The 57671-nt window shown below is 42.8% G+C and carries 64 protein-coding genes and 1 riboswitch (1 of these 65 running past the window's edge); of the genes, 60 read left to right on the top strand and 4 right to left on the bottom strand.

Features of this window, described 5'->3' with window-relative positions; translation table 11 throughout:
• From resD to aroD, 5 genes are all read left to right on the top strand, one after another.
• Positions 1-631, top strand: partial view of a DNA-binding response regulator ResD gene (gene resD, locus FB592_RS19935; RefSeq protein ID WP_032726061.1) — the 3' portion only. The gene continues 92 nt to the left of window position 1, outside the view; 631 of the gene's 723 nt are visible here — the last part of the coding sequence; its start codon lies beyond the left edge, outside the window; the stop codon is at positions 629-631.
• Positions 628-2397, top strand: a complete 1770-nt coding sequence (gene resE / locus FB592_RS19930; RefSeq protein ID WP_038828561.1) for a sensor histidine kinase ResE — start codon at positions 628-630, stop codon at positions 2395-2397. Before resD ends, resE begins: the two co-directional genes overlap by 4 nt.
• Before the next feature lie 203 nt (positions 2398-2600).
• Positions 2601-3185: an RNA polymerase sigma factor SigX gene (sigX, locus tag FB592_RS19925; protein ID WP_003230521.1), complete on the top strand. Its 585-nt coding sequence runs from the start codon at positions 2601-2603 to the stop codon at positions 3183-3185.
• Positions 3121-4224, top strand: coding sequence for a GerMN domain-containing protein (locus FB592_RS19920; RefSeq protein WP_038828562.1), 1104 nt, complete (start codon positions 3121-3123; stop codon positions 4222-4224). Before sigX ends, FB592_RS19920 begins: the two co-directional genes overlap by 65 nt.
• 112 nt (positions 4225-4336) lie before the next feature.
• Positions 4337-5104 carry a type I 3-dehydroquinate dehydratase gene (gene aroD / locus FB592_RS19915; protein WP_043940146.1) on the top strand — a complete coding sequence of 256 codons (768 nt, stop codon included), beginning with the start codon at positions 4337-4339 and terminating at the stop codon, positions 5102-5104.
• A 42-nt stretch (positions 5105-5146) separates the two neighbouring features.
• Here aroD and serA read toward each other — a convergent pair whose 3' ends face one another.
• Positions 5147-6724, bottom strand: a complete 1578-nt coding sequence (gene serA / locus FB592_RS19910; protein ID WP_004398713.1) for a phosphoglycerate dehydrogenase — start codon at positions 6722-6724, stop codon at positions 5147-5149.
• Positions 6725-6932: 208 nt separating this feature from the next.
• Positions 6933-7067: riboswitch (FMN riboswitch) on the top strand.
• Positions 7068-7220: 153 nt separating this feature from the next.
• On the opposite strand from serA, the gene fmnP reads away from it, so the two are divergent.
• The gene (fmnP, locus tag FB592_RS19905; RefSeq protein ID WP_004399159.1) at positions 7221-7793 is read left to right on the top strand and encodes a riboflavin transporter FmnP; all 573 of its coding nucleotides are present in this window, start codon (positions 7221-7223) and stop codon (positions 7791-7793) included.
• A gap of 39 nt (positions 7794-7832) precedes the next feature.
• On the opposite strand, the gene FB592_RS19900 is transcribed toward fmnP, so the two are convergent.
• Positions 7833-8081, bottom strand: a complete 249-nt coding sequence (locus FB592_RS19900) for a ferredoxin (protein WP_003225461.1) — start codon at positions 8079-8081, stop codon at positions 7833-7835.
• Between the two features lie 265 nt (positions 8082-8346).
• Between FB592_RS19900 and FB592_RS19895 the strand changes: the two genes are divergently transcribed.
• The 17 genes from FB592_RS19895 (at position 8347) to fni (ending at position 24211) form a co-directional block, all read left to right on the top strand.
• On the top strand, positions 8347-9405 hold the full coding sequence (locus FB592_RS19895; RefSeq protein ID WP_014477210.1) for a YpbB family protein: 1059 nt from the start codon (positions 8347-8349) through the stop codon (positions 9403-9405).
• Complete coding sequence (locus tag FB592_RS19890) at positions 9398-10888, top strand: RecQ family ATP-dependent DNA helicase (RefSeq protein ID WP_015251799.1); 1491 nt, start codon at positions 9398-9400, stop codon at positions 10886-10888. The genes FB592_RS19895 and FB592_RS19890 overlap by 8 nt, the downstream gene beginning before the upstream one ends.
• Before the next feature lie 26 nt (positions 10889-10914).
• Positions 10915-11517 (top strand): CPBP family intramembrane glutamic endopeptidase, encoded by a 603-nt coding sequence (locus FB592_RS19885; protein ID WP_014477208.1) that lies wholly within the window; start codon positions 10915-10917, stop codon positions 11515-11517.
• Positions 11468-12199 carry a LysM peptidoglycan-binding domain-containing protein gene (locus FB592_RS19880; protein ID WP_072173297.1) on the top strand — a complete coding sequence of 244 codons (732 nt, stop codon included), beginning with the start codon at positions 11468-11470 and terminating at the stop codon, positions 12197-12199. Before FB592_RS19885 ends, FB592_RS19880 begins: the two co-directional genes overlap by 50 nt.
• A gap of 62 nt (positions 12200-12261) precedes the next feature.
• A complete protein-coding gene (locus FB592_RS19875; protein ID WP_003230531.1) occupies positions 12262-12705 on the top strand; it encodes a YpbF family protein in 444 nt (147 codons plus the stop codon).
• An 86-nt stretch (positions 12706-12791) separates the two neighbouring features.
• Positions 12792-13571: a metallophosphoesterase gene (locus FB592_RS19870; RefSeq protein ID WP_003230532.1), complete on the top strand. Its 780-nt coding sequence runs from the start codon at positions 12792-12794 to the stop codon at positions 13569-13571.
• Between the two features lie 158 nt (positions 13572-13729).
• Positions 13730-14314, top strand: coding sequence for a genetic competence negative regulator (locus FB592_RS19865; RefSeq protein ID WP_003230533.1), 585 nt, complete (start codon positions 13730-13732; stop codon positions 14312-14314).
• 156 nt (positions 14315-14470) lie between these two features.
• Positions 14471-15745 carry an NAD-specific glutamate dehydrogenase gene (gene gudB, locus FB592_RS19860; RefSeq protein ID WP_003230536.1) on the top strand — a complete coding sequence of 425 codons (1275 nt, stop codon included), beginning with the start codon at positions 14471-14473 and terminating at the stop codon, positions 15743-15745.
• A gap of 108 nt (positions 15746-15853) precedes the next feature.
• Complete coding sequence (locus FB592_RS19855; RefSeq protein WP_133953230.1) at positions 15854-16828, top strand: YpdA family putative bacillithiol disulfide reductase; 975 nt, start codon at positions 15854-15856, stop codon at positions 16826-16828.
• A gap of 119 nt (positions 16829-16947) precedes the next feature.
• Positions 16948-17604 (top strand): glutamic-type intramembrane protease PrsW, encoded by a 657-nt coding sequence (prsW, locus tag FB592_RS19850; protein ID WP_003230542.1) that lies wholly within the window; start codon positions 16948-16950, stop codon positions 17602-17604.
• 138 nt (positions 17605-17742) lie between these two features.
• Entirely contained in the window at positions 17743-18660 is a 918-nt protein-coding gene (gene sleB, locus FB592_RS19845; protein WP_015714181.1) for a spore cortex-lytic enzyme, read from the top strand.
• A 34-nt stretch (positions 18661-18694) separates the two neighbouring features.
• On the top strand, positions 18695-20047 hold the full coding sequence (gene ypeB / locus FB592_RS19840) for a germination protein YpeB (RefSeq protein WP_064671065.1): 1353 nt from the start codon (positions 18695-18697) through the stop codon (positions 20045-20047).
• Between the two features lie 93 nt (positions 20048-20140).
• Complete coding sequence (gene dgrA / locus FB592_RS19835; RefSeq protein WP_038828571.1) at positions 20141-20794, top strand: cyclic di-GMP receptor DgrA; 654 nt, start codon at positions 20141-20143, stop codon at positions 20792-20794.
• A 44-nt stretch (positions 20795-20838) separates the two neighbouring features.
• The gene (locus tag FB592_RS19830; RefSeq protein WP_080121181.1) at positions 20839-21015 is read left to right on the top strand and encodes a YpfB family protein; all 177 of its coding nucleotides are present in this window, start codon (positions 20839-20841) and stop codon (positions 21013-21015) included.
• A gap of 78 nt (positions 21016-21093) precedes the next feature.
• On the top strand, positions 21094-21768 hold the full coding sequence (cmk, locus tag FB592_RS19825) for a (d)CMP kinase (protein ID WP_021481555.1): 675 nt from the start codon (positions 21094-21096) through the stop codon (positions 21766-21768).
• Positions 21769-22000: 232 nt separating this feature from the next.
• Complete coding sequence (gene rpsA / locus FB592_RS19820; RefSeq protein ID WP_014477197.1) at positions 22001-23149, top strand: 30S ribosomal protein S1; 1149 nt, start codon at positions 22001-22003, stop codon at positions 23147-23149.
• A 12-nt stretch (positions 23150-23161) separates the two neighbouring features.
• A complete protein-coding gene (gene fni, locus FB592_RS19815) occupies positions 23162-24211 on the top strand; it encodes a type 2 isopentenyl-diphosphate Delta-isomerase (RefSeq protein WP_141950055.1) in 1050 nt (349 codons plus the stop codon).
• Between the two features lie 42 nt (positions 24212-24253).
• On the opposite strand, the gene FB592_RS19810 is transcribed toward fni, so the two are convergent.
• A complete protein-coding gene (locus FB592_RS19810; protein WP_003225499.1) occupies positions 24254-24385 on the bottom strand; it encodes a YpzI family protein in 132 nt (43 codons plus the stop codon).
• Positions 24386-24462: 77 nt separating this feature from the next.
• Between FB592_RS19810 and FB592_RS19805 the strand changes: the two genes are divergently transcribed.
• The 36 genes from FB592_RS19805 to ypjB all read left to right on the top strand — a co-directional run bounded on the left by FB592_RS19805 (position 24463) and on the right by ypjB (position 56271).
• Positions 24463-25062 carry a YphA family membrane protein gene (locus tag FB592_RS19805; RefSeq protein ID WP_141950053.1) on the top strand — a complete coding sequence of 200 codons (600 nt, stop codon included), beginning with the start codon at positions 24463-24465 and terminating at the stop codon, positions 25060-25062.
• Entirely contained in the window at positions 25059-25952 is an 894-nt protein-coding gene (locus FB592_RS19800) for a YIEGIA family protein (protein WP_003230562.1), read from the top strand. Before FB592_RS19805 ends, FB592_RS19800 begins: the two co-directional genes overlap by 4 nt.
• On the top strand, positions 25949-26143 hold the full coding sequence (locus FB592_RS19795; RefSeq protein WP_038828580.1) for a capping complex subunit for YIEGIA: 195 nt from the start codon (positions 25949-25951) through the stop codon (positions 26141-26143). Before FB592_RS19800 ends, FB592_RS19795 begins: the two co-directional genes overlap by 4 nt.
• Before the next feature lie 153 nt (positions 26144-26296).
• Entirely contained in the window at positions 26297-27607 is a 1311-nt protein-coding gene (gene der / locus FB592_RS19790; RefSeq protein ID WP_021481550.1) for a ribosome biogenesis GTPase Der, read from the top strand.
• A gap of 17 nt (positions 27608-27624) precedes the next feature.
• Positions 27625-28662: an NAD(P)H-dependent glycerol-3-phosphate dehydrogenase gene (locus FB592_RS19785; protein WP_015251807.1), complete on the top strand. Its 1038-nt coding sequence runs from the start codon at positions 27625-27627 to the stop codon at positions 28660-28662.
• Positions 28663-28999: 337 nt separating this feature from the next.
• Complete coding sequence (locus FB592_RS19780) at positions 29000-29203, top strand: DUF2768 domain-containing protein (RefSeq protein ID WP_004399143.1); 204 nt, start codon at positions 29000-29002, stop codon at positions 29201-29203.
• Between the two features lie 21 nt (positions 29204-29224).
• Positions 29225-29959 (top strand): hypothetical protein, encoded by a 735-nt coding sequence (locus tag FB592_RS19775; RefSeq protein WP_085187760.1) that lies wholly within the window; start codon positions 29225-29227, stop codon positions 29957-29959.
• Between the two features lie 180 nt (positions 29960-30139).
• Positions 30140-31618 carry a stage IV sporulation protein A gene (spoIVA, locus tag FB592_RS19770; RefSeq protein WP_072173294.1) on the top strand — a complete coding sequence of 493 codons (1479 nt, stop codon included), beginning with the start codon at positions 30140-30142 and terminating at the stop codon, positions 31616-31618.
• A 372-nt stretch (positions 31619-31990) separates the two neighbouring features.
• Positions 31991-32269, top strand: a complete 279-nt coding sequence (gene hbs / locus FB592_RS19765) for a non-specific DNA-binding protein Hbs (protein WP_003153447.1) — start codon at positions 31991-31993, stop codon at positions 32267-32269.
• A gap of 187 nt (positions 32270-32456) precedes the next feature.
• Positions 32457-33029 (top strand): GTP cyclohydrolase I FolE, encoded by a 573-nt coding sequence (gene folE / locus FB592_RS19760; RefSeq protein ID WP_003225516.1) that lies wholly within the window; start codon positions 32457-32459, stop codon positions 33027-33029.
• 21 nt (positions 33030-33050) lie between these two features.
• Positions 33051-33278 carry a trp RNA-binding attenuation protein MtrB gene (mtrB, locus tag FB592_RS19755; protein ID WP_003230576.1) on the top strand — a complete coding sequence of 76 codons (228 nt, stop codon included), beginning with the start codon at positions 33051-33053 and terminating at the stop codon, positions 33276-33278.
• A 163-nt stretch (positions 33279-33441) separates the two neighbouring features.
• Entirely contained in the window at positions 33442-34197 is a 756-nt protein-coding gene (gene hepS, locus FB592_RS19750; protein ID WP_004398550.1) for a heptaprenyl diphosphate synthase component 1, read from the top strand.
• Positions 34198-34203: 6 nt separating this feature from the next.
• The gene (gene menG / locus FB592_RS19745) at positions 34204-34905 is read left to right on the top strand and encodes a demethylmenaquinone methyltransferase (RefSeq protein WP_003230580.1); all 702 of its coding nucleotides are present in this window, start codon (positions 34204-34206) and stop codon (positions 34903-34905) included.
• A 25-nt stretch (positions 34906-34930) separates the two neighbouring features.
• Positions 34931-35893: a heptaprenyl diphosphate synthase component II gene (hepT, locus tag FB592_RS19740; RefSeq protein WP_003246013.1), complete on the top strand. Its 963-nt coding sequence runs from the start codon at positions 34931-34933 to the stop codon at positions 35891-35893.
• A gap of 115 nt (positions 35894-36008) precedes the next feature.
• On the top strand, positions 36009-36458 hold the full coding sequence (ndk, locus tag FB592_RS19735) for a nucleoside-diphosphate kinase (RefSeq protein WP_010886554.1): 450 nt from the start codon (positions 36009-36011) through the stop codon (positions 36456-36458).
• 236 nt (positions 36459-36694) lie between these two features.
• Positions 36695-37465 carry a protein-glutamate O-methyltransferase CheR gene (cheR, locus tag FB592_RS19730; RefSeq protein ID WP_038429209.1) on the top strand — a complete coding sequence of 257 codons (771 nt, stop codon included), beginning with the start codon at positions 36695-36697 and terminating at the stop codon, positions 37463-37465.
• A 74-nt stretch (positions 37466-37539) separates the two neighbouring features.
• A complete protein-coding gene (gene aroC, locus FB592_RS19725; RefSeq protein WP_141950051.1) occupies positions 37540-38712 on the top strand; it encodes a chorismate synthase in 1173 nt (390 codons plus the stop codon).
• Positions 38712-39800 (top strand): 3-dehydroquinate synthase, encoded by a 1089-nt coding sequence (gene aroB / locus FB592_RS19720; protein WP_021481545.1) that lies wholly within the window; start codon positions 38712-38714, stop codon positions 39798-39800. The genes aroC and aroB overlap by 1 nt, the downstream gene beginning before the upstream one ends.
• Positions 39797-40180 carry a chorismate mutase gene (aroH, locus tag FB592_RS19715; protein WP_004398675.1) on the top strand — a complete coding sequence of 128 codons (384 nt, stop codon included), beginning with the start codon at positions 39797-39799 and terminating at the stop codon, positions 40178-40180. Before aroB ends, aroH begins: the two co-directional genes overlap by 4 nt.
• Before the next feature lie 216 nt (positions 40181-40396).
• Entirely contained in the window at positions 40397-41944 is a 1548-nt protein-coding gene (gene trpE / locus FB592_RS19710; RefSeq protein WP_038828583.1) for an anthranilate synthase component I, read from the top strand.
• Entirely contained in the window at positions 41916-42932 is a 1017-nt protein-coding gene (trpD, locus tag FB592_RS19705) for an anthranilate phosphoribosyltransferase (protein WP_014480124.1), read from the top strand. Before trpE ends, trpD begins: the two co-directional genes overlap by 29 nt.
• Entirely contained in the window at positions 42925-43677 is a 753-nt protein-coding gene (gene trpC, locus FB592_RS19700; protein ID WP_003230601.1) for an indole-3-glycerol phosphate synthase TrpC, read from the top strand. Before trpD ends, trpC begins: the two co-directional genes overlap by 8 nt.
• A 4-nt stretch (positions 43678-43681) precedes the next feature.
• Entirely contained in the window at positions 43682-44329 is a 648-nt protein-coding gene (locus FB592_RS19695) for a phosphoribosylanthranilate isomerase (RefSeq protein WP_077671391.1), read from the top strand.
• Entirely contained in the window at positions 44310-45512 is a 1203-nt protein-coding gene (gene trpB, locus FB592_RS19690) for a tryptophan synthase subunit beta (protein ID WP_015383968.1), read from the top strand. Before FB592_RS19695 ends, trpB begins: the two co-directional genes overlap by 20 nt.
• Entirely contained in the window at positions 45505-46308 is an 804-nt protein-coding gene (gene trpA, locus FB592_RS19685; RefSeq protein ID WP_003230608.1) for a tryptophan synthase subunit alpha, read from the top strand. Before trpB ends, trpA begins: the two co-directional genes overlap by 8 nt.
• Positions 46309-46318: 10 nt before the next feature.
• Entirely contained in the window at positions 46319-47401 is a 1083-nt protein-coding gene (gene hisC, locus FB592_RS19680) for a histidinol-phosphate transaminase (RefSeq protein WP_038828587.1), read from the top strand.
• A 48-nt stretch (positions 47402-47449) separates the two neighbouring features.
• A complete protein-coding gene (locus tag FB592_RS19675; RefSeq protein WP_141950049.1) occupies positions 47450-48565 on the top strand; it encodes a prephenate dehydrogenase in 1116 nt (371 codons plus the stop codon).
• 10 nt (positions 48566-48575) lie between these two features.
• On the top strand, positions 48576-49862 hold the full coding sequence (gene aroA, locus FB592_RS19670; RefSeq protein ID WP_070549197.1) for a 3-phosphoshikimate 1-carboxyvinyltransferase: 1287 nt from the start codon (positions 48576-48578) through the stop codon (positions 49860-49862).
• Between the two features lie 334 nt (positions 49863-50196).
• Positions 50197-51468, top strand: coding sequence for a tetratricopeptide repeat protein (locus FB592_RS19665; RefSeq protein ID WP_021481536.1), 1272 nt, complete (start codon positions 50197-50199; stop codon positions 51466-51468).
• 71 nt (positions 51469-51539) lie between these two features.
• Entirely contained in the window at positions 51540-52079 is a 540-nt protein-coding gene (locus FB592_RS19660; RefSeq protein ID WP_015251820.1) for a ReoY family proteolytic degradation factor, read from the top strand.
• A 54-nt stretch (positions 52080-52133) separates the two neighbouring features.
• A complete protein-coding gene (locus FB592_RS19655; protein ID WP_014480115.1) occupies positions 52134-52580 on the top strand; it encodes a YpiF family protein in 447 nt (148 codons plus the stop codon).
• A gap of 142 nt (positions 52581-52722) precedes the next feature.
• On the top strand, positions 52723-53226 hold the full coding sequence (locus tag FB592_RS19650) for a Rieske (2Fe-2S) protein (protein ID WP_003230627.1): 504 nt from the start codon (positions 52723-52725) through the stop codon (positions 53224-53226).
• Position 53227: 1 nt separating this feature from the next.
• The gene (gene qcrB, locus FB592_RS19645; RefSeq protein ID WP_003225560.1) at positions 53228-53902 is read left to right on the top strand and encodes a menaquinol-cytochrome c reductase cytochrome b subunit; all 675 of its coding nucleotides are present in this window, start codon (positions 53228-53230) and stop codon (positions 53900-53902) included.
• Positions 53903-53936: 34 nt separating this feature from the next.
• Positions 53937-54704, top strand: coding sequence for a menaquinol-cytochrome c reductase cytochrome b/c subunit (locus tag FB592_RS19640; protein ID WP_003225562.1), 768 nt, complete (start codon positions 53937-53939; stop codon positions 54702-54704).
• A 110-nt stretch (positions 54705-54814) separates the two neighbouring features.
• Complete coding sequence (gene lhaT, locus FB592_RS19635; RefSeq protein WP_167568130.1) at positions 54815-55408, top strand: lipoprotein heptaprenylglyceryl N-acetyltransferase LhaT; 594 nt, start codon at positions 54815-54817, stop codon at positions 55406-55408.
• A 68-nt stretch (positions 55409-55476) separates the two neighbouring features.
• Entirely contained in the window at positions 55477-56271 is a 795-nt protein-coding gene (ypjB, locus tag FB592_RS19630) for a sporulation protein YpjB (protein WP_015251822.1), read from the top strand.
• Between the two features lie 41 nt (positions 56272-56312).
• Here ypjB and FB592_RS19625 read toward each other — a convergent pair whose 3' ends face one another.
• Positions 56313-57185, bottom strand: a complete 873-nt coding sequence (locus FB592_RS19625) for a YitT family protein (protein WP_003230635.1) — start codon at positions 57183-57185, stop codon at positions 56313-56315.
• 139 nt (positions 57186-57324) lie between these two features.
• Here FB592_RS19625 and FB592_RS19620 point away from each other — a divergent pair, with 139 nt between their 5' ends.
• The gene (locus FB592_RS19620) at positions 57325-57660 is read left to right on the top strand and encodes a nucleotide pyrophosphohydrolase (RefSeq protein ID WP_004398044.1); all 336 of its coding nucleotides are present in this window, start codon (positions 57325-57327) and stop codon (positions 57658-57660) included.
• The last annotated feature ends 11 nt before the right edge of the window (positions 57661-57671 follow it).

The following is a 57671-nucleotide window of genomic DNA, read 5'->3' as shown; positions in this document are numbered from 1 at the left end:
TGCTATAGATGAAGCTGAAAATGGTGATGAAGCCATTACTAAAGGGCTTGAAGCCAATTATGACTTAATTTTGCTTGATCTGATGATGCCGGGGACTGATGGAATTGAAGTGTGCCGGCAAATTCGTGAAAAAAAAGCGACACCCATTATCATGCTGACCGCAAAAGGAGAAGAAGCAAACCGGGTGCAGGGGTTTGAAGCGGGAACAGATGATTATATTGTTAAGCCGTTCAGCCCGAGAGAAGTCGTGCTGCGTGTAAAGGCCCTTTTGAGAAGAGCATCCCAAACCTCTTATTTCAATGCCAATACACCGACGAAAAATGTGCTCGTGTTTTCACATCTGTCAATAGACCATGATGCTCACCGCGTAACAGCTGATGGAACAGAAGTGAGCCTGACGCCAAAAGAGTATGAGCTTCTATATTTCTTAGCGAAAACGCCTGACAAGGTGTATGATCGGGAAAAGCTTCTGAAAGAAGTGTGGCAATATGAGTTTTTTGGTGATTTACGCACAGTGGACACTCACGTCAAACGCTTGAGAGAGAAGCTGAACAAGGTATCTCCGGAAGCTGCGAAAAAAATTGTCACAGTATGGGGTGTAGGTTATAAATTTGAGGTCGGCGCTGAATGAAATTTTGGAAAAGCGTAGTAGGCAAGCTGTGGTTTACGATCCTTTCACTCGTCTTGATCGTATTGTTCATTTTAACGGTTCTTTTGCTGGAGTTTATTGAAAACTACCATGTGGAAGAAGCCGAGAATGATTTAACACAGCTTGCGAATAAAGTTGCTGTCATCCTAGAAAATCACGAGGACCAGGCACTGGCAAGGTCAATCACTTGGGAGCTCGCTGATAACTTAACAAGCATTGCCATCATCCAGGATGAGAAGAACCACTGGTATTCTCCGAATGATAAAAATCGCCTGTCGTCTATTACGGTTGAGCAAATACAGCATGACAAAGACTTAAATAAAGCTCTCAAAGACCATAAAAAAGTAAGCAAACGGACGGGACTGAGCGATACAGACACGGATAATGAACGCCTGATTGTAGGTGTCCCGTATGAAAAAGACGGAAAGAAAGGCATGGTCTTTTTATCCCAGTCTTTGCTTGCCGTTAAAGATACAACAAAACATACGACCCGCTATATTTTTCTTGCCGCTGGAATTGCGATTGTGCTGACCACATTTTTCGCATTCTTTTTATCAAGCAGGGTCACGTACCCTCTCCGAAAAATGAGAGAAGGCGCGCAGGATTTGGCGAAGGGCAAGTTCGATACAAAAATCCCGATTTTAACTCAGGATGAAATCGGTGAACTGGCGACCGCTTTTAATCAAATGGGCCGGCAGCTTAACTTTCATATCAATGCGCTCAATCAAGAAAAAGAGCAGCTTTCTAACATTTTGAGCAGTATGGCTGACGGGGTTATTACCATTAATATTGACGGTACGATTCTTGTGACCAACCCGCCGGCTGAACGTTTTCTTCAGGCTTGGTATTATGAACAGAACATGAATATCAAAGAAGGCGACAACCTTCCGCCTGAAGCAAAAGAGCTGTTTCAAAACGCTGTCAGCACTGAAAAAGAACAAATGATTGAGATGACGCTGCAAGGCAGATCATGGGTGCTTTTGATGTCGCCGCTTTATGCGGAATCGCATGTCAGAGGAGCGGTTGCCGTACTGCGTGACATGACAGAAGAACGCCGCCTTGATAAGCTGCGGGAGGACTTTATCGCAAATGTCAGTCATGAGCTGAGAACACCAATCTCCATGCTTCAGGGATACAGTGAAGCAATTGTCGATGACATTGCAAGCTCTGAAGAAGACCGGAAAGAAATTGCCCAAATCATTTATGACGAATCGCTCCGAATGGGCCGTTTAGTTAATGATTTGCTTGATTTAGCCCGAATGGAATCAGGCCATACAGGCTTACATTATGAAAAAATCAATGTGAATGAGTTTTTAGAAAAGATCATTCGGAAGTTTTCCGGTGTTGCGAAAGAAAAAAATATTGCTTTACATCATGACATTTCCCTCACAGAAGCGGAATTTATGTTTGATGAAGACAAGATGGAGCAGGTATTTACCAATTTGATCGATAACGCGTTGCGGCATACTTCATCCGGCGGCAGTGTCTCCATTTCAGTCCATTCTGTGAAGGATGGATTGAAAATTGATATCAAAGACTCCGGGTCCGGCATACCGGAAGAAGATCTGCCATTTATCTTTGAGCGGTTTTATAAGGCAGATAAAGCGCGGACAAGGGGCAGAGCAGGAACCGGGTTAGGGCTGGCTATCGTTAAAAATATCGTGGAAGCCCACAACGGATCAATTACTGTGCACAGCCGAATAGATAAAGGAACAACATTTACTTTTTATATTCCGACAAAACGGTAAAATCGAGTCTGAATTTGCCGAAGAATCTTGTTCCATAAGAAACACCCGCTGACTGAGCGGGTGTTTTTTTAATAGCCAACATTAATAAAATTTAAGGATATGTTAATATAAATTCCCTTCCAAATTCCAGTTACTCGTAATATAGTTGTAATGTAACTTTTCAAGCTATTCATACGACAAAAAAGTGAACGGAGGGGTTTCAAATGGAAGAAACCTTTCAATTATTATATGATACATATCATCAAGATTTGTACCAATTTTTATTTTATATGGTAAAGGATAAAAACCAGACAGAAGACCTTCTTCAAGAGGTTTATATCCGGGTATTAAATTCTTATCATACGTTTGAAGGAAGAAGCAGTGAAAAAACATGGCTTTTGTCTATCGCACGCCATGTTGCGATAGACTGGTTTCGTAAACAGCAAACAATCAGACAGCGTATACTCGGTACATTTGACTGGGATACACAGGATGTCAGGGATCAGCAATTGCTCCCGGACGAACTTGCGGTTCAACATGAAAATGTCCGGGAAATTTATGCTGCGCTTGATCAATGTACAATCGATCAAAGAGCTGTGATTATCTTGCGGTTTATTCAGGGATATTCAATACAGGAAACAGCCAAGGCTCTGCGCTTCTCGGAAAGCAAAGTAAAAACGACCCAACACAGAGGGCTCAAAGTACTTCGGAAACATATGGAGCTTTTGAGGGAGGAGCTAATGGATGATGAAGTCAGAATGGAACGAAGAACAGATAAAGGAGTTGTTAAGTCAACTTCCGGCAGTTAAAGACCATCGTTCGCCTCAGGATATTTACAAGCGGCTGACGATGGCAAAGCGTAAAAATAAGCCCGCTGTCAGGTGGATTGGCCCCGCGTGTGCCGCTGCAATTGCGGTTTATATCGCCTTCATTATTTCTCCTCATTTCTTTGATCAGGCACAGCCTCAACAAAAAGAAGCGTCCCAAGAGAACGCAGTAACGAAAACTGAGACAGAAGACAGCCCAAAAGCTGCATCATCCCTGGATCATACATCGTTTGTTGTAACTGAAAAGGAACAAGACAATTACATCACTGTAGCAGTTGCTGATGCCGATACATCTGCAATCATACCTGTCAGCATTCAAAAAACAAATGCATACCAAACGATCCAGGACATGCTGACTGTAAGTAGTGAATTGGATATCTTGGATCATGCCATTACAATTCCATCCTTCATAGATGAAGTAGAAATAAAAGAAAAACCAAAGCAGAAGGAATTAAGTATACGAGTCCATCAGCCAGCTACGGCATTTTCTGTAAAAGATGATACACTGTTAAAAAAATTGCTTAAAGAATCCTTAAAATGGAGTCCTTATGAAAAAGTCAAATTTTTATCGGATCAAAATGAGACTGGGGTTCGGATTGGCTCATATGGCACTTTTACGGAAATTTCGATTCCAAAACAGTCAAAAAGAGCTTACTACTTGTACAAAAATAAACAAGGAAACTTTCTCATTCCGTCAGAAAAAACATTTGATACGGTAAAAGAAGCGATTAATGAAATGGAATCGAGCAGTCAAAAAGATACAACACCGCTTATTCAAGCAGGTACTGTCCAATCTGTAACGAAGAAACAGAAGCACTTATATATCCGTTTCTCAAAGGACTCAGAAGTTGAGGATTCTATTGCCAGTATTTTAATGATTGAGGGACTTCTTTTAACCGCAAAAGAGTTTGGCTTCACAGAAGTGACCTTTACCGAAACCAGAACAAACAAAATCGGCAAATATGACGTATCAGATGCAATTCCGGTACCGGCTGCTCCAAATCCGATTTTCTTAAACTAAAATGGGCCCTTTGAGGCTCTTTTTTTAGTTGCTATTCATATAATAGAAATTTTCAAAAAAAAGTTGTGCGTGTATAATAAAACAAGGTAACGATTGAAAGGATTTGAGATGAGTGAACGTGTTAACAATTAAAGGAGTTTCCATCGGGGAAGGAATGCCGAAAATCATCGTTCCGCTGATGGGAAAGACGGAAAAACAAATTCTGAATGAAGCAGAGGCAGTAAAATTACTGAATCCGGACATTGTTGAATGGAGAGTCGACGTATTTGAAAAAGCTAATGACAGAGAAGCGGTCACAAAGCTCATGTCTAAGCTTCGTAAATCTTTAGAAGACAAGCTATTTCTATTTACATTCAGAACCCACAAAGAGGGCGGGAGCATGGAGATGGACGAAAGCTCCTATCTTGCTTTGCTGGAATCGGCAATCCAAACAAAAGACATCGATCTGATAGACATCGAATTATTTTCAGGAGATGCACATGTAAAAGCGTTAGTATCGATGGCGGAAGAAAACAACGTCTATGTGGTGATGTCAAATCACGACTTTGAAAAAACGCCTTCGAAAGATGAGATTCTTTCAAGACTTCGGAAAATGCAGGATTTAGGGGCACATATTCCCAAAATGGCTGTTATGCCGAATGATACTGGAGATCTCCTAACGCTGCTTGATGCGACGTATACAATGAAAACAAAATATGCAGACCGCCCCATTATTACAATGTCAATGGCTGCAACAGGGCTCATCAGCAGGCTGAGCGGTGAGGTTTTTGGATCGGCTTGTACTTTTGGAGCTGGAGAAGAGGCGTCCGCACCAGGTCAAATACCTGTTTCTGAGCTAAGGAGTGTCTTAGATATTTTGCATAAAAACACACGAGGATAGAACAATAAAAAAACTCAAGCTTTATAGCTTGAGTTTTTTTGATTATGGCAGATCAATGAGCTTCACAGACACAATATCAGGGACATTTGTTAGTTCTTTCACAATTTTATCTTCCAGATGTCTGTCAAAGGAAAGCATCATGATGGCTTCTCCGCCTTTTTCCTTACGGCCAACCTGCATAGTTGCAATGTTAATATCGTTATCTCCGAGAATACGTCCTACTCGGCCGATGACACCTGTTGTATCTTGATGCTGGATATACACCAAGTGACCTGTCGGATAAAAATCAATATTAAATCCATTGATCTCGACAATTCGTTCTCCGAAATGAGGAATATACGTAGCTGTTACAGTAAAGGTGCTGCGGTCTCCTGTCACTTTTACGCTGATGCAGTTATCGTATCCAGATTCAGAAGAGGAAATTTTTTCACTGAAGCTGATGCCGCGTTCTTTTGCGACACCCCCGGCATTGACCTCGTTAACAGTAGAGTCAACGCGCGGTTTTAAAAAGCCTGACAGAAGGGCTTTTGTAATGAACGATGTTTCAAGTTTAGCAATTGTGCCTTCATATTGAATGGCAACATCCTGTACTGGTTCTTTCATGCACTGTGATACAAGGCTGCCAATTTTTCCTGCAATCTGATGGTAGGGCTTAATTTTAGCAAATTCATCTTTTGTCATGGCAGGCAGGTTGATAGCTGACATGACAGGCAGGCCTTTTGCGAACTGCAGAACTTCTTCTGACACTTGGGCGGCGACATTGAGCTGTGCTTCTTTCGTTGATGCTCCTAAGTGAGGAGTGGCAATGACTAATGGATGATCAACAAGTTTGTTGTCAACTGGCGGTTCAACTTCGAAAACGTCAAGAGCCGCTCCCGCAACATGCCCGTTTTCCAAAGCTTCGAGAAGTGCTGCTTCATCGATAATTCCGCCTCGCGCACAGTTAATTAAACGAACGCCTTTTTTCGTTTTTGCAATGGTTTCTTTATTCAATAAGCCTTTTGTTTCTTTTGTTAAAGGCGTGTGAACGGTAATGATATCCGCACTTTCAAGCACTTCTTCAAATGTACGGCTGTTTACGCCGATTTTTTTCGCTCTTTCTTCCGTTAAGAAAGGATCAAAAACGTGCACTGTCATACCGAACGCTCTCGCACGCTGTGCAATTTCACTTCCGATTCGGCCTAATCCTACAATACCAAGCGTTTTTCCATAGAGCTCTGAACCCACATAAGCTGTGCGGTTCCACTCTCTGGATTTCACTGAGATATTAGCCTGCGGAATGTGTCTCATTAAAGAAGAGATCATTGCAAATGTATGCTCAGCTGTCGAAATGGTGTTGCCGTTCGGAGCATTGATCACGATTACCCCGTGTTTCGTAGCCTCATCAATATCGATATTATCGACACCGACACCGGCTCTTCCGACAATTTTTAAAGAAGTCATTTTGTTGAAAAGGTCTTCTGTTACTTTTGTCGCACTTCGCACCAAAAGAGCATCAAAAGTATGTAATTCATCTTCTGCATCTGCTACGTTTTTTTGAACGATTTCAATAAAGTCTGATTCAATAAGTGGCTGTAAACCGTCGTTGCTCATTTTGTCTGAGACCAATACTCGAAACATCGTTAGATTTCCTCCTAAATTGACAAACTAAATATCTGATAATTTAACATATTCTCAAAAGAGTGTCAACGTGTATTGACGCAGTAAAGGATAAAAGTAAAGCCTAATAAATCAATGATTTGACAGCTTGCAGGTAATATATATAATTTGAAGCAATTCTCTATACAGCCAACCAGTTATCGTTTATAATGTAATTAAATTTCATATGATCAATCTTCGGGGCAGGGTGAAATTCCCTACCGGCGGTGATGAGCCAATGGCTCTAAGCCCGCGAGCTGTCTTTACAGCAGGATTCGGTGAGATTCCGGAGCCGACAGTACAGTCTGGATGGGAGAAGATGGAGGTTCATAAGCGTTTTGAAATTGAATTTTTCAAACGTTTCTTTGCCTAGCCTAATTTTCGAAACCCCGCTTTTATATATGAAGCGGTTTTTTTATTGGCTGGAAAAGAACCTTTCCGTTTTCGAGTAAGATGTGATCGAAAAGGAGAGAATGAAGTGAAAGTAAAAAAATTAGTTGTGGTCAGCATGCTGAGCAGCATTGCATTTGTTTTGATGCTGTTAAATTTCCCGTTTCCGGGTCTTCCGGATTATTTAAAAATCGATTTTAGCGACGTTCCCGCTATTATTGCCATTCTGATTTACGGACCTTTGGCGGGTATTGCCGTAGAAGCGATAAAAAATGTTCTTCAGTATATCATTCAGGGAAGCATGGCCGGAGTTCCTGTAGGGCAAGTTGCGAATTTTATTGCAGGAACACTCTTTATATTACCGACTGCTTTCTTATTTAAAAAACTCAACTCAGCAAAGGGCTTGGCTGTCAGCCTGCTTTTGGGAACTGCAGCGATGACCATTTTAATGAGTATTTTAAATTATGTTCTGATTCTTCCGGCATACACGTGGTTTTTACATTCACCGGCATTATCCGACAGCGCGCTAAAAACAGCAGTCGTCGCAGGTATCCTGCCGTTTAACATGATAAAAGGTATTGTAATTACGGTTGTATTCTCACTAATTTTTATCAAGCTTAAGCCATGGATTGAGCAGCAGCGAAGTGCACATATCCATTAAATAAAAAAGCTCCCGTTCGGGAGCTTTTTTTAGTTACTTCTATTCAAATTTAAGCGGGTCGCCTTCAAATGGCTCATCCGCCACTTTGATGGAATCAGTAGGGCATCCTTCAAATGCGTCAATCATATCTTCTTCCAGTACCTCAGGAACTTCGACAACACCTTTGTTTTCATCAAGCGTTACGAACGCGATGCCTTCATCATCGTAATCGTAAATGTCTGGTGCAGCAGCTCCGCAAGCGCCGCATGCAATACATGTATCTTTGTCTACGATTGTGTACTTTGCCATGAATAAAACCTCCCAGATTGTTCTTGGTGGAACAAATGGATCAATCTTTATATTTAATCAATTTAACACCTATTCCTCTTACTTATTGTAATGATGTTGCTGCTACATTTCAACAGAAAAATGATTGAGAATGCTTATCACATAAGGGGTTATCTACATAACATCCCCCTTAATGATGACTTTAAACGTCGATTTCTGTTTGAAATCTGTTAAAATAAAAAGAGCAAATCAACGATTTTTGTCAGGAAGAATGTAGGTGGATAGGTTGTCATTAAATTACTTCGATATTATGGTTCTCGATTGTCTTTGCAAAATAAACGGGGAACGGTCGGGAAGCGCTGTTTTTCACCTATTCAAAGGCAAGAGATCGTCACAAACCATTCAAGATGCCGGCTTATTTCAGACTGCAAAATACTTTGGAATGGCGGCAAAATGTTCGAGAAGCGATATTTCTGCGTCGCTTGACAAGCTTGAAAAGCATTCATATCTCGCGCCAATGTCTGAAACAGATACATACAAAGTGACAGCCAGCGGCGCAGCAGTTTTGAGACATTCCCTTAGCGAGCGGCCGTGGCCCGTTTATTGTCACGGTGCTCATTATCAGCAGGCTGCCGGCGTGCTTTGGAAAAGGCTTTCGCTGCTTGTGCAGGTCTTATCCCATAAACAGCAAGGGAGCAGGCAGTATATCCCTGTCACAAAGGATCATAAGACACTTCACTGGGTAAAGAAATACCTGTCCCGGCATACGGATCATATAGAGATGGCAAAAAGCCTTTTTGCCATGCTTGAGGCGCATTTGAAAAAGATTGAAAACAAAGCAGCGCAAATTTTTGTCTACTCCTTAACCTCGCACCATCGGATCGGTTATACGAGCAGGCAGCTTGCTGATACGATGAAAGAAGACGAATGGTATGTCTATATCATGTTTTGGGCTTCGGTACATTATTTTATTCATTCTCTTCCGGAGTGTGAAGATGCTTTGTTAAAGGATCTCCTTTCTGATGTGCACTTAGATAATGCCCTGACAGAGTCGACGAGGAAAACATGGCAGATGGTCAAACAAGGGTTTCCGATACATCGAATTGCTGAAATCAGAAAGCTGAAAACAGCGACGATTGAAGACCACATTGTCGAGATTTCTCTCCATGAGCCTACGTTTATGATTAATGATTATGTATCAGCAGAAGACCAGCTCCAAATCGCAGAGTTTGCCAAACGGATGCGGACGAATAAAATCAAACAAATTCGCGACGGGCTGGAACAGCGGTTCAGCTACTTTCAAATCAGACTGGCATTGACAAAGCAGGTGCAGCAATATGACTAAATTACAGCAAACGTTATATCAGTTTTTTGGTTTTACTTCCTTTAAAAAAGGGCAGCAGGACATTATTGAAAGCATACTCAGCGGGAAGGATACCATTGCAATGCTCCCGACTGGGGGAGGGAAATCGCTTTGCTACCAGCTGCCTGGTTATATGCTTGACGGCATGGTATTAATCGTTTCTCCACTGCTTTCTTTAATGGAGGATCAGGTGCAGCAGCTGAAAGCCCGGGGGGAAAAGCGTGCTGCAGCTTTGAACAGCATGCTTAACAGGCAGGAAAGACAATTTGTTTTAGAACATATTCATCGATATAAATTTTTGTACTTGTCTCCTGAAGCTTTACAGTCTCCATATGTATTGGAAAAATTGAAAAGCGTCCCGATCAGCCTATTTGTTATTGACGAAGCGCATTGTATTTCTGAATGGGGACACGACTTCAGGCCTGATTATTCAAAGCTCGGACAGCTGAGAAAAAAACTTGGACACCCGCCCGTTCTGGCATTGACCGCCACGGCTACAAAGGAAACGCTGCAAGATGTCATGAACCTGCTGGAGCTGCAGCATGCTGTACGCCATCTCAACTCAGTCAACCGCCCAAACATCGCACTGAGGGTTGAAAATGCGGCGGATACTGCCGAAAAAATAGATAGGGTCATTCAGCTGGTTGAAAACCTGCAAGGCCCGGGAATTGTTTATTGTCCGACACGGAAATGGGCTGAGGAATTAGCGGGTGAGATTAAAAGCAAAACGAGCAGCAGAGCCGACTTTTACCATGGCGGTTTGGAGTCAGGGGACAGGATTTTAATTCAGCAGCAGTTTATTCATAACCAGCTTGATGTGATATGTTGTACGAATGCGTTTGGAATGGGTGTCGATAAACCTGATATCAGATATGTGATTCATTTTCACCTCCCGCAGACGGCAGAAGCTTTTATGCAGGAAATCGGCAGAGCGGGACGCGACGGAAAGCCGAGTGTCAGCATTTTGCTGCGGGCGCCAGGGGATTTTGAATTGCAGGAACAAATTATCCAGATGGAGAGTGTCACAGCTGAAGAAATCGCCGACGTAATCCGTGTGCTAGAGAAGACGGAGGAGCGGGATGAGAGAAGGCTGCGTGACGTATTACTTCAGTATGGCGTCGGAGAGACACAGGCCCGTATGATGATTCATCTCTTTATGCAGGGAAAAACATCAGTTGAACTGATGAAGAAAGAAATTTCATATCGCATGGAGCTGAAGCTGGAAAAAATGCACCGTGTATCATTTTTGCTTCAGCGTGACGGCTGTTTAAGGCAGGCACTGTTAACCTACTTTGATGAATCATACGAGCCCGATGACGGAAACCTTCCGTGCTGTTCACATTGCGGTTTTGATTTATCCTTGTATGAACAAAAAGGGGAACGGAGTAAAATGGCGCCATTAGACAGCTGGAGTTCGGAATTGCACCGGATATTCAGCTTGCAGACTGTAGGTGAGCTGAACTGAAACAGCAAAAAGATTATATTCAGCATATGACTGACCGTGACATGCTGAAGCAGTTATATTTGACGCAGCTACTCATCATCTTTGCCGCTGCTGCAGCAGGACTGTTCTTTTTTGAGGATGTACGGGACGTATTAAAGCTCTGGGACATTCGCGATATGCGAATCATCTGGTATGGTGTTTCTATAGCTGTTATTGTTATTTTAGCCGATATGGCAGTAATGAAATGGTTTCCGTCTCATTTATATGATGACGGCGGAATCAATAAAAAAATATTCAGTAAGAGGTCAATCCCTCATATTATATTTTTAACGCTTCTGATTGCTTTCGCGGAAGAAATGTTATTCAGAGGAGTGCTGCAGACTCATATCGGTTTATGGGCGGCCAGCCTTATATTTGCCGCTCTGCACTTTCGGTATTTGTCAAAATGGCTGTTATTTATTATGGTGACAGCAATCAGCTTTTTGCTCGGTCTGATGTATGAATGGACCGGCAACTTATTTGTTCCGATGACGGCGCATTTTATCATTGATGCCGTGTTTGCCTGTCAGATTCGTTTTGAACATGTGAGGAGGGATAAACATGACGAACATGTCGAGAGTAGAGAGAAGAAAAGCCCAGAATCTTTATGAAGATCAAAACGCCGCATTAGCGGACGATTATGTCGATGATGGAGAAAGCCTTCCGACAAGACAATCTGTAAAAAATCAAAGAGAACAGAAAAAAAAGCAAGGTAAAACAAAAACGCCATTATTCACAGTACTCGCAGTAATATTTGTATTTGTGCCGGTTATCGTTTTAGTCACCTTATTTTATCTAAAGAGCCACCCGGATAATCATGACGATTATGAAGACGTTTTTATTGACAGCAGCCAAAGCAAATATGAGATTGTCCCGAAATCAGAGGATAAAAACGATACCGCAGACACTAAAGAAACCGCACTGCAGAAGGAGTCAAAAAAAGAGCCAGAAGATTCCAAGCCAAAAGAGCAAACAGCTGCTGATAAGAAACAGACTGCTGTAGCGGAAAAAGAAGACTCGGCAAATAAGGAGGAAGCAACCGCCGCGGCTGCTTCCTCTTCCCAATCAACAGTACAACAGCAAGAACAGCAACAGCAGCCGGCTGAGCCAGTTCAAAATGTGCCGAATCGCGTTGTCAAGCACACCGTCCAAAAGAAAGAAACGCTATACCGCATTTCCATGAAGTATTATAAAAGCCGGACAGGAGAAGAAAAAATTCGAGCGTATAATCATCTGAATGGAAATGATGTTTACACCGGACAAGTTTTGGACATCCCCTTAATGGATGAATAGGGTATTATTTTTATTTTACGTTCATATATTGTAGCAATGAAAATGGACAAGGTGTGAAGCGTATGGAATCCTTATGGAATCAGCTGGATCAGTTTACAGACGCGCCGACCAAACAGATGCTCCAAGCGCTGGTAAAACGAAAACAAAAATTCGAAAATTATGCAGCACAATGCCGCAGATGGCGATGGGCTTCACTTATCTGCCTAGGCTTATTATGTGTTATGATCATGATCAAAAGCCCGGAGCCTCAGCTTATACTTCAAGAAATACTTAGCCATACCTTTTATTTATTTTGGATGCTGGCAACCGCTTTTGCCTACTGCACTTCATATTATTTCAAGAAAAAGGAAGAAAAATCCGAGACTGATTTCCATAAACTGAGATGTGAAATTATTCAGAAAAGCACTGATCTCTGGCCGCAGCCCGATAAATGGAAGGCGAGAGAGTCTGTTTTTCATATGATGAAGCACAAATATGACATTAATCTATATTTTGAAAGTAAATAAAATGGGGCGTTTTCTCAAACGATAGAAACGTCTTTTTTTTATTGTCCGTCTTATTGATAAGTTCTAAAAAGAATGGAGAGTTTTTTATGAAGCTATCAGTGAAAATTGCCGGTGTACTAACTGTTGCGGCAGCGGCAATGACGGCAAAAATGTATGCAACAGCAAAAGGCAATCATTTGAAGACACATACGTTTCCTTTATCAAAGATGAAGGGCAAGCCGCCTCTGACAATCTTTTTTATTTCAGACATTCACAAACGTCTCATCGATCAAGACCTTTTAGAAAAAGCGCGAAGCCATGCCCCTCACTTGGTTATAATCGGCGGTGATTTAGCTGAGGGCGGGGTGCCCAGTGCGAGAATCGAGGAAAACATCAAAAGGCTCGTACATTTCGGGGTCCCTATCGTGTTTGTGTGGGGGAATAATGATTATGAAGTCAGGCAGCATAAGCTGTATTCCATATTTAAAGCGCACGGCGTCATCACTCTGAGAAATGAGTCAGTCCCGTTTTCATACAATGGGCATACAATTGCGATTGCGGGGGTTGATGATATCAGGATGGAGATGGATCATTATGAGGAAGCCATCAAAGAACTTGATGAAAGCCAGCTGAATATTCTGGTTTGCCATAATCCGGAGATTCATGAACAAATCAATGAAGATGACGGTATTGATGTGATACTCAGCGGACATACCCATGGAGGCCAGATCAGGTTTGGAAAATTTGGCCCTTATGAACTGGGGAAAACAGGTATTGTTAAAAACGCGGCATATCTGATCAGCAACGGCTACGGCACGACAAAAGTGCCTCTTCGTTTAGGTGCTGAGCCTGAAACACACATTGTGACTCTTTGCGGGCCAGAATAACTTCTAAAAAGCAAAAATCCATATGGCAATAAAAACTGCATTGTGCTTGTCTTACTAGTGAACTCAGTGTAAACTGATAACAATTAAGAACCTATGACTCATCATCTCATATAATGTGTTATATGATTTGTGTGCAAGTAGAGGCAGGAGGGAACGTTATGCGGCTTGAGCGTCTGAATTATAATAAGATCAAAATCTTTTTAACCCTCGATGATTTGACAGACCGGGGATTGACAAAAGAAGACCTCTGGAAGGACTCATTTAAAGTCCACCAGTTATTTAAAGATATGATGAATGAAGCAAATACAGAGCTCGGCTTTGAAGCGAATGGACCGATTGCAGTGGAAGTGTATTCTCTCCAAGCACAAGGGATGGTCGTGATTGTAACAAAGAACCAAGACGCCGATTCAGAAGACGATGAGTATGATGATGATTACATCGAAATGCAAGTCAAGCTTGATGAAAGCGCGGACATCATATATCAATTCCATTCCTTTGAAGATATCATTCAGCTTTCAGAAAGCTTACAGCGAATCGGTATCACAGGGGGAACTGTCTACCACTATGACGGGCAGTACTTTTTAAGCCTTGAAGATCTAGGGTCACATACGGCTGAAGGGGTTGTGGCGGTTCTGGCTGAATACGGCAATCCGACAACTTTAACGATTTATCGCCTGCAAGAGTATGGTAAGCTCATTATGGACGGTAATGCCGTAGAGACGATACAAACTCATTTTTCATAAGAATGCAACGGAAAACTGCTGATTTCAGCAGTTTTTTTTTCGTTAAAAAACATGGAAAAACATAACGTTTATTCTATGCACAGATCATATGAAGGTGTATACTATTCTCTGAAAGGGAGCATGTGAGAAACAGAAGATTCTAGGAGGTTAACTCAAATGGCAGCCGATCGAAACACCGGTCATACAGAAGAGGACAAACTTGATGTATTAAAATCAACCCAAACCGTAATACATAAGGCTCTGGAAAAATTGGGATATCCCGAAGAGGTATACGAATTGTTAAAAGAGCCGATGAGGTTATTAACGGTAAAAATACCTGTTCGTATGGACGACGGTTCAGTAAAGATTTTCACAGGATATCGTGCGCAGCACAATGACTCTGTCGGTCCAACGAAAGGCGGGATACGTTTTCACCCGAACGTAACAGAAAAAGAGGTGAAGGCGCTTTCAATTTGGATGAGTTTAAAATGCGGCATAATTGATCTTCCATATGGCGGTGGTAAAGGCGGAATTGTTTGTGATCCAAGGGATATGTCGTTTAGAGAGCTGGAGCGTCTGAGCAGAGGGTATGTCAGAGCGATCAGCCAAATTGTCGGCCCGACAAAAGACGTGCCGGCACCGGATGTATTTACAAACTCACAAATCATGGCTTGGATGATGGATGAGTATTCAAGAATTGATGAATTTAATTCGCCTGGATTTATTACAGGCAAACCGCTTGTGCTTGGCGGATCTCACGGGAGAGAATCTGCGACAGCAAAAGGTGTTACCATCTGTATTAAAGAAGCGGCTAAGAAGAGAGGCATCGATATTAAAGGTGCGCGTGTCGTTGTCCAAGGCTTCGGAAACGCGGGAAGCTATTTGGCAAAATTTATGCATGATGCGGGGGCAAAAGTTGTCGGCATCTCAGATGCGTATGGCGGACTTTATGATCCGGAAGGCCTTGATATCGATTATTTACTCGACCGACGCGACAGCTTCGGTACCGTAACAAAGCTTTTCAACGATACCATTACCAACCAAGAGCTGCTGGAGCTGGATTGTGATATTCTCGTTCCTGCTGCGATTGAAAATCAAATTACAGAAGAAAATGCCCATAATATCCGGGCTAAAATTGTCGTTGAAGCAGCGAACGGACCAACAACGCTTGAAGGAACAAAAATTCTTTCAGACCGGGACATTCTGCTTGTACCAGACGTGCTGGCAAGTGCCGGTGGCGTAACAGTTTCTTATTTTGAATGGGTTCAGAATAACCAAGGCTTCTACTGGAGTGAAGAAGAGGTAGAAGAAAAATTAGAAAAAATGATGGTCAAATCATTTAACAATATTTATGAAATGGCTAACAACCGCAGAATTGACATGAGGCTCGCTGCATATATGGTCGGCGTTCGCAAAATGGCTGAAGCTTCGCGTTTTAGAGGCTGGATATAAGTTGATGATTTGCATAAAAATAAAAAATCTCCTATGATAAAATAGGAGATTTTTTTATTCGGAAATAGAAAATATAAAGTGAAATGCCAATCGCAGGAGTTGACAGAAATGATTCAAGAAAAAGCAATTATTATAGGCGGAGGGCCTTGCGGACTATCTGCTGCCATTCACCTAAAACAAATTGGCATTGATGCCCTCGTCATCGAAAAAGGCAATGTCGTTAACAGTATTTACAATTATCCGACGCATCAAACCTTTTTCAGCTCAAGTGAAAAGCTCGAAATCGGAGATGTGGCATTTATTACGGAAAACAGGAAGCCTGTCAGAATTCAGGCTTTATCGTATTACCGGGAAGTCGTCAAACGGAAAAACATCCGTGTTAACGCATTTGAAATGGTGCATAAAGTGACGAAAACGCAAAAAAACACATTCGTTATTGAGACGTCAAAAGAGACCTACACGACGCCATATTGTATCATCGCCACAGGCTATTATGATCATCCAAACTATATGAATGTACCCGGTGAGGATTTGCCGAAAGTATTTCATTATTTTAAAGAAGGCCACCCGTATTTTGATAAAGATGTTGTTGTTATCGGCGGGAAAAATTCAAGCGTGGACGCTGCCCTTGAACTCGTGAAATCTGGAGCGCGTGTGACAGTTTTATATAGGGGCAATGAGTATTCTCCAAGCATTAAGCCGTGGATTCTGCCGGAATTTGAAGCCCTTGTCAGAAACGGTACAATCCGTATGGAATTTGGCGCTTGTGTCGAAAAAATCACCGAGGATGAAGTTGTGTTTCGCTCCGGAGAGAAAGAACTCATTACCATTAAAAATGATTTTGTATTTGCCATGACAGGCTATCATCCCGATCATCAATTTCTTGAAAAAATTGGTGTTGAAATTGATAAAGAAACAGGGCGTCCATTTTTCAACGAAGAAACGATGGAAACGAACGTTGAAGGTGTCTTTATTGCCGGGGTTATTGCTGCGGGAAATAATGCAAATGAAATATTTATTGAAAACGGCAGGTTTCACGGGGGGCATATCGCAGCGGAAATCGCCAAAAGAGAAAACCATTAAAAATGGGGAGCATATGATGCATTCGTATGCTCTCTTTGTTTTTTTAAGTGCAGACAGATGTAAAATTTTAAACAACATGGTAGGATAGACGTAGGAATATAAAGGAAAGAGGTTGCCTGATGTTTGCAATCATCTCTGCAGGAATTGCCCCCGGCATCGCGTTATTAAGTTATTTTTATTTAAAAGATCAGTATGATAATGAACCTGTACATATGGTGCTTCGGTCGTTTTTTCTCGGGGTTGTTCTTGTATTTCCCATAATGTTTATCCAGTATGTACTTGAAAAAGAGAATGTAGGAGGCGGAAGTTTTTTCGTTTCTTTTTTATCTTCGGGGTTTTTGGAGGAATCATTAAAATGGTTTATACTGATGATCAGTGTTTACCCGCACGCCCACTTTGATGAGCATTATGACGGGATTGTGTACGGTGCAAGTGTATCACTCGGTTTTGCAACCCTCGAAAATATTCTTTATTTAATTGGCCACGGCGTGGAGCATGCGTTTGTCAGGGCTCTGCTGCCTGTTTCATGCCATGCCTTGATTGGCGTTATAATGGGATTTTACCTTGGAAAAGCCCGTTTTTCCGCTGATAAGGCGCGTGTAAAGTGGCTTACTCTTTCTTTAGTTGTCCCATCCCTTTTGCATGGATCATATGATTTTATCCTAACAGCGCTTAGCAATTGGATTTATTATATGCTTCCATTTATGGTATTTTTATGGTGGTTTGGTTTGCGTAAAGCGAAAAAAGCCCGTTCTGTTAATATGATGCAAGTATAGAAGCCGCACAGCAACCGTGCGGCTTTTTTGTGTGCAGTTTTTATGTTCTGAGGGATAACAAGGAAAGAGTGTATAAAAATAACCTCGTTACAGAAAATACGATTACACTTAAAAATTTGCAGTAGGAGGCTTGAAAAGATGAAGTCCAAAGGATCGATTATGGCATGTCTCATCCTTTTTTCCTTTACAATAACGACGTTTATTAATACTGAAACGATCTCTGCCTTTTCGAATCAGGTCATTCAAAGAGGGGCAACCGGGGATGATGTGGTCGAGCTTCAGGCGCGTCTTCAATACAACGGATATTATAACGGAAAAATTGACGGGGTTTATGGATGGGGGACGTACTGGGCAGTTCGGAATTTTCAGGATCAATTCGGGTTAAAAGAGGTTGACGGCCTTGTAGGAGCTAAAACAAAGCAAACCTTAATATGTAAATCAAAATACTATCGTGAATATGTTATGGAACAGCTCAATAAAGGGAATACATTCACGCATTACGGAAAAATCCCGCTGAAGTATCAGACGAAACCGTCAAAAGCAGCAACACAAAAAGCAAGACAGCAAGCGGAAGCGAGGCAGAAACAGCCTGCGGAAAAAACAACGCAGCAGCCTAAAGCGAATGCGAATAAACAGCAAAACAATACACCAGCAAAAGCAAGAAAACAGGATGCGGTAGCAGCGAACATGCCTGGTGGATTTTCCAACAACGATATCAGGCTGCTTGCTCAAGCGGTTTATGGCGAAGCCCGGGGCGAGCCGTACGAGGGGCAGGTTGCTATTGCAGCAGTCATTTTAAACCGTTTGAACAGCCCGTTATTTCCAAATTCAGTAGCGGGGGTTATTTTTGAGCCGCTTGCCTTCACAGCAGTAGCCGACGGACAAATTTACATGCAGCCGAATGAAACGGCCCGAGAAGCAGTGCTGGATGCCATCAATGGCTGGGACCCATCAGAGGAAGCACTTTACTACTTTAATCCGGATACGGCTACAAGTCCGTGGATTTGGGGGCGTCCACAGATTAAAAGAATCGGTAAACACATTTTCTGTGAGTAGCAGATATGAGAAAGCATAAAAAGAGGTGTGATAAATGATCAGAGGAATTTTAATCGCCGTGCTTGGTATTGCAATAGTCGGTACAGGCTACTGGGGATACAAAGAACACCAGGAAAAAGACGCAGTTCTTCTTCATGCTGAAAATAACTATCAGCGGGCGTTTCATGAGCTTACCTATCAGATGGATCAGCTTCATGATAAAATCGGAACAACACTTGCCATGAACAGCCAAAAATCACTGTCGCCTGCATTGATCGATGTGTGGAGGATTACATCAGAAGCTCATAACAGTGTCAGTCAGCTGCCGCTTACATTAATGCCGTTTAATAAAACTGAAGAGCTATTATCAAAGATCGGCGATTTCAGCTATAAAACGTCAGTCAGAGATTTGGACCAAAAGCCGCTTGATAAAAACGAGTATACATCACTAAATAAGCTATATCAGCAGTCCGAAGATATACAAAATGAATTGCGTCATGTTCAGCACCTTGTCATGAGCAAAAACCTTCGCTGGATGGACGTAGAAATGGCCCTGGCTTCTGACGAAAAACAAAGTGATAATACGATTATCAACAGCTTTAAAACAGTCGAAAAAAATGTTGGTGCATTCTCCACTGGCACTGATCTTGGTCCGAGTTTCACCAGCACGAAAAAAGAAGAGAAAGGCTTCAGCCATCTGAAGGGAAAACAAATTTCCGAACAGGAAGCAAAACATATTGCTGAGCGCTTTGCCCCAGATGACAATTATTCAATTAAAGTGGTAAAGAGCGGAAAAAAAACAAATCGCGATGTATATAGCATCAGCATGAAAGATCCAGACCATAAAGCAGTGATTTATATGGATATTACGAAGAAGGGCGGGCATCCGGTATACTTGATCCAAAACAGAGAAGTGAAAGATCAGAAAATCAGTTTAAATGACGGATCGAACCGAGCGCTTGCATTTTTAAAGAAAAACGGATTTGAAACAGATGATTTGGAAATTGATGAAAGTGCGCAATATGATAAAATCGGTGTATTTTCATATGTTCCTGTTGAAAATAAAGTCCGGATGTACCCCGAGGCAATTCGTATGAAAGTGGCCTTGGATGACGGTGAGGTTGTCGGCTTTTCAGCAAGAGACTTCCTCACATCTCACAGAAAAAGAACCATACCTAAGCCTGCAATTACTGAAGCAGAGGCAAAGTCTAAATTAAATAAAAATGTACAAGTGAGAGAAACAAGGCTCGCTTTGATTACAAATGAACTAGGTCAAGAAGTGTTATGCTACGAAATGCTTGGGACAATTGAAAATGACACATTCAGAATGTATATCAATGCCAAAGACGGATCGGAAGAAAAGGTTGAAAAACTAAAAAATGCAGAACCTATATATAAAGACCTATAAAAAACAGGAGGAAAGGACTAAATGTCTTTTCCTTTTTTTCATTACGTGCTTTAATAAAAACGTGAGTATATTGAATGCGAAAGAGTGAAGTCAATGATAGAGATTGGAGAAAATGTACTTTTAGAATATATAGAAGAAAATGAATTGAAAAAGGCAAAAAGCAAGGCGGTCAGCATCGAAAACAATGAACTTTTGATCGCGTATCCTGTTGATGTAGTTACAGGGCGAACTGTGATTTTACATAACGATATGGAAGTAACGGTAGAGTTTGTGGGAAAAGACGAAGTTCCTTATCGCTTTATAAGCCGTATAAAAGGTAAAGTGAAGGACAAACTTCAAATGATCTGTCTTGAAATGCCTCCCCGTGAAAAAATGATAAGAATCCAGCGCCGCCAATATGTAAGAACTGATGCGGTATTAGATGTGCAAATTCAGCCGGGAAATGAGGAAGAGGTCCGCACACTATCCTATAACATCAGTGCAGGCGGCATCGCCGTGGTTTTAGCTGATGGCCTTTCTTTTCAATCGGGGGAATCATTGCGTCTGATCATTCGTCTTCCTGAAGAGGAGCACACACGTCAAATAGAAACAGAAGCAGTTGTCAGACGAATCTTTAATGACCCCAAGTCAGGAAAACGCAAAATGACTTTAGAGTATTCAGAAATTGCAGCAGGTGACCAGCAGGCTTTGCTTCAATACTGCATCAGGCGCCAGTTAAATAAGAGAAGAAAGGCCCGAATGGAATAAACATCGGCAAACACTTCCATACTATTTGTAATGGAGGTGCTCCAATGAAAACATTTGAACGGCTGCTGATCAAATTATTGTTCATTCAGGCCATCATTTTATTTGGTGTCCAATTTCTTTTTCACTATCAGCATATTGAACCATACATATCAAAAGTGATTCAATATGAAGGGGTGGATAACATGGAGGGGGACAATAAGATTGAAACCTTCAAACATTAATTATTCATCAATTTTTCACCCTTTTTCATAAAGTTCGTGATACAATCCATAGAGGAGAAAAGAGCAAGGAGAGGAATTATGGAAAAGAAATTATCGATTGCAATTGACGGCCCGGCAGCTGCAGGGAAAAGCACCGTTGCCAAAATTGTGGCTGAGAAAAAATCGTACATATATATTGATACAGGAGCAATGTATCGAGCGATTACGTACGCGGCTTTACAAGAAAACGTTGAGCTGACAAATGAAGAAAAACTGGCTGAGCTGCTAAAGCGGACAGACATTGAGCTGATTACAACAAAAGATGGACAAAAAGTGCTTGTAAACGGCACCGATGTAACTGATGCGATCAGAACAGATGAAGTCAGCAACCAAGTTTCAATTGCGGCCAAGCACAGAAGTGTCAGAGAAGAAATGGTGAAACGCCAGCAGCAGCTTGGGGAAAAAGGCGGCGTCGTCATGGATGGTCGTGACATCGGGACGCATGTGCTGCCAAATGCAGAAGTAAAAATCTTTCTTTTGGCATCTGTTGAAGAGAGAGCGAAACGCCGTTATGAAGAAAATGTGAAAAAAGGCTTTGATGTCAACTACGAAACATTAATTGAGGAAATTGCAAGAAGAGACAAGCTTGATTCAGAGCGCGAAGTATCTCCGCTGCGTAAAGCAGAAGACGCTCTTGAAATCGACACGACATCGCTTTCCATTCAAGAGGTAGCTGATAAAATCCTCGAGGCTGTGGAGCAAAAGTCCCGCTGAGGATGGCAAATGCCACTTTTTTTGAATTTTTCAACGAAGATAGAATGTTATTGCTTGACAAACCTGTCCTTTTATTAGAAGTTAATACTAATAAAACTTTTTATTGATCATTCAAAAAACTTTTTTGGATGATTCTTTAATACATATTCGGCTAAAAGCGGGCATGTTATATGTTCAGCTTTCAAACCGTTTTAATTAAGCTGTGTAGGTTTGGACCAAGGAGGTTATTCAAATGACAGAGGAAATGAATCAAATTGATGTTCAAGTGCCAGAGGTTGGAGATGTAGTTAAAGGGATTGTGACAAAGGTAGAAGACAAACATGTAGATGTAGAAATTATCAATGTCAAACAATCCGGTATTATTCCAATCAGTGAATTATCAAGTCTTCATGTAGAGAAAGCATCGGATGTTGTTAAAGTAGACGACGAGCTTGACCTGAAAGTAACAAAAGTGGAAGACGATGCTTTGATTTTATCTAAACGTGCTGTTGATGCAGACCGCGCTTGGGAAGACCTTGAGAAAAAATTTGAAACAAAAGAAGTGTTTGAAGCTGAAGTGAAAGATGTCGTGAAAGGCGGCCTTGTCGTTGATATCGGCGTTCGCGGTTTTATTCCGGCATCGCTTGTTGAAGCACATTTCGTTGAAGACTTCACTGACTATAAAGGAAAAACACTGTCACTGCTCGTTGTAGAGCTTGACCGTGATAAAAACCGCGTGATCCTTTCACACCGTGCTGTTGTTGAAAGTGAACAAGCGAATAAAAAACAAGAACTTCTTCAGTCTCTTGAAGTTGGAAGTGTACTTGATGGCAAAGTACAGCGTCTGACTGACTTTGGCGCGTTTGTTGATATCGGCGGCATCGACGGACTTGTACACATTTCACAGCTTTCCCACTCTCATGTAGAGAAGCCGTCTGACGTTGTTGAAGAGGGACAAGAAGTAAAAGTGAAAGTGTTATCGGTTGACCGTGATAATGAACGTATTTCTTTATCAATCAAAGATACACTGCCTGGACCTTGGAGCCAAATCGGCGAAAAAGTGAAGCCTGGCGATGTGCTTGAAGGAACCGTACAGCGTCTTGTAAGCTTCGGTGCCTTTGTTGAAATCCTTCCAGGTGTTGAAGGTCTCGTTCATATTTCTCAAATTTCCAATAAACACATCGGCACGCCGCATGAAGTTCTTGAAGAAGGACAGACTGTAAAAGTGAAGGTTCTTGATGTGAATGAAAATGAGGAGCGCATTTCATTAAGCATGCGTGAACTTGAAGAAACGCCTAAAGCTGATCAGGAAGATTACCGTCAATATCAAGCGAAGGAAGAAACAAGCACTGGCTTCCAGCTTGGAGATTTGATCGGAGATAAGCTGAATAAACTAAAATAATTGGTGATAAACGTGACTCGAGCAGAACGGAAAAGACAACACATCAATCATGCCCTGTCCACCGGCCAAAAGCGGGAAACAGGTCTTGATGATATTACGTTTGTTCACGTCAGTCTGCCCGATCTTGCATTAGAACAAGTAGATATTTCCACAAAAATCGGCGAACTTTCAAGCAGTTCGCCGATTTTTATCAATGCAATGACTGGCGGCGGCGGAAAACTTACATATGAGATTAATAAATCGCTTGCGCGAGCGGCTTCTCAGGCTGGAATTCCCCTTGCTGTGGGATCGCAAATGTCAGCATTAAAAGATCCATCAGAGCGTCTTTCCTATGAAATTGTTCGAAAGGAAAACCCAAACGGGCTGATTTTTGCCAACCTGGGAAGCGAGGCAACGGCTGCTCAGGCAAAGGAAGCCGTTGAGATGATTGGAGCAAACGCGCTGCAGATCCACCTCAATGTGATTCAGGAAATTGTGATGCCTGAAGGAGACAGAAGCTTTAGCGGCGCACTGGAACGTATTGAACAAATTTGCAGTCATGTCAGTGTACCAGTCATTGTGAAAGAAGTCGGATTCGGTATGAGCAAAGAAACAGCAGGAAAGCTGTATGAAGCTGGTGCTGCAGCTGTTGACATTGGCGGTTACGGGGGAACAAATTTCTCGAAAATCGAAAATCTCCGAAGACAGCGGCAAATCTCCTTTTTTAACTCGTGGGGCATTTCGACAGCTGCAAGTTTGGCGGAAATCCGCTCCGAGTTTCCTGCAAGCACCATGATCGCCTCTGGCGGTCTGCAAGATGCACTTGACGTGGCAAAGGCCATTGCGCTTGGGGCCTCTTGCACCGGAATGGCAGGGCATTTTTTAAAAGCGCTGACTGACAGCGGTGAGGAAGGACTGCTTGAGGAGATTCAGCTGATCCTTGAGGAATTAAAGATGATTATGACCGTGCTGGGTGCCAGAACGATTGCCGATTTACAAAAGGCGCCCCTTGTGATCAAAGGTGAAACCCATCATTGGCTCACGGAGAGAGGGGTCAATACATCAAGCTATAGTGTGCGATAAATGATAAAAGCCCAAAACCATATGTGGTTTGGGCTTTTTGTATTATGATTTTCGCTTTTTGAATCTTCCGTTTTGTTCAAGGCTTGTCGCTCCGTCATAGTGAATGGACTGGTCGCGGTCTGATTCGACTCTGCCTGAAGCTTTGAGTTTTTTCTCTTGTCTGTCTTTTCCCATGATCATACTCCTTAATGTGAGATCGATTGTTTAAAAAATGTGCTTGAACTCCATACTGGGAATATGGAGGAAGTAAAATGGAACAATTTTATTACTATTGGTCAATGTGGTTTCTGTGGGTTTTGACAACATTTATTTTTGAAAAGACGAAAAGACGAATTGCCGTCTCTGTCTTTATTTTAACTAATATTATTCTAAGCATACATGACATCGCTTTATATTTTTCCCTGAATGCTGCATATATGATGTTTTTCGTTTGCGGATGTGTCTATGCCGGGTATTTGGGAATGTATCGTTTTCGTTACATTATGGTCTATTTGACGCTTGTTGCCGCGTATGCGTTTGTTTATCTTTTTGCATTATATGACCCGGTTTGGTTCATCATAAAACCTGAGTGGGCTGCTGTTATATTAATAGTGCTTTTAACAGCTTCTGTTGAAAGGAATTTTGAGAAGCAGCTTGTCTTATTTGTCCTAGGGATGTGCCAAGGCGAACTGGTGTATTCATTTGTGATCCAGAAGTTGGCCGGGGCTATTGCTGTTGGCGGCTTTCAATGGCTGAATGCGTGTTCTGCGGGGATGATATTGCTGTTTGGCATATCTAAATACGAACACCTCGCAAGCCAGATTGGTCAGAAAAGCAAAAGATCAAACAAAGGAGCTACCAAAATGTCATGAGTGATTACATCTATCCGATTATTGCTGGGGTCATTGCCGGAATTGCGACAAGGCTTTATATGCTGAAAACGGATTACCGCCAGTATCCGACCTATGTTCATGGGAAAGTGATTCACATCGCGCTGGGGTTGATAGCGGCTGGTTTAGGTGCAATTATTATGCCGGCGCTTTTGCAGGAGGAATTTACGGCCATCACATTTTTAACATTGGCAGCGACGCAATTTAGAGATGTCCGAAACATGGAGCGGAACACATTGACGCAAATGGATTCGTATGAACTTGTCTCAAGGGGAAGCACATATATTGAGGGGATTGCCATTGCGTTTGAAAGCAGAAATTATATTGTGATCTTTACAGCGCTTTTGACAACCTCTGCGTATGTGTTTTTATCCATCTGGGCTGCTGTCATAGCGGCTGTCGTTTGTTTTTTACTGGCCATGAAATTTATGTCGGGCAGTGTGTTGAAGGATATTGTAGACATCGAGTACATAAAGCCGCGCTTTGACGGTCCGGGACTGTTTGTTGATAATATTTATATGATGAATATCGGGCTTCCAGAGAAACAGGAACTGATTTTAAAGCATGGCATGGGCTTTATTTTAACGCCAAAAAACTTTAATTCAGCAGCGACGATAGCAAATTTAGGGCAGCGTCAGGCTATTTTATTTGATGTTTCCAATGTGCTCGGGGTTTATCGGGATTCAGGAGAGCCATCTTTGACACCAATTGCAAAACGGGATTTAAATGATGGGAGAGTGGCAGTATTTGTTCTTCCGCAAATTCACCATCCCGAAACGGCTGTTCAAATTATTAGCAATGTTCCAACCCTGGAAAATGCGATTAGAATGCCGACTGAATTTATCAAGAATCAGGATAAGGTGATAGGATGAGTGAATCTCTTACGAAAGTGATTTTGTCTGTAATCACGACAAATCCAAACCGGGCTGCAGGGGGAGCACCTGTCTTTTTTTGCAATGACCAAAAGGAGATGGAGCTTTTCGCTAAAAATCTTGAGGCGATCCTTGATGGAATAGCTCACAGAATCGGAGATGACGTATATTTGATCGTGAAACATTTTTAAGAATAGTTGTGATCCCAGTAAAAACTGATATAATAAATGAGTTAAGCCCTTCCTCTGAAGGGTTTCTTTTCATAAAAGTGAATGAAATGATTTTAATAACCGGTTGAAAATTTATGTAAAAATGAAAGCGGCTGGATTGAAAGGAAGGGTACTATGGGTAAACCTGTCGTAGCCATTGTCGGGAGACCAAATGTAGGAAAATCCACAATCTTTAACCGGATTGCGGGAGAAAGAATTTCAATAGTAGAAGATACCCCTGGCGTGACAAGGGATCGGATATACAGCTCGGCTGAATGGCTGAATTATGATTTTAATTTGATTGATACGGGCGGTATTGATATCGGTGATGAGCCGTTCTTAGCGCAGATTCGCCAGCAGGCTGAAATCGCCATGGATGAAGCGGACGTGATTATTTTTATGGTGAACGGCCGTGAAGGCGTGACAGCTGCTGATGAAGAAGTGGCGAAAATTTTGTACCGCACAAAAAAGCCTGTTGTTTTAGCGGTTAATAAACTGGATAACACAGAAATGAGAGCGAATATGTATGATTTTTATTCGCTAGGCTTTGGTGAGCCGTATCCAATTTCGGGAACACACGGACTCGGACTGGGTGATTTACTGGATGCCGTTGCAGAGCATTTTAAAAACATTCCAGAAACGAAATACAATGAGGAAGTTGTTCAATTCTGTCTGATCGGACGTCCGAATGTCGGAAAGTCTTCACTTGTGAACGCAATGCTCGGCGAAGAACGCGTTATTGTCAGCAACGTGGCTGGAACGACAAGAGATGCTGTTGATACGTCATTTACTTACAACCAGCAGGAGTTTGTCATTGTCGATACTGCAGGTATGCGAAAAAAAGGGAAAGTCTATGAAACGACTGAGAAGTATAGTGTACTGCGGGCGCTGAAAGCGATTGACCGCTCAGAAGTCGTGGCAGTTGTGCTGGATGGCGAAGAAGGCATTATTGAACAGGACAAGCGTATCGCCGGTTATGCACACGAAGCGGGCAAGGCCGTCGTAATCGTCGTAAACAAATGGGATGCTGTTGACAAAGATGAGAGCACAATGAAAGAATTTGAAGAAAATATTCGCGATCATTTTCAATTTCTGGATTATGCGCCAATCCTATTTATGTCTGCCTTAACGAAAAAACGGATCCATACGCTGATGCCTGCGATTATTAAAGCAAGTGAAAATCATTCACTTCGAGTTCAAACAAACGTCTTAAATGATGTCATCATGGACGCTGTGGCAATGAATCCGACACCGACTCATAACGGTTCTCGTTTGAAGATTTACTATGCGACTCAAGTGTCGGTAAAGCCGCCAAGCTTCGTTGTGTTTGTAAACGATCCGGAATTGATGCATTTTTCATACGAACGGTTTTTAGAAAACCGAATCAGAGACGCGTTCGGTTTTGAGGGGACACCAATCAAAATATTTGCAAGAGCTAGAAAATAAAAAGGTGTGAAGCAAATATGAAAAAAGTCACAATGCTCGGAGCGGGGAGCTGGGGAACAGCACTGGCTTTAGTGTTAGCTGATAATCATCACGATGTAACCATGTGGGGGCACCGTGCAGATCTGATCCATCAAATCAATGATCAGCATGAAAATAAAGATTATTTGCCGAACGTCAAGCTTCCAGAATCAATAGAGGCAACAACGGATATGAAGACAGCTGTTTCAGACGCGGATTTCATTATCGTTGCTGTTCCAACAAAAGCAATTCGGGAAGTGCTGAGACAGGCTGTCCCTTTTATAACGAAAAAGGCAGTCTTTGTTCATGTCAGCAAGGGTATCGAGCCAGATTCACTTCTGCGCATTTCTGAAATTATGGAAATTGAGCTCCCGAGTGATGTCAGAAAAGATATCGTTGTCCTTTCCGGCCCGAGTCATGCGGAAGAGGTAGGGCTGCGGCACCCCACAACTGTTACTGCATCTTCAAAGAGCATGAGGGCAGCAGAAGAGGTGCAGGATCTATTTATTAATCACAATTTTCGGGTGTACACAAATCCTGACATTATCGGAGTTGAAATCGGAGGGGCTTTAAAAAATATTATTGCCCTTGCTGCAGGAATTACAGATGGTTTAGGGTACGGCGACAATGCCAAAGCGGCTTTGATTACACGCGGACTTGCCGAAATCGCGAGACTCGGAACGAAAATGGGCGGAAATCCCTTGACGTTCTCTGGATTGACAGGAGTAGGCGATCTGATTGTGACGTGCACAAGTGTTCATTCCAGAAACTGGCGTGCGGGCAATTTGCTCGGAAAAGGGTACAAGCTTGAAGATGTTCTTGAAGAGATGGGGATGGTAGTCGAAGGCGTCCGCACGACGAAAGCGGCTTACCAGCTTTCGAAGAAATATGATGTTAAAATGCCGATTACAGAAGCTCTCCATCAGGTCCTATTCAACGGACAAAAAGTGGAAACCGCTGTTGAATCTTTAATGGCGAGAGGGAAAACCCACGAGATGGAGGATTTGGTAAATACGTTTGAAAATCAAGTGAAGTAAAAGTGTCAATCAAATGATGAATCGCATATCTTAATTGAACGAAAGCCCGAAAAACAGAAGAACACCCAAGTCTTGGGATCTCCTGAAACATTTTGCCGATTTAGGCAATAGAGGATGCATCTGTATGCCATGTCGCATACTATAGCATCGAAGTCCAAGAGAGTGTTTCTTAAACGTGCAGGTGAATATAGTCAAGTTGACTGAAGCGAAGGTCCCCCTCTTTGCTTCAGTTTTTTTGTTCTATCAAAGGATGGAAAATCTGGTTGATCTTTTCCGGCGCTGTATATTAAAATATAATATAACGCTTACATCATACATATCGGGGAGGCGCACGTCATTGAATCTGGCATTGATGAAAATGTGGTTTGCTCTAGGGTCCATGGGTCTGATGTTTCTGGCTGTAGCTTCCATCTATTTAAGCCGCTTTAAGTGCCAAAACCGTTTTTTGAAGATTGCGATTTCATCATTCGCATACATGTGTATGCTCATATCTGGAATTATTGTGTTTGTCGTGGTTTTTAGCGGCCCTGTCAATGAATAAAGCTGTAAAAGGAAGTGCTGTATGGGTAAACTGAAGTGCGCAATCATTTTTGCGGCAGTCGTGTTTTTATCCGGATGTTTATATCCAAATGAACGGAAAAGCAGTGTGCATGCCATTCCTTATCAAGACCAGCTAAAGCAGGTTCAATCTGCTGTTGATGAATTTCAAAAGGCAAATGGAGGGCTGCTTCCCATTCAAACAAAAGATATGTCGACACCGCTATATCAAAAATATCCGATAGACTTTAACCGGTTAGCGCCAAGATACATAGCTGAACCTCCAAGTACGGCATTTGAAAGCGGGGGAGACTATCAATACGTGCTTGTTGACGTAGAGAACGATCCGACTGTTAAATTAATTGATCTAAAGATGGCAGAAAAAATTCGCGATGTGAAATTGCGCATCCAAATGTATCGTCAGGAGCATCAATATCCGCCTTACAAGGATGTGCTATCTCGTGATTTATTTACACTCGATGAGAAGAAGCTTGGGGATGGCAGCTCTCTTACAGTGACAAGCCCAATCTCAGGGAATTCGTTGCCGCTTATGATTGACGGAGACGGAGAAATATATGCCGATTACCGGACTGAGCTGGCTTCTTGCCTCAAAAAAAGCAAAAAAACGTTTAAACCCGGGACTGAAATCCAGGATATGATTTGGCAGGAAACCCCCTTTGTCCCCGCGTTTTCTGTAAAATATACGGTAAATGACAAACAGGAACCTGTTTTTTTAGAAAATGATTTGAAAAAGGAATGAACCTTTCTCCCTTGCATACAAATAGGGAGAAAGGTTTTTTTATATTAATAGATTGAGGATGAGAAATTTTCTAAAGATGTCATATTCAAATAGGACAACGTCATACACATATAGTGTCCTGTGTTTGATTGAAAGAGCTTAATAAAATTGAAAAGGATAGGAAGTCCGGGAGGGGATCACTTGGAAAAGGTTGATATTTTCAAGGATATCGCTGAACGAACAGGAGGCGATATATACTTAGGAGTCGTAGGTGCTGTCCGTACAGGAAAATCCACGTTCATTAAAAAATTTATGGAGCTTGTGGTGCTCCCGAATATCAGTAACGAAGCAGACCGGGCCCGAGCGCAGGATGAACTGCCGCAGAGCGCAGCCGGCAAAACCATTATGACTACAGAGCCTAAATTTGTTCCGAATCAGGCGATGTCTGTTCATGTGTCAGACGGACTCGATGTGAATATAAGATTAGTAGATTGTGTAGGTTACACAGTGCCCGGCGCTAAAGGATATGAAGATGAAAACGGGCCGCGGATGATCAATACGCCTTGGTACGAAGAACCGATCCCATTTCATGAGGCTGCTGAAATCGGCACACGAAAAGTCATTCAAGAACACTCGACCATCGGAGTTGTCATTACGACAGACGGCACCATTGGAGATATCGCCAGAAGTGACTATATAGAGGCTGAAGAAAGAGTCATTGAAGAGCTGAAAGAGGTTGGCAAACCTTTTATTATGGTCATCAACTCAGTCAGGCCGTATCACCCGGAAACGGAAGCCATGCGTCAGGATTTAAGCGAAAAATATGATATCCCGGTATTGGCAATGAGTGTAGAGAGCATGCGGGAATCAGATGTGCTGAGTGTGCTCAGAGAGGCCCTCTACGAGTTTCCGGTGCTAGAAGTGAATGTCAATCTCCCAAGCTGGGTAATGGTGCTGAAAGAAAACCATTGGCTGCGTGAAAGCTATCAGGAGTCCGTGAAGGAAACGGTTAAGGATATTAAACGGCTCCGGGACGTAGACAGGGTTGTCGGCCATTTCAGCGAGTTTGAATTCATTGAAAGTGCCGGATTAGCCGGAATTGAGCTGGGCCAAGGGGTGGCAGAAATTGATTTGTACGCGCCGGATCATCTATATGATCAAATCCTAAAAGAAGTTGTGGGCGTCGAAATCAGAGGAAGAGACCATCTGCTTGAGCTCATGCAAGACTTCGCCCATGCGAAAACAGAATATGATCAAGTGTCTGATGCCTTAAAAATGGTCAAACAGACGGGATACGGCATTGCAGCGCCTGCTTTAGCTGATATGAGTCTCGATGAGCCGGAAATTATAAGGCAGGGCTCGCGATTCGGTGTGAGGCTGAAAGCTGTCGCTCCGTCGATCCATATGATCAAAGTCGATGTCGAAAGCGAATTCGCCCCGATTATCGGAACGGAAAAACAAAGTGAAGAGCTTGTACGCTATTTAATGCAGGACTTTGAGGATGATCCGCTCTCCATCTGGAACTCCGATATCTTCGGAAGGTCGCTGAGCTCAATTGTGAGAGAAGGGATTCAGGCAAAGCTGTCATTAATGCCTGAAAACGCACGGTATAAATTAAAAGAAACATTAGAAAGAATCATAAACGAAGGCTCTGGCGGCTTAATCGCCATCATCCTGTAATACCGGTAGACCTCTTTATAGAATGGGAGGTCTTTTTTCTTTGCTCTTAATAATGGAAAAGGATCAAGGAATAGGATGAAAAAAGGAAAAAAAGGAATATTCGTTCGGTAAATCACCTTAAATCCTTGACGAGCAAGGGATTGACGCTTTAAAATGCTTGATATGGCTTTTTATATGTGTTACTCTACATACAGAAATTCTTCACTTTGTTGGACAAACATTCCTCAGAGTGCAGTTTTTCTTAAAAGCCGTTTAATTGTCTTTCTCTTACTTGCTCTCATTTTTTTCTGAGACAGGTTTAGAATCAGACTGAACTGTGAAGAAATGATAATAAACGAACTGAATGTATCCTTTTGGGAGGAGGTGAAAGGCATGAACAAAACAGAACTTATCAATGCGGTTGCTGAAGCAAGCGAATTGTCTAAAAAAGACGCTACAAAAGCAGTTGACTCTGTTTTTGATACGATCTTAGATGCACTTAAAAACGGTGATAAAATCCAACTGATCGGTTTTGGTAACTTCGAGGTGCGTGAACGTTCTGCACGTAAAGGACGCAACCCTCAAACAGGTGAAGAAATCGAAATTCCAGCAAGCAAAGTACCTGCTTTCAAACCAGGTAAAGCGCTTAAAGACGCAGTTGCCGGAAAATAATTGTGAATATAGATCGTGTATGCATCTAGCTTACATACACTTTATTTCTTCACAGAAAAGCCCCTTTCTAAGGGGCTTTTCATATTTCAAGAGCATGGGCTTCCTGACAGGGCATTCACTTTGCTTTTAGCGGGGCATATGTGCTAGAATCGAAATTAAATGTATTCATTGGTGGAGGACATAGAACATGAAAGAAGTTAATAAAGAGCAAATCGAACAAGCTGTTCGTCAAATTTTAGAAGCGATCGGAGAAGACCCGAATAGAGAAGGGCTTCTTGATACTCCGAAAAGAGTCGCAAAGATGTATGCCGAAGTATTCTCCGGCTTGAATGAAGATCCAAAAGAACATTTCCAGACTATCTTCGGTGAAAACCATGAGGAGCTTGTTCTTGTAAAAGATATCGCGTTTCATTCTATGTGTGAGCATCACCTTGTTCCCTTTTATGGAAAAGCACATGTTGCATATATCCCGCGAGGCGGAAAGGTCACAGGACTCAGCAAACTGGCACGTGCCGTTGAAGCCGTTGCAAAGCGCCCGCAGCTTCAGGAACGCATCACTTCTACAATTGCAGAAAGCATCGTAGAAACGCTTGATCCGCATGGCGTAATGGTAGTGGTTGAAGCGGAACACATGTGCATGACGATGCGCGGTGTAAGAAAACCGGGTGCGAAAACTGTGACTTCAGCAGTCAGAGGCGTTTTTAAAGATGATGCCGCTGCCCGTGCAGAAGTATTGGAACATATTAAACGCCAGGACTAATAAAGATAGAGGGTGCTATAAATGAACCAAAAGCATTCAAGTGATTTTGTCGTCATTAAAGCCGTTGAGGACGGAGTGAATGTGATCGGCCTGACAAGAGGAACAGACACAAAGTTTCACCATTCCGAAAAACTCGACAAGGGAGAAGTGATCATCGCTCAGTTTACAGAGCATACTTCTGCCATTAAAGTCAGAGGAGAGGCACTGATTCAAACCGCGTACGGAGAAATGAAAAGCGAAAAAAAATAAGCTGGCTGTCCCCGCTGTTAAAAGCAAATGCTCGCAAACAGCGGGAGGATACAGCCAATTTCTTTTTTTTATGCTATAATGATACCTGCGTAAGCGAATGAAAAGATAAAACTCATACATAGATTAAGAAATAAATGTGAATTTGGGGACAAGGGTGATATTTTTGCAAGACATCTACGGAACTTTAGCCAATCTGAACACGAAATTAAAACAAAAGCTGTCTCATCCTTATTTAGCGAAGCATATTTCTGCGCCGAAAATTGATGAGGATAAGCTTCTTCTTTTTCATGCTTTATTTGAAGAAGCTGACATAAAAAACAACGACAGAGAAAATTATATTGTAACAGCGATGCTTGTACAAAGCGCCCTTGATACCCATGATGAAGTGACGACAGCTAGAGTCATAAAACGAGACGAAAACAAAAACCGCCAATTGACTGTTCTCGCGGGCGATTATTTCAGCGGGCTGTACTACTCTTTACTATCTGAAATGAAGGATATCTACATGATTCGGACGCTTGCTACAGCCATTAAAGAAATCAACGAACATAAAATTCGTCTATATGACCGTTCTTTCAAGGACGAAAACGATTTTTTCGAAAGTGTCGGCATCGTTGAATCAGCTTTATTCCATCGTGTGGCGGAACACTTCAACCTCCCGCGCTGGAAAAAGCTGTCGAGTGATTTTTTTGTATTTAAGCGGCTTATGAACGGAAATGATGCATTTCTGGATGTGATCGGCAGTTTTATACAGCTGGGAAAAACAAAAGAAGAGATATTAGAAGATTGTTTTAAAAAAGCGAAAAACAGCATTGAGTCACTTCTGCCTCTAAATTCACCTATTCAGAACATTTTAATAAACCGTCTGAAGACAATCAGCCAAGATCAAACCTATCATCAGAAAGTGGAAGAAGGGTAAACCATTATGCAGGACTCAAAAGAACAGCGCGTACACGGAGTATTTGAAAAAATATATAAAAACTATGACCAAATGAACTCTGTCATCAGTTTTCAGCAGCATAAAAAATGGCGCGATAAAACGATGCGCATCATGAATGTAAAAGAAGGCGCAAAAGCACTTGATGTCTGCTGCGGAACGGCTGACTGGACGATCGCTCTTGCAAAAGCGGCCGGCAAAAGCGGCGAGATCAAGGGCTTGGATTTCAGTGAAAATATGCTGAGTGTCGGCGAGCAGAAAGTAAAAGACGGCGGATTCAGCCAAATTGAACTGCTGCACGGAAATGCGATGGAGCTTCCTTTTGATGATGATACATTTGATTATGTCACCATTGGCTTCGGACTCCGAAATGTCCCTGATTACTTGACTGTACTGAAAGAGATGAGACGTGTAGTGAAGCCGGGTGGGCAGGTGGTATGTCTGGAAACGTCCCAGCCGGAAATGTTCGGATTCAGACAGGCTTACTTTATGTACTTTAAGTATATTATGCCGTTTTTCGGGAAACTGTTTGCGAAGAGCTATAAAGAATATTCTTGGCTTCAAGAATCAGCCAGAGATTTCCCTGGAATGAAGGAACTGGCAGGCCTGTTTGAAGAGGCGGGCCTGAAAAATGTTAAATATCATTCGTTTACTGGCGGAGTCGCTGCCACGCATATCGGATGGAAATGAAAACACAGATGTTTGGGTGAATGATATGAAATTTAAAATGGCCTACTCTTTTTTAAATGACGATATTGATGTAATCGAAAGAGAACTTGAACAAACCGTACGTTCCGATTACCCGCTTTTAAGCGAGGCAGGTCTTCACCTGCTGCAGGCCGGAGGGAAACGTATTCGGCCTGTTTTCGTGCTGCTTTCCGGCATGTTTGGCGATTACGATATTAATAAGATTAAATATGTCGCCGTCACTCTGGAAATGATTCACATGGCATCTTTGGTCCATGATGATGTCATTGATGATGCGGAGCTTCGCCGAGGAAAACCGACAATCAAAGCAAAGTGGGACAATCGTATTGCGATGTACACAGGCGATTATATGCTTGCGGGATCTCTTGAAATGATGACGAGAATTAACGAACCGAAAGCCCATAGGATTTTGTCACAGACGATCGTTGAAGTTTGTCTAGGGGAAATTGAGCAGATCAAAGACAAATACAACATGGAACAAAATCTCAGAACGTATCTCCGCCGTATCAAAAGAAAAACGGCTCTCTTGATCGCGGTCAGCTGCCAGCTTGGTGCCATTGCGTCTGGAGCTGATGAGAAGATTCATAAGGCATTGTACTGGTTTGGGTATTACGTCGGCATGTCTTATCAGATTATTGATGATATTCTTGATTTTACTTCAACTGAAGAAGAACTGGGTAAACCCGTTGGAGGAGATTTGCTTCAAGGAAACGTCACATTGCCAGTGCTGTATGCCCTGAAAAATCCTGCATTAAAAAACCAGCTTAAATTGATTAACAGTGAGACAACGCAGGAACAACTTGAACCAATCATTGAAGAAATCAAAAAAACAGATGCAATTGAAGCATCTATGGCAGTAAGCGAAATGTATCTGCAGAAAGCTTTTCAGAAATTAAACACGCTTCCTCGAGGGCGCGCACGCTCGTCTCTTGCAGCCATCGCAAAATATATCGGTAAAAGAAAATTTTAATTTTTGTAGATATTAAGAAATTTCTCCGCCCCGGATTGATTAATTATCAGAAAGATGTTACGATTTCGGTGTGCAGTGTGAAAGCCTATACATACATAATGATGGGGTGGAGAATATGATGGAAAAGACTTTTATCATGGTGAAACCAGACGGTGTCCAACGTCAGCTCATTGGGGACATTTTATCTAGATTCGAACGTAAGGGCTTACAATTAGCTGGTGCCAAGTTAATGAGAGTGACTGAACAGATGGCTGAGAAACACTACGCCGAACATCAAGGAAAGCCTTTCTTCGGAGAGCTCGTTGAGTTTATTACTTCAGGACCTGTATTCGCAATGGTGTGGGAAGGCGAAAATGTCATTGAAGTGACGAGACAGCTGATCGGGAAGACAAACCCTAAAGAAGCTTTACCTGGTACGATTCGTGGGGATTATGGCATGTTTGTCGGAAAAAACATCATCCACGGCTCTGATTCTCTCGAAAGTGCAGAACGCGAGATTAACATTTTTTTTAAGAATGAAGAATTAGTATCATATCAGCAGCTTATGGCAGGCTGGATCTATTAATCATTGTGAAAATAAGTAACAGAGCCGGCATCATATAACGCCGCCGGTTTTTGATCTGTTTTGTAAAGGTTTACATTAAAGTGAATAAAGGGTTGAATGGCAGTGTGCATCAGACCTCTGCCTTTCCCAACGATCTAAAATCAGCTGAAAAGCTGATTTTTTTATTGAAACAATACAATTTCCTGATAAAACAAGCTATACTAGGACAAAAAGACAGCGAGACTGGGAGAGTAGAGATGGATACATACAGCGTATTTACAACGAAATGGAAACAATTAACCGGAGTCGATTTAACACTATATAAAGAAGCACAAATGAAGAGAAGGCTAACGTCACTTTATGAGAAAAAGGGGTTCCAAAGCTTTAAGGACTTTGCTGCGGCATTGGAAAAGGATCAAGCTCTCTTAAATGAAACATTGGACAGAATGACGATCAATGTTTCAGAATTTTATCGTAATTATAAAAGATGGGAAGTTCTTGAGACTGCAATTCTGCCGTTAATCAAGACCTCTAGGCCTTTAAAGATTTGGAGTGCCGCCTGCTCAACGGGGGAGGAGCCATACACGCTTGCCATGCTTTTGGACCAGCAAAAAGGTCTTCCGGGCTATCAGATTTTGGCGACGGATATTGATGAAAAAGCATTGGAAAAAGCGAAAAAAGGCGTTTATCAGGAGCGGTCTTTACAGGAAGTGCCGCTATCTGTGAAAGATTGTTATTTTACGCAAAACGCAAATAGAAGTTATGAAGTGAAACCGGAAATCAAAAAGCATATTACATTCAAAAAGCACAATTTGCTGGCGGATCGTTATGAACAAGACTTTGACTTAATCGTGTGCCGCAATGTATTTATTTATTTTACAGAAAGCGCGAAGGAAGAGCTGTATTTAAAAATGGCACATAGCTTGAAGAAGAATGGAGTTCTTTTTGTCGGCAGCACCGAGCAAATCTTCAATCCCGAAAAATTTGGCCTAGTCCCAGCCGATACATTCTTTTATCAAAAAAGATAGACTGACTTTTTGCTGAAAAATATGTTATAGTAGTCTTACTTAAAAGCGTTAATGCGATGAAGGGAGAAGAAGTCATGAGATATTTAACAGCCGGAGAATCACACGGCCCCCAACTGACAACCATTATTGAGGGTGTACCTGCCGGGCTTTACATAACGGAGGAAGATATCAATTTTGAGCTTGCCAGACGCCAAAAAGGACACGGCCGCGGCCGCCGCATGCAGATCGAAAAAGACCAGGCCAAAATTATGAGCGGGGTGCGCCATGCACGTACACTCGGTTCACCAATTGCTCTCGTAGTTGAAAATAACGATTGGAAGCATTGGACAAAAATCATGGGCGCCGCTCCAATTACAGAAGATGAAGAAAAGGAAATGAAGCGCCAGATTTCCAGACCGAGACCTGGGCACGCTGACTTAAACGGTGCAATTAAATATAATCATCGTGATATGAGAAATGTGCTTGAGCGTTCTTCAGCAAGGGAAACAACTGTCAGAGTGGCGGCAGGGGCTGTAGCTAAAAAGATTCTTTCTGAGCTTGGCATTAAGGTGGCGGGCCACGTGTTGCAAATTGGCGCTGTTAAAGCTGAAAAAACAGAATATACGTCAATTGAAGACCTGCAGCGCGTAACGGAAGAGTCTCCTGTCAGATGCTACGATGAAGAGGCAGGCAAAAAAATGATGGCTGCCATTGATGAAGCAAAGGCAAACGGAGATTCCATCGGCGGAATAGTAGAAGTCATTGTCGAGGGAATGCCCGTAGGCGTGGGCAGCTATGTCCATTATGACCGCAAGCTGGATAGCAAGCTTGCTGCCGCTGTTCTGTCAATTAACGCATTTAAAGGTGTGGAATTCGGCATCGGATTTGAGGCAGCAGGGCGAAATGGAAGCGAAGTCCATGATGAGATCATTTGGGACGAGGAAAAAGGATACACCCGTGCTACTAACAGACTTGGAGGACTGGAAGGCGGCATGACGACAGGGATGCCGATTGTTGTCCGCGGAGTCATGAAGCCGATTCCGACTTTGTATAAACCGCTGAAAAGTGTCGATATTGAAACGAAAGAACCGTTTTCTGCCAGCATTGAACGTTCAGACAGCTGTGCTGTTCCTGCGGCAAGTGTAGTCGCTGAAGCGGCTGTCGCTTGGGAAATTGCGAACGCAGTCGTTGAACAATTCGGATTAGATCAAATTGTCCGCATTAGAGAAAATGTGGAGAATATGAGAAAACTGTCGAGGGAATTTTAATGAAGACACTGCATGTTCAAACTGCTTCCTCGTCATATCCTGTTTTTATCGGACAAGGTATCAGAAAAAAGGCTTGCGAACTATTAACCTCTTTAAACAGGCCTTTAACAAGGATTATGCTTGTCACGGATGAAGAAGTGGACCGCCTGTATGGTGATGAAATGCTCCATTTGCTGCAAGAAAAATGGCCTGTGAAAAAAGTGACGGTACCGAGTGGAGAGCAGGCAAAATCCATGGACATGTACACAAAGCTGCAGAGTGAAGCGATTCGATTTCATATGGATCGCTCCTCATGCATCATTGCTTTTGGAGGCGGTGTTGTAGGAGATCTTGCTGGGTTTGTGGCAGCCACTTTTATGCGCGGCATTGATTTCATTCAAATGCCTACGACGCTCTTGGCGCATGACAGCGCAGTCGGAGGAAAAGTAGCCGTGAACCATCCGCTTGGAAAAAATCTAATCGGTGCGTTTTATCAGCCGAAAGCCGTGCTCTATGATACAGATTTCCTGCGTTCTCTGCCTGAAAAAGAGCTTAGGTCCGGAATGGCAGAAGTGATTAAACACGCGTTTATCTATGACAGAGCGTTTCTGGAGGAGCTGCTGAATATCCACTCACTGCGTGATATCACCAATGATCAGCTGAATGACATGATTTTTAAAGGCATTTCAATTAAAGCGTCTGTCGTTCAGCAGGATGAAAAAGAAGAGGGGATAAGAGCTTACTTAAACTTTGGGCATACGCTCGGTCATGCCGTTGAGGCGGAATATGGATACGGGCAGATCACTCACGGTGATGCCGTAGCCCTCGGAATGCAGTTTGCTTTATATATAAGCGAAAAGACTGTAGGCTGTGAAATGGACAGAAAACGTTTGGTCAGCTGGCTAAAAAGCCTGGGTTATCCAAGTCAAATCAGAAAAGAGACGGAAACTTCGGTTCTCTTGGACCGTATGATGAATGATAAGAAAACCCGTGGCGGGAAGATTCAGTTTATTGTGCTCAACGAATTAGGGAAAGTTGCTGATCATACATTTTCCAGAAATGAACTTGAGAGCTGGCTGAACAAATGGCGATTGGAGGAGACATCATGATGATTCGCGGAATTCGCGGAGCAACTACAGTTGAACGGGATACTGAAGAAGAAATTTTACAAAAAACAAAACAGCTGTTAGAGAAAATCATAGAAGAAAATCATACAAAACCGGAAGATGTTGTTCAAATGCTTCTTTCGGCTACACCTGATTTGCACGCTGTTTTCCCGGCAAAAGCTGTTCGTGAGCTTTCAGGATGGCAGTATGTACCGGTAACATGTATGCAGGAAATGGACGTAACAGGCGGTCTGAAAAAGTGCATAAGAGTCATGATGACCGTCCAGACAGATGTCCCTCAGGATCAGATCAGACATGTATATTTAGAAAAAGCCGTCGTATTGAGGCCCGATTTATCATTGACAAAAAATACTGAATTGTAATACGATAAGAATAGCTTAGAAATACACAAGAGTGTGTATAAAGCGATTAGAATGAGTTGAGTTAGAGAATAGGGTAGCAGAGAATGAGTTTAGTTGAGCTGAGACATGTATGTTTATTCTACCCAAAAGAAGTCTTTCTTTTGGGTTTATTTGTTATATAGTATTTTATCCTCTCATGCCATCTTCTCATTCTCCTTGCCATAAGGAGTGAGAGCAATGAATTTCCAATCAAACATTTCCGCATTTTTAGAGGACAGCTTGTCCCACCACACGATACCGATTGTGGAGACCTTCACAGTCGATACACTGACACCCATTCAAATGATAGAGAAGCTTGACAGGGAGATTACGTATCTTCTTGAAAGCAAGGACGATACATCCACTTGGTCCAGATATTCGTTTATCGGCCTGAATCCATTTCTCACAATTAAAGAAGAGCAGGGCTGTTTTTCGGCCGCTGATCAGGACAGCAAATCTCTTTACACAGGAAATGAACTAAAAGAAGTGCTGAACTGGATGAATACCACATACAAAATCAAAACACCTCAGCTTGGCATTCCTTTTGTCGGCGGAGCTGTCGGGTACTTAAGCTATGATATGATCCCGCTGATTGAACCTTCTGTTCCTTCGCATACAAAAGAAACAGACATGGAAAAGTGTATGCTGTTTGTTTGCCGGACATTAATTGCGTATGATCATGAAACCAAAAACGTCCACTTTATCCAATATGCAAGGCTCACTGGAGAGGAAACAGAAAACGAAAAAATGGATGTATTCCATCAAAATCATTTGGAGCTCCAAAATCTCATCGAAAAAATGATGGACCAAAAAAACATAAAAGAGCTGTTTCTCTCTGCTGATTCATACAAGACACCCAGCTTTGAGACGGTATCTTCTAATTATGAAAAATCGGCTTTTATGGCTGATGTAGAAAAAATCAAGGGCTATATAAAAGCAGGAGATATCTTCCAGGGTGTTTTATCACAAAAATTTGAGGTGCCGATAAAAGCAGATGCTTTTGAGTTATACCGAGTGCTTAGGATCGTCAATCCTTCGCCGTATATGTATTATATGAAACTGCTAGACAGAGAAATAGTCGGCAGCTCTCCGGAACGGTTAATCCACGTTCAAGACGGGCACTTAGAAATCCATCCGATTGCCGGCACGAGAAAACGCGGTGCAGACAAAGCTGAAGATGAGAGACTGAAGGTTGAGCTCATGAAGGATGAAAAAGAAAAAGCGGAGCATTACATGCTCGTTGATCTTGCCCGAAACGATATCGGCAGAGTAGCAGAGTATGGTTCTGTTTCTGTGCCGGAGTTCACAAAAATTGTTTCCTTTTCACATGTCATGCACATTATCTCGGTGGTTACAGGCCGATTGAAAAAAGGGGTTCATCCTGTCGATGCACTGATGTCTGCTTTCCCGGCGGGGACTTTAACAGGCGCACCCAAAATCCGTGCCATGCAGCTTTTGCAAGAGCTCGAGCCAACACCGAGAGAGACATACGGAGGATGTATTGCCTACATTGGGTTTGACGGGAATATCGACTCTTGTATTACGATTCGCACGATGAGTGTAAAGAACGGCGTTGCATCGATACAGGCAGGTGCTGGCATTGTTGCTGATTCTGTTCCGGAAGCCGAATACGAAGAAAGCTGTAATAAAGCCGGTGCGCTGCTGAAAACGATTCATATTGCAGAAGACATGTTTCATAGCAAGGAGGATAAAGCTGATGAACAGATTTCTACAATTGTGCGTTGACGGAAAAACCCTTACTGCCGGTGAGGCTGAAACGCTGATGAATATGATGATGGCAGCGGAAATGACTCCTTCTGAAATGGGTGGTATATTGTCTATTCTTGCTCATCGGGGGGAGACGCCAGAAGAGCTTGCGGGTTTTGTGAAGGCAATGCGGGCACACGCTCTTACAGTCGATGGACTTCCTGATATTGTTGATACATGCGGAACAGGGGGAGACGGTATTTCCACTTTTAATATCTCAACGGCCTCGGCAATTGTTGCCTCGGCAGCTGGCGCGAAAATCGCTAAGCATGGCAATCGCTCTGTCTCTTCTAAAAGCGGAAGCGCTGATGTTTTAGAGGAGCTAGAGGTTTCTATTCAAACCACTCCCGAAAAGGTCAAAAGCAGCATTGAAACAAACAACATGGGATTTCTTTTTGCGCCGCTTTACTATTCGTCTATGAAACATGTAGCAGGTACTAGAAAAGAGCTAGGTTTCAGAACGGTATTTAATCTGCTTGGACCGCTCAGCAATCCTTTGCAGGCGAAGCGTCAGGTGATTGGGGTCTATTCTGTTGAAAAAGCTGGACTGATGGCAAGCGCACTGGAGACGTTTCAGCCGAAGCACGTTATGTTTGTATCAAGCCGTGACGGTTTAGATGAGCTTTCAATTACAGCACCGACCGACGTGATTGAATTAAAGGACGGAGAGCGCCGGGAGTATACCGTTTCACCCGAAGATTTCGGTTTCACAAATGGCAGACTTGAAGATTTACAGGTGCAGTCTCCGAAAGAGAGCGCTTATCTCATTCAGAATATTTTTGAAAATAAAAGCAGCAGTTCCGCTTTATCTATTACGGCTTTTAATGCGGGTGCTGCGATTTACACGGCGGGAATTACCGCCTCACTGAAGGAAGGAACGGAGCTGGCGTTAGAGACGATTACAAGCGGAGGCGCTGCCGCGCAGCTTGAACGACTAAAGCAGAAAGAGGAAGAGATCTATGCTTGAAAAAATCATCAAACAAAAGAAAGAAGAAGTGAAAACACTGGTTCTGCCGGTAGAGCAGCCTTTCGAGAAACGTTCATTTAAGGAGGCGCTGGCAAGCCCGAATCGGTTTATCGGGTTGATTGCCGAAGTGAAGAAAGCATCGCCGTCAAAAGGGCTTATTAAAGAGGATTTTGTACCTGTGCAGATTGCAAAAGACTATGAGGCTGCGAAGGCAGATGCGATTTCCGTTTTAACAGACACCCCGTTTTTTCAAGGGGAAAACAGCTATTTATCAGACGTAAAGCGTGCTGTTTCGATTCCTGTACTTAGAAAAGATTTTATTATTGATTCTCTTCAAGTAGAGGAATCAAGAAGAATCGGAGCGGATGCCATATTGTTAATCGGCGAGGTGCTTGATCCCTTACACCTTCATGAATTATATCTTGAAGCAGGTGAAAAGGGGATGGACGTGTTAGTGGAGGTTCATGATGCATCAACGCTAGAACAAATATTGAAAGTGTTCACACCCGACATTCTCGGCGTAAATAATCGAAACCTAAAAACGTTTGAAACATCTGTAAAGCAGACAGAACAAATCGCATCTCTCGTTCCGAAAGAATCCTTGCTTGTCAGCGAAAGCGGAATCGGTTCTTTAGAACATTTAACATTTGTCAATGAACATGGGGCGCGAGCTGTACTTATCGGTGAATCATTGATGAGACAAACTTCTCAGCGTAAAGCAATCCATGCTTTGTTTAGGGAGTGAGGTTGTGAAGAAACCGGCATTAAAATATTGCGGTATTCGGTCACTAAAGGATTTGCAGCTTGCGGCGGAATCACAGGCTGATTACCTAGGATTTATTTTTGCTGAAAGCAAACGAAAAGTATCTCCGCAAGATGTGAAAAAATGGCTGAACCAAGCTCGTGTCGAAAAACAGGTTGCAGGTGTTTTTGTTAATGAATCAATAGAGACGATGTCACGTATTGCCAAGAGCTTGAAGCTCGACGTCATTCAGCTTCACGGTGATGAAAAACCGGCGGATGCTGATGCTCTTCGCAAGCTGACAGGCTGTGAAATATGGAAGGCGCTTCACCATCAAGATAACACAACTCAAGAAATAGCCCGCTTTAAAGATCATGTTGACGGCTTTGTGATTGATTCATCTGTAAAAGGGTCTAGAGGCGGAACTGGTGTTGCATTTTCTTGGGAATGTGTGCCGGAATATCAGCAGGCGGCTATTGGTAAACGCTGCTTTATCGCTGGCGGCGTGAATCCGGATAGCATCACAGGCCTATTGAAATGGCAGCCAGAAGGAATTGACCTTGCCAGCGGAATTGAAAAAAACGGACAAAAAGATCAGAATCTGATGAGGCTTTTAGAAGAAAGGATGAACCGATATGTATCCATATCCGAATGAAATAGGCAGATACGGTGATTTTGGCGGAAAGTTTGTTCCGGAAACACTCATGCAGCCGTTAGATGAAATAGAAACAGCATTTAAACAAATCAAGGATGATCCCGCTTTTCGTGAAGAGTATTATAAGCTGTTAAAGGACTATTCCGGACGGCCGACTGCATTAACATACGCTGATCGAGTCACTGAATACTTAGGCGGCGCGAAAATCTATTTGAAACGAGAAGATTTAAACCATACAGGTTCTCATAAAATCAATAATGCGCTAGGTCAAGCGCTGCTTGCTAAAAAAATGGGCAAAACGAAAATCATTGCTGAAACCGGTGCTGGCCAGCATGGCGTTGCCGCTGCAACAGTTGCAGCCAAATTCGGCTTTTCCTGTACTGTGTTTATGGGTGAAGAGGATGTTGCCCGCCAGTCTCTGAACGTTTTCCGCATGAAGCTTCTTGGAGCGGAGGTAGTGCCTGTAACAAGCGGAAACGGAACATTGAAGGATGCCACAAATGAGGCGATCCGGTACTGGGTTCAGCATTGTGAGGATCACTTTTATATGATTGGATCAGTTGTCGGCCCGCATCCTTATCCGCAAGTGGTCCGTGAATTTCAAAAAATGATCGGAGAGGAAGCGAAGGATCAGTTGAAACGTATTGAAGGCACTCTGCCTGATAAAGTAGTGGCATGTGTAGGCGGAGGAAGCAATGCGATGGGTATGTTTCAGGCATTTTTAAATGAAGATGTTGAACTGATCGGCGCTGAAGCAGCAGGAAAAGGAATTGATACGCCTCTTCATGCCGCCACTATTTCGAAAGGAACCGTAGGGGTTATTCACGGTTCATTGACTTATCTCATTCAGGATGAGTTCGGACAAATTATTGAGCCCTACTCTATTTCAGCCGGTCTCGACTATCCTGGAATCGGTCCGGAGCACGCATACTTGCATAAAAGCGGCCGTGTCACTTATGACAGTATCACTGATGAAGAAGCGGTGGATGCATTAAAGCTTTTGTCAGAAAAAGAGGGGATTTTGCCGGCAATCGAATCTGCCCATGCGTTAGCGAAAGCATTCAAACTCGCCAAAGGAATGGATCGCGGTCAACTCATTCTCGTCTGTTTATCAGGACGGGGAGACAAGGATGTCAACACATTAATGAAGGTATTGGAAGAAGAGGTGAAAGCCCATGTTTAAATTGGATCTTCAACCATCAGAAAAATTGTTTATCCCGTTTATTACGGCGGGCGATCCAGTTCCTGAGGTTTCGATTGAACTGGCGAAGTCACTCCAAAAAGCAGGCGCCACAGCATTGGAGCTTGGTGTTGCATACTCTGACCCGCTTGCAGACGGTCCGGTGATCCAGCGGGCTTCAAAGCGGGCACTTGATCAAGGAATGAATATCGTAAAGGCAATCGAATTAGGCGGAGAAATGAAAAAAAACGGAGTGAATATTCCGATTATCCTCTTTACGTATTATAATCCTGTGTTACAATTGAACAAAGAATACTTTTTCGCTTTACTGCGGGAAAATCATATTGACGGTCTGCTTGTTCCGGATCTGCCACTAGAAGAAAGCAACAGCCTTCAAGAGGAATGTAAAAGCCATGAGGTGACGTATATTTCTTTGGTTGCGCCGACAAGCGAAAGCCGTTTGAAAACCATTATTGAACAAGCCGAGGGCTTCGTCTACTGTGTGTCTTCTCTGGGTGTGACCGGTGTCCGCAATGAGTTCAATTCATCCGTGTACCCGTTCATTCGGACTGTGAAGAATCTCAGCACTGTTCCGGTTGCTGTAGGGTTCGGTATATCAAACCGTGAACAGGTCATAAAGATGAATGAAATTAGTGACGGTGTCGTAGTGGGAAGTGCGCTCGTCAGAAAAATAGAAGAATTAAAGGACCGGCTCATCAGCGCTGAAACGAGAAATCAGGCGCTGCAGGAGTTTGAGGATTATGCAATGGCGTTTAGCGGCTTGTACAGTTTAAAATGAGGTGACTGATTTGCGTATCAAAGAACATTTAAAACAGCTGAAGCCTTATCAGCCTGGAAAGCCGATTGAAGCAGTGAAATCAGAATATGGCTTGGATAAAGTGGTGAAGCTTGCTTCAAACGAGAATCCTTACGGCTGTTCAGAGGCTGCAAAAGAGGCGCTTCATCATGAGATTCAACAGCTTGCCCTTTACCCGGACGGGTATAGCGCCGCTTTGCGGACAAGGCTCAGTAAGCACCTCAATGTCAGCGAAACATCACTTATTTTCGGCAACGGTTCTGATGAAATCATACAGATCATCTGCCGGGCATTTTTAAACGATAAAACAAACACGGTTACTGCTGTTCCGACTTTTCCGCAATATAAACATAATGCGGTCATTGAAGGTGCTGAAGTACGTGAAATTGCACTTCGTCCCGACGGCTCACATGATTTAGACGCCATGTTAGAAGCCATCGACGAACAGACACAAGTCGTTTGGATATGCAGCCCGAATAATCCGACTGGCACTTATACATCTGAAGGAGAATTACTCGCATTTCTGGAGCGCGTTCCTTCACGTGTCCTTGTTGTTCTTGACGAAGCATATTATGAATATGTAACAGCAGAGGATTACCCGGAAACCGTGCCGCTCTTAAGCAAGTATTCCAATTTGATGATTTTGCGCACATTTTCAAAGGCATACGGTCTGGCAGCGCTCAGAGTCGGATACGGAATTGCTGACGAGAACCTGATTCGCCAGATTGAGCCGGCGAGAGAGCCGTTTAATACGAGCCGTCTGGGCCAGGCTGCGGCGATTGCCGCTCTTGATGATCAAGCGTTTATTGCTTCCTGTATCGAGCAAAATAATGCAGGCCTTCAGCAGTATTATGATTTTGCGAAAACTCATGGTTTAAAGTGCTACCCTTCACAGACAAATTTTGTGTTAATTGACTTTAAACGTCCTGCTGATGAACTGTTTCAGGCTCTGCTGGAAAAAGGCTATATCGTCCGGTCAGGAAATGCATTAGGTTTCCCGACATCACTCCGGATTACGATCGGAACAAAAGAGCAAAATGAAGAAATACTTGCCATTTTAGCTGAAATTTTATAAGAGGTGATCAAATATCACCTCTTTAGTCTATAAACCAGGTGATGACGTATGAATCAAATGAAAGATACAATATTGCTCGCCGGTCTCGGATTGATAGGCGGTTCGATTGCCCTAGCCATCAAAAAAAATCATCCCGGCAAACGGATTATCGGAATCGACATCTCTGATGAACAGGCGATAGCGGCATTAAAATTAGGCGTGATAGACGATCGTGCTGATTCGTTTATTAGCGGTGCGAAAGAGGCAGCTACAGTAATCATTGCGACGCCTGTCGAACAAACACTGGTTATGCTTGAAGAGCTGGCTCATTCAGGAATTGAACATGAGCTTTTGATTACGGATGTAGGAAGCACAAAGCAAAAAGTGGTTGATTACGCTGATCAAGTGCTGCCTAGCCGCTATCAATTTGTCGGAGGGCATCCGATGGCGGGTTCACATAAATCAGGAGTGGCCGCTGCGAAGGAGTTCCTGTTTGAAAATGCATTTTATATTTTAACGCCAGGCCAGAAAACGGACAAACAAGCTGTGGAACAGTTAAAAAACCTGCTGAAGGGGACGAATGCCCATTTTGTGGAAATGTCGCCAGAGGAGCATGATGGTGTTACAAGTGTAATCAGTCATTTTCCGCATATTGTAGCAGCCAGTCTTGTTCACCAAACCCATCATTCGGAAAACCTGTATCCGCTTGTTAAACGTTTTGCTGCCGGCGGGTTCAGAGATATTACAAGGATTGCATCAAGCAGCCCGGCAATGTGGCGGGATATTTTATTACATAATAAAGATAAAATCTTAGACCGTTTTGATGAGTGGATTCGTGAAATTGACAAGATCCGTACATATGTAGAACAAGAAGATGCGGAAAATCTATTTCGTTATTTTAAAACCGCCAAGGATTATCGCGACGGGCTGCCGCTTCGGCAGAAGGGAGCGATACCTGCATTTTATGATTTATACGTTGATGTGCCCGATCATCCAGGTGTAATATCCGAGATAACAGCGATCTTAGCTGCGGAGCGCATCAGTATCACGAATATCCGCATTATTGAAACACGAGAAGATATTAACGGGATTTTAAGGATCAGTTTTCAGTCTGATGACGACCGCAAAAGGGCAGAACAATGCATTGAAGCCCGGGCGGAATATGAAACTTTTTATGCTGATTGAGGTGGAAAAAATGAAACGAGAAAAGGTGCAGACCTTACATGGAGAAATACATATTCCCGGTGATAAATCCATTTCTCACCGCTCTGTTATGTTTGGCGCGCTAGCGGCAGGCACAACAACAGTTAAAAACTTTCTGCCGGGAGCAGATTGTCTGAGCACGATCGATTGCTTTAGAAAAATGGGTGTTCACATTGAGCAAAGCGGCAGCGATGTCGTGATTCACGGAAAAGGAATCGATGACCTGAAAGAGCCAGAAAGCCTTTTAGATGTCGGAAATTCAGGTACAACGATTCGCCTGATGCTCGGAATATTAGCGGGCCGTCCTTTTTACAGCGCGGTAGCAGGAGATGAGAGCATTGCGAAGCGCCCAATGAAGCGTGTGACTGAGCCTTTGAAAAAAATGGGGGCTAAAATCGACGGCAGAGCCGGCGGAGAATTTACACCGCTGTCAGTGAGCGGCGCTTCATTAAAAGGCATTGAATATGTATCACCTGTTGCAAGCGCGCAAATTAAATCTGCTGTTTTGTTGGCCGGATTACAGGCTGAGGGCACAACAACTGTCACAGAGCCCCATAAATCTCGGGACCACACTGAGCGGATGCTTTCTGCTTTTGGCGTTAAGCTTTCTGAAGATCAAACGAGTGTTTCCATTGCTGGTGGCCAGAAACTGACAGCTGCTGATATTTTTGTTCCTGGAGACATTTCTTCAGCCGCGTTTTTCCTTGCTGCTGGCGCGATGGTTCCAAACAGCAGAATTGTATTGAAAAACGTAGGTTTAAATCCGACTAGGACAGGTATTATTGATGTCCTTCAAAACATGGGGGCAAAACTTGAAATCAAACCATCTGCTGATAGCGGTGCAGAGCCTTATGGAGATTTGATTATAGAAACGTCATCTCTAAAGGCAGTTGAAATCGGAGGAGATATCATTCCGCGTTTAATTGATGAGATCCCTATCATCGCGCTTCTTGCGACTCAGGCGGAAGGAACCACCGTTATTAAGGACGCGGCAGAGCTAAAAGTGAAAGAAACAAACCGTATTGATACTGTTGTTTCTGAGCTTCGCAAGCTGGGTGCTGAAATTGAACCGACAGCAGATGGAATGAAGGTTTATGGCAAACAAACGTTGAAAGGCGGCGCTGCAGTGTCCAGCCACGGAGATCATCGAATCGGAATGATGCTTGGTATTGCTTCCTGTATAACGGAGGAGCCGATTGAAATCGAGCACACGGATGCCATTCACGTTTCTTATCCAACCTTCTTCGAGCATTTAAATAAGCTTTCGAAAAAATCCTGAAGTTTTACTTCAGGATTTTTTATGCAGATCATAATTTGAGGCAAAAAAACATAGCTTGTCTTATAGAGGGGATAGAAAAACGAAAAGGGGGGATGTGCTTTACTTACAAGCCGGCAGGTCAAAGAGCTGCTTTACTGTACAGAGGGCGATCTTCCTTTTTTCATTTTCTATCTCAAGATCTTTTGGTAAACTAATAAGACTCAATAATTCCCTTCCGTACAGAAGCATCTTATTTGCCGGGGGCATTCGTCTGAATTATGATAAGATTAACCCGAACAAATAAAGCTTTTTTGTATGGTTGATGTTGTATAGGAAAAGAAAGGACCGGTCCGATTTGAATACATTGATTCAAGAAGCCATAAAATTAGTTGAAGCAGGTGAAACAGAAAAAGGCCTCAACACGCTCTCGAAGGCTGAAAAACAGCTGCATGATGAAGATAAAGCCATTGCAGCCCAGCTTTATTACGAGTGGGGCGATGTAGAAAAAGCAATTTCACTGATTAGTGATCTACATGATTTATATCCAAATGAAACAGAACTGACGAATTTCTACGCTGAACTTTTAATAGATATTGACGAAGAAGAAAAAGCCCTCGCTGTGCTGGAGACTATTCCGGAAACAGATCCATCATATCCGGAAAGTTTGCTGCTTATGGCGGATCTTTATCAGATGCAGGGGTTATTCGAAGTCAGTGAACAAAAGCTTTTACAAGCAAAGTCCATTCTGGACAATGAACCTGTTATTGATTTTGCACTTGGAGAACTTTACTTTGCTCAGGGAGCCTATGCAAAAGCGGTTCAATATTTTAAAACAACGGCTGAGGAGCAGAGTGAGATCGGAGGCGTTAATGTCCATCAAAGACTGGCAGAATCGTTAAGTGCCTCAGGTGAATTTGAGGATGCCATTCCATGGTACGAGAAAGCTGTCGATGAGAATCCTGATCCTAATACGATTTTCGGCTATGGTTTTACAGCCTTACAGGCGGGGCTTGTGAAAACAGCTATTAAGCAGCTGTCTGATTTAAAGGAGCTTGATCCATCTTATACTTCACTTTATATGCCGCTCTCGAAAAGCTATGAAGCTGAAGGAATGTATGAAGAGGCATTAAAAACGGCAAAAGAGGGGATCAGATATGATGAATATAACAAAGAACTTTTCCTTTATGCCGCCAAAATGGCCTTAAAAATCGGGAAGTCAGAAGAGGGAAAAAAGCTGCTTCAGGAGGCGCTTGCGCTTGATCCGGGCTTTGTCGAGGCGCTTCATACACTTCTTGCCGTGTATCACAAAGAAGAGGATTATGATCAGATCATTGATCTTATTCAAGAGGTTCGAAGCTACGGTGAAGAAGATCCGAAATACAATTGGTATCTTGCAAGCGCATATACTGAATTAGAGCAATACGAGGAAGCAAAACAATCCTTTGAGGCTGCCTATCTTCATTACCGGGAGGATAGAGATTTCTTATATGAATACGCAAGCTTCCTATTAGAAGAAGGCCTTCAAAAAGAAGCGCTGCCGCTTTTGAAAAAGGTTCTTGAAATGGACGGAGCCAATGAAGAGCTGGAAGAAACGATTTTGCGAATCGAGGATGAATTTTCTAGATAAGCAGGAATATTAACCATTCATGTGGAACATATAAGTATATAGATTATACGAACGATAGAGGAGGGAATTACATGCAGACCCCTGTTTCTGTCAATGAGAAAAAAGATTTTATCCGTTGGTTTTTAAACCATTATCAGTTAAAGCGCCGAGAGTGCGTTTGGATCTTGAACTACTTAATGAGCCATGATTCTCTCATGGAGAAGGTTCATTTTGTGGAGCAGGCTGAATTTTGCCCGAGAGGCATTATAATGTCAACACATTGTGTTGAAGAAGTTCCGTTCCGGTTCTATAAAGAGAACGTCATGACTACCGACGCGGAAAAATCTTTTCATGATATTAGATTAAATAAACAGCAGGATTTGTTTATCCAGCTTAATTTCCGTTCGGCTTACAGCTCACCTGAATATGCGGCGGTGCTGGAGTCCAACCCGCATATTCCGAAAAACCTTTTTGAGAATAAAAAAGATCAGGGATTGGCGGAACAGATTTTAGAGCACGCTATTTCCACATTCCAAAGAGAAAAATTATTAAAAGACATTGACGAGGCGTTAGATCGTCATGATAAAGAGGCATTTGAACAATTATCGCGCCAATTAAATCAGCTCACATAATATGACCAGCCTTGCAGTGAATTGCAAGGCTTGTTGCCGTAAAGGGGGAGAACGATGAGGTGGAGAATCACTGATGCCAAGGACTATTTACAAGCTAAGGATTACATTGATACCGCTGTCATACCATTAATTAACATAAGGGTTAATAACCATTTTAAAATGGCGGCGGAGAAAGGCGAGTTTACGCAGCTTCTCTCAGAAGAACTTGAAAGGCAGTTAAAGGGACGGGTATATTTACTTCCGCCTTATACATATGTTGATAGAAATGAAATAACCGTTCAAGGGCTTAAGGATTTGCGGGAAGAGCTGATAACGGAATTTCCGCATGTTGTCCTGCTCACATCTGACGAAAGTTGGAGAGCTGAGGATGCGTTAGGCAAAATGATTGTTACACCTTCTGTTCCATTAGAGCATTTAAATGACTCTTTAAAAAGAAAAATATTGGATGAACGCACTGCTGAAATTTTGAACGTTTTGTTACAGTTATGGAGCACTTCATAAAAACACTTACATTTCCTTATGAACAATATTTTGGCTATATTGACCTTGCTGAGAGATTCATATATTATGAGGGTGTCTAGAGTTATTGCAATATTTTCTATTTTAGTCAGATTGCAGGGGTGACCTAGAGGGGGGAGAAGAGATGGGCGGAAAACATGATATATCCAGACGTCAATTTTTGAATTACACGCTCACAGGCGTAGGAGGTTTTATGGCGGCTAGTATGCTCATGCCTATGGTTCGCTTCGCACTCGACCCGGTATTAAAATCGACAGGGAAGCAGGATATGGTTCAGGTTGTCAGCGTTGATGAGTTGACAAAAGAGCCGCAGCGCTTTGATTTTAAAATTAATCAAGTCGATGCCTGGTATGAGTCAGAAGAGTCAAGATCAGCCTGGGTCTTCAAAAACGGGGATGAAATTGTAGCACTTTCGCCAATTTGTAAACATTTAGGGTGTACGGTGAACTGGAATAGTGATCCTAAAAACCCGAATAAATTCTTTTGTCCATGCCATTACGGACTCTATGAAAAGGACGGCACCAATGTCCCTGGCACGCCGCCGCTTGCGCCTCTTGATCATTATGAGCAAGAAGTAAAAGACGGCTTCCTGTATCTTGGAAAAGCAAAGCCTAAGGGGGAAGGGTGACATGCTGAACAAAATTTATGACTGGGTAGACGAGCGGCTTGATATTACACCGATGTGGAGGGATATTGCCGATCACGAAGTACCGGAACATGTGAATCCCGCCCATCATTTCTCTGCGTTTGTGTATTGCTTTGGGGGACTGACGTTTTTTGTAACCGTTATCCAAGTATTATCTGGAATGTTTTTAACGATGTATTATGTGCCTGATATCAAAAATGCCTGGGAATCGGTATATTATTTGCAAAATGAAGTGGCATTCGGCCAGATTGTCAGGGGGATGCACCACTGGGGTGCGAGCCTGGTCATTGTGATGATGTTTTTACATACGCTGAGGGTCTTTTTCCAAGGCGCGTATAAAAAACCGCGCGAGCTGAACTGGATTGTCGGTGTGCTGATCTTTTTTGTTATGCTCGGTCTTGGCTTTACAGGCTACTTGCTTCCTTGGGATATGAAGGCTCTGTTTGCAACAAAAGTCGGGCTGCAGATCGCCGAAGCCACGCCTTTGATCGGAACGCAAGTTAAAACGCTCCTTGCAGGGCATCCGGATATTGTAGGCGCCCAAACGCTGACTAGGTTTTTTGCGATCCATGTATTTTTTCTTCCTGCCGCATTGTTCGGGCTGATGGCTGCACATTTTATTATGATCCGGAAGCAGGGCATTTCAGGACCGCTTTAAACTCTTGATCTGCGAATAAAAGGGAGGGGATGACATGCACCGGGGCAAAGGGATGAAATTTGTAGGCGACTCAAGGATACCGGCTGAAAAAAAGCCGAATATACCGAAGGATTATTCGGAGTATCCCGGTAAAACAGAGGCTTTCTGGCCAAATTTCTTGTTAAAGGAATGGATGGTTGGAGCTGTCTTTCTCATCGGTTTTCTCGTTTTGACGATTGTGCATCAGCCGCCTTTGGAGCGGATGGCGGACCCGACTGATACTGGTTATATTCCGCTGCCGGATTGGTATTTTCTTTTCTTATACCAGCTGTTGAAGTATGAATACGCCGCCGGAAGCTTTACAGTGGTCGGCGCCATGATTATGCCAGGTCTCGCTTTTGGGGCCCTGCTTTTGGCTCCATTCCTAGACAGAGGGACAGAAAGAAGGCCGTGGAAGCGTCCGGTCGCTGTCGGTATGATGCTTCTGGCCATTTCCGCTGCTGTATTTTTGACGTGGCAGTCAGTTGCTACTCATGACTGGGCCAAGGCAGAAGAACAGGGGAAAATCACAAAAGAAGCCGACATTGACACCAATGCAGAAGGATATAAGGTTTTTAAGGAACAGGGCTGTATTTCTTGCCATGGGGATAACCTTCAGGGAGGAGCGGCCGGGCCTTCATTGGTTGACAGCGGGCTGAAACCGGATGAAATCAAAAAAATAGCTGTAGAAGGGAAAGGCAAAATGCCGGCGGGTGTGTTCAAAGGAAATGATAAGCAGCTCGAAGAACTTGCAAAATTTATTTCTGAAACAACCGCAAAATAACGTATTGTGAATTGTCAAATGGAAGGATATACTTTTATTATCAAAAGCTGACCCGGCGTCAGCTTTTTTATATGGACATATTATTTTTACAGACTGAGAGTTGATTCGATGTGAAATGGTTTCAATATGTATTAGGGCAGCGGCCGATGCTTATTCTTGTCTTAGCCATTAATTTTCTGGGAACGGTTTACGGCTACTATTGGTACTTGCCGCAGCTTTTGGAGACACCGGCCCGTTTCCTGATTTTTGTTCCGGACAGTCCGACAGCAACGTTTTTCTTTCTGTTTGTGCTGCTTGCCTTTCTCATGAAACGGAATGCTCCGCTTTTAGAGGCGCTTGCGCTAGTTACCCTCGTAAAGTATGGCCTATGGGCGGTGGCTATGAATTTTCTTGTGCTTGCAGTAACTGGTGACTTGCCGTGGGAGGGCTACATGCTAATTGCTTCGCATTTTGCAATGGCTGTTCAAGGCGTATTATACAGTCCGTATTTTCGTTTTTCATTTTGGCATCTTGCAATTGCTGCAGTCTGGACACTGCATAACGATGTCATTGACTACTTGTTTGATATGATGCCGCGGTATTCAATGCTTTCTGATTATATGACTGAAATAGGATACGGAACATTTTGGCTAAGCATCTTCTCAATCGCGCTTGCTTACTTTCTTGTGGTCTCAAAAAAGCAAACGAAGCTTGAGCTGATGTAAAGACAATGTTGGTCTATCCTTGTCCCTTTCTTCATATTCTGTAAGGAGAGAGAGTGGGAGGGACCTGCATGAAACGAAAGCTGACGATCTGTTTGTTGATTGCACTTATTTTTTATAATGGAAATGCCAAGGCTGCAGAGCGGGGAAGCCTCGAGGAATTGAATGATTTATCCGATACAGTCTTTCAAATGACCCGACAGGCGAAATATGAAGAGGCGCTTCAAGTCTTGGAGTATTTTGAAAAAACATTAAAATCCGCTGAGAAAAAACAGCAAGACCCCATGCTAACGGGAGCCCAAATTCGTCAAATCACATTGGGCTATAATGATATGGTTCGGAGTTTAAAGCAAGCTGATACATCAGACACACAAAAACTCAGAGCAGCCGCGCAGTTCAGGATGCTGATGGATGCGGTTGACAATCGGTCTGACCCGCTTTGGGGCTCACTGGAAAAACCGATTATGGAAGCTTTTACTGAGCTGAAGCGAGATGTCCAAAAGAATGGAAGCACAAGCTTTCATGAAAAATGGAATGAATTTATCAGTTTATATGACTTGATTTACCCCAGTCTTACAATCGATGTATCAGAGGATCAGCTTGAAACAGTCGGAAAACATATAGACGTCATTGAGCAAGAGGAATTTCAGCAAATGACAGAGAGCACGAAGCTTGAACGGCTTTCCCTTCTTCAGCATGACCTGAAAAATGTGTTTGACAGGGTGGAGGAGGATGATGCCGATCCGTCTTTACTCTGGGTGATGATTACAACCGGCAGTATCATCATTACTGCTCTTACCTATGTCGGTTACAGAAAGTACAAGGCGGAAAAAAACAAGCTGAAAAAAAGGGACTACCCTAAATAAGGATGAGGGGCGGCGGTCAGCCGCCTTTTTTCTATTACATGTCAGCGCGGAAGCGGATTTTTATTTTCATCAAGCGTAAATCCTTCTCCGAGCACATCGTGAACATCGCTTACCGCTACAAAGGCATGGGGATCAATGGAGTTAATCACGCTTTTCAGCATCACCAATTCGTTTTTCGGCACCACACAATAAAGTACATCTATATCCTCTTTTGTGTAGGAACCTTGTCCTTTCAAAATGGTGACGCCTCGTTCCATTTCTTCAAGAATCTTTTTCTGAATCAGGTCGTTTTTCGAAGAGATGATCGTAGCGCCTTTAGCAGCGTATCCGCCTTCCTGAATAAAATCGATTAATCTTGCCGCTACAAATACAGCTACCAGCGTATACATCGCTTCTTTATAGGAGAGATAAGTAAGCAAAGACAAAATGATGACGCAGGCATCGAAAGCAAACATCGTTCTGCCCATCGGGATCCCAAAATACTTATTCACTAAACGTGCGATGATATCAACACCGCCTGTCGTTCCGCCGAACTTGAAAATAATTCCCAGTCCGGCTCCGATGAATACGCCGGCAAATAAAGCGGCGAGCGCTAAGTCGTGCTGAAGGGGCATATGTATTTCATATCGCTGAAAGATGCTGAGGAACAAAGACAAGGCTACAGTGCCGACAAGGGTATAAACAAACATTGTCCTGCCGAGCAAACGCCAGCCAATAAAAAAAATCGGAATGTTCAACACCAGGTTCGAGATAGAGGGGCTGATGTGGAAAAGGGCATAAAGCAAAAGTGTAATACCTGTAAAACCGCCCTCAGCCAGATTGTTCTGCATATTGAAATGAACCAAGCCAAATGAAAAAATTGCCGCTCCGATTAAAATAAAAAATATGTTTTTTAATCTAATTTCTCCAAGCATCACACAAAACCCCTTTTCCTTCCATTAGATAGCGTTTATATTATAGTGGATGAAAAAGAAAACAGCAAACGTGCTTAAACATTTGTCAAACGTATCTGAATTAGCTAACATGTAAGAGGATGATAGGAGGTTTCGTTCAGTGAGTGATAAAACAATGAAAGACATACAGGCTGAAGTAGACCGTTACATCGGCCAATTTAAAGAAGGATATTTTAGCCCGCTGGCCATGATGGCGAGGCTGACTGAAGAACTGGGCGAGCTTGCCAGAGAAGTGAATCACCGTTATGGAGAAAAACCAAAAAAAGCGACTGAAGATGATAAAAGCATGGAAGAGGAAATGGGCGATGTGCTATTTGTATTGGTTTGTTTAGCCAACTCCCTTGATATCTCTTTAGAGGAAGCCCACGACCGAGTCATGCATAAATTTAATACAAGAGATAAAGATCGCTGGACCAGAAAAGAAGAAGGAAAGTAGAGGAGATCGAG

Source organism: Bacillus sp. SJZ110, assembly GCF_006715455.1.
GTDB classification, from domain to species: Bacteria; Bacillota; Bacilli; order Bacillales; family Bacillaceae; genus Bacillus; species Bacillus subtilis.
This window is presented reverse-complemented; position numbering and strand designations above follow the sequence as displayed.

What these genes read in the sequence shown, in the direction of transcription:
- serA (WP_004398713.1), bottom strand. Translation starts at nt 6,724, where the DNA reads ATGTTTCGAGTATTGGTCTCAGACAAAATGAGCAACGACGGTTTACAG.
- FB592_RS19660 (WP_015251820.1), top strand. Translation starts at nt 51,540, where the DNA reads ATGCAGACCCCTGTTTCTGTCAATGAGAAAAAAGATTTTATCCGTTGG.
- trpB (WP_015383968.1), top strand. Translation starts at nt 44,310, where the DNA reads ATGTATCCATATCCGAATGAAATAGGCAGATACGGTGATTTTGGCGGA.
- aroC (WP_141950051.1), top strand. Translation starts at nt 37,540, where the DNA reads ATGAGATATTTAACAGCCGGAGAATCACACGGCCCCCAACTGACAACC.
- hbs (WP_003153447.1), top strand. Translation starts at nt 31,991, where the DNA reads ATGAACAAAACAGAACTTATCAATGCGGTTGCTGAAGCAAGCGAATTG.
- ypjB (WP_015251822.1), top strand. Translation starts at nt 55,477, where the DNA reads ATGAAACGAAAGCTGACGATCTGTTTGTTGATTGCACTTATTTTTTAT.
- FB592_RS19800 (WP_003230562.1), top strand. Translation starts at nt 25,059, where the DNA reads ATGAGTGATTACATCTATCCGATTATTGCTGGGGTCATTGCCGGAATT.
- FB592_RS19655 (WP_014480115.1), top strand. Translation starts at nt 52,134, where the DNA reads ATGAGGTGGAGAATCACTGATGCCAAGGACTATTTACAAGCTAAGGAT.
- FB592_RS19890 (WP_015251799.1), top strand. Translation starts at nt 9,398, where the DNA reads ATGACTAAATTACAGCAAACGTTATATCAGTTTTTTGGTTTTACTTCC.
- FB592_RS19865 (WP_003230533.1), top strand. Translation starts at nt 13,730, where the DNA reads ATGCGGCTTGAGCGTCTGAATTATAATAAGATCAAAATCTTTTTAACC.
- prsW (WP_003230542.1), top strand. Translation starts at nt 16,948, where the DNA reads ATGTTTGCAATCATCTCTGCAGGAATTGCCCCCGGCATCGCGTTATTA.
- FB592_RS19805 (WP_141950053.1), top strand. Translation starts at nt 24,463, where the DNA reads ATGGAACAATTTTATTACTATTGGTCAATGTGGTTTCTGTGGGTTTTG.
- ypeB (WP_064671065.1), top strand. Translation starts at nt 18,695, where the DNA reads ATGATCAGAGGAATTTTAATCGCCGTGCTTGGTATTGCAATAGTCGGT.
- resE (WP_038828561.1), top strand. Translation starts at nt 628, where the DNA reads ATGAAATTTTGGAAAAGCGTAGTAGGCAAGCTGTGGTTTACGATCCTT.
- folE (WP_003225516.1), top strand. Translation starts at nt 32,457, where the DNA reads ATGAAAGAAGTTAATAAAGAGCAAATCGAACAAGCTGTTCGTCAAATT.
- FB592_RS19810 (WP_003225499.1), bottom strand. Translation starts at nt 24,385, where the DNA reads ATGGGAAAAGACAGACAAGAGAAAAAACTCAAAGCTTCAGGCAGAGTC.
- aroH (WP_004398675.1), top strand. Translation starts at nt 39,797, where the DNA reads ATGATGATTCGCGGAATTCGCGGAGCAACTACAGTTGAACGGGATACT.
- cmk (WP_021481555.1), top strand. Translation starts at nt 21,094, where the DNA reads ATGGAAAAGAAATTATCGATTGCAATTGACGGCCCGGCAGCTGCAGGG.
- FB592_RS19830 (WP_080121181.1), top strand. Translation starts at nt 20,839, where the DNA reads ATGAAAACATTTGAACGGCTGCTGATCAAATTATTGTTCATTCAGGCC.
- FB592_RS19880 (WP_072173297.1), top strand. Translation starts at nt 11,468, where the DNA reads ATGACGAACATGTCGAGAGTAGAGAGAAGAAAAGCCCAGAATCTTTAT.
- der (WP_021481550.1), top strand. Translation starts at nt 26,297, where the DNA reads ATGGGTAAACCTGTCGTAGCCATTGTCGGGAGACCAAATGTAGGAAAA.
- FB592_RS19870 (WP_003230532.1), top strand. Translation starts at nt 12,792, where the DNA reads ATGAAGCTATCAGTGAAAATTGCCGGTGTACTAACTGTTGCGGCAGCG.
- FB592_RS19640 (WP_003225562.1), top strand. Translation starts at nt 53,937, where the DNA reads ATGCACCGGGGCAAAGGGATGAAATTTGTAGGCGACTCAAGGATACCG.
- hepT (WP_003246013.1), top strand. Translation starts at nt 34,931, where the DNA reads ATGAAATTTAAAATGGCCTACTCTTTTTTAAATGACGATATTGATGTA.
- rpsA (WP_014477197.1), top strand. Translation starts at nt 22,001, where the DNA reads ATGACAGAGGAAATGAATCAAATTGATGTTCAAGTGCCAGAGGTTGGA.
- mtrB (WP_003230576.1), top strand. Translation starts at nt 33,051, where the DNA reads ATGAACCAAAAGCATTCAAGTGATTTTGTCGTCATTAAAGCCGTTGAG.
- cheR (WP_038429209.1), top strand. Translation starts at nt 36,695, where the DNA reads ATGGATACATACAGCGTATTTACAACGAAATGGAAACAATTAACCGGA.
- qcrB (WP_003225560.1), top strand. Translation starts at nt 53,228, where the DNA reads ATGCTGAACAAAATTTATGACTGGGTAGACGAGCGGCTTGATATTACA.
- sigX (WP_003230521.1), top strand. Translation starts at nt 2,601, where the DNA reads ATGGAAGAAACCTTTCAATTATTATATGATACATATCATCAAGATTTG.
- menG (WP_003230580.1), top strand. Translation starts at nt 34,204, where the DNA reads ATGCAGGACTCAAAAGAACAGCGCGTACACGGAGTATTTGAAAAAATA.
- trpA (WP_003230608.1), top strand. Translation starts at nt 45,505, where the DNA reads ATGTTTAAATTGGATCTTCAACCATCAGAAAAATTGTTTATCCCGTTT.
- FB592_RS19775 (WP_085187760.1), top strand. Translation starts at nt 29,225, where the DNA reads ATGGGTAAACTGAAGTGCGCAATCATTTTTGCGGCAGTCGTGTTTTTA.
- FB592_RS19675 (WP_141950049.1), top strand. Translation starts at nt 47,450, where the DNA reads ATGAATCAAATGAAAGATACAATATTGCTCGCCGGTCTCGGATTGATA.
- FB592_RS19625 (WP_003230635.1), bottom strand. Translation starts at nt 57,185, where the DNA reads ATGCTTGGAGAAATTAGATTAAAAAACATATTTTTTATTTTAATCGGA.
- aroA (WP_070549197.1), top strand. Translation starts at nt 48,576, where the DNA reads ATGAAACGAGAAAAGGTGCAGACCTTACATGGAGAAATACATATTCCC.
- FB592_RS19785 (WP_015251807.1), top strand. Translation starts at nt 27,625, where the DNA reads ATGAAAAAAGTCACAATGCTCGGAGCGGGGAGCTGGGGAACAGCACTG.
- FB592_RS19920 (WP_038828562.1), top strand. Translation starts at nt 3,121, where the DNA reads ATGATGAAGTCAGAATGGAACGAAGAACAGATAAAGGAGTTGTTAAGT.
- FB592_RS19650 (WP_003230627.1), top strand. Translation starts at nt 52,723, where the DNA reads ATGGGCGGAAAACATGATATATCCAGACGTCAATTTTTGAATTACACG.
- FB592_RS19885 (WP_014477208.1), top strand. Translation starts at nt 10,915, where the DNA reads ATGACTGACCGTGACATGCTGAAGCAGTTATATTTGACGCAGCTACTC.
- sleB (WP_015714181.1), top strand. Translation starts at nt 17,743, where the DNA reads ATGAAGTCCAAAGGATCGATTATGGCATGTCTCATCCTTTTTTCCTTT.
- FB592_RS19900 (WP_003225461.1), bottom strand. Translation starts at nt 8,081, where the DNA reads ATGGCAAAGTACACAATCGTAGACAAAGATACATGTATTGCATGCGGC.
- FB592_RS19795 (WP_038828580.1), top strand. Translation starts at nt 25,949, where the DNA reads ATGAGTGAATCTCTTACGAAAGTGATTTTGTCTGTAATCACGACAAAT.
- trpD (WP_014480124.1), top strand. Translation starts at nt 41,916, where the DNA reads ATGAACAGATTTCTACAATTGTGCGTTGACGGAAAAACCCTTACTGCC.
- gudB (WP_003230536.1), top strand. Translation starts at nt 14,471, where the DNA reads ATGGCAGCCGATCGAAACACCGGTCATACAGAAGAGGACAAACTTGAT.
- dgrA (WP_038828571.1), top strand. Translation starts at nt 20,141, where the DNA reads ATGATAGAGATTGGAGAAAATGTACTTTTAGAATATATAGAAGAAAAT.
- trpC (WP_003230601.1), top strand. Translation starts at nt 42,925, where the DNA reads ATGCTTGAAAAAATCATCAAACAAAAGAAAGAAGAAGTGAAAACACTG.
- FB592_RS19855 (WP_133953230.1), top strand. Translation starts at nt 15,854, where the DNA reads ATGATTCAAGAAAAAGCAATTATTATAGGCGGAGGGCCTTGCGGACTA.
- trpE (WP_038828583.1), top strand. Translation starts at nt 40,397, where the DNA reads ATGAATTTCCAATCAAACATTTCCGCATTTTTAGAGGACAGCTTGTCC.
- ndk (WP_010886554.1), top strand. Translation starts at nt 36,009, where the DNA reads ATGATGGAAAAGACTTTTATCATGGTGAAACCAGACGGTGTCCAACGT.
- aroB (WP_021481545.1), top strand. Translation starts at nt 38,712, where the DNA reads ATGAAGACACTGCATGTTCAAACTGCTTCCTCGTCATATCCTGTTTTT.
- FB592_RS19875 (WP_003230531.1), top strand. Translation starts at nt 12,262, where the DNA reads ATGGAATCCTTATGGAATCAGCTGGATCAGTTTACAGACGCGCCGACC.